44 protein-coding genes and 1 pseudogene are annotated in these 52300 nt (G+C 70.9%); 22 read left to right on the top strand and 23 right to left on the bottom strand.

The window, feature by feature from the left end; all coding sequences use genetic code 11:
* Window positions 1–149: 149 nt before the first annotated feature.
* Window positions 150–452 (bottom strand): helix-turn-helix transcriptional regulator, encoded by a 303-nt coding sequence (locus tag AB0B48_RS04870; RefSeq protein WP_357195977.1) that lies wholly within the window; start codon window positions 450–452, stop codon window positions 150–152.
* Window positions 453–517: 65 nt separating this feature from the next.
* Here AB0B48_RS04870 and map point away from each other — a divergent pair, with 65 nt between their 5' ends.
* The 5 genes and pseudogenes from map (at window position 518) to AB0B48_RS04845 (ending at window position 5950) form a co-directional block, all read left to right on the top strand.
* Window positions 518–1291 (top strand): type I methionyl aminopeptidase, encoded by a 774-nt coding sequence (gene map, locus AB0B48_RS04865; RefSeq protein ID WP_357195974.1) that lies wholly within the window; start codon window positions 518–520, stop codon window positions 1289–1291.
* 163 nt (window positions 1292–1454) lie between these two features.
* Window positions 1455–2129, top strand: a pseudogene (locus AB0B48_RS04860) (CDP-alcohol phosphatidyltransferase family protein); the annotation flags it as partial.
* 284 nt (window positions 2130–2413) lie between these two features.
* A complete protein-coding gene (locus AB0B48_RS04855) occupies window positions 2414–4069 on the top strand; it encodes a sulfatase-like hydrolase/transferase (RefSeq protein WP_357195971.1) in 1656 nt (551 codons plus the stop codon).
* 35 nt (window positions 4070–4104) lie between these two features.
* Window positions 4105–4902 (top strand): FkbM family methyltransferase, encoded by a 798-nt coding sequence (locus tag AB0B48_RS04850; RefSeq protein WP_357195968.1) that lies wholly within the window; start codon window positions 4105–4107, stop codon window positions 4900–4902.
* Window positions 4903–4993: 91 nt separating this feature from the next.
* A complete protein-coding gene (locus tag AB0B48_RS04845; protein WP_355006540.1) occupies window positions 4994–5950 on the top strand; it encodes a LysR family transcriptional regulator in 957 nt (318 codons plus the stop codon).
* Here AB0B48_RS04845 and AB0B48_RS04840 read toward each other — a convergent pair.
* From AB0B48_RS04840 to AB0B48_RS04805, 8 genes are read right to left on the bottom strand one after another with little or no spacing between them, the layout of a single operon-like run.
* Window positions 5875–7113 (bottom strand): VWA domain-containing protein, encoded by a 1239-nt coding sequence (locus AB0B48_RS04840; RefSeq protein WP_357195964.1) that lies wholly within the window; start codon window positions 7111–7113, stop codon window positions 5875–5877. The two genes, AB0B48_RS04845 and AB0B48_RS04840, sit on opposite strands and share 76 nt — an antisense overlap.
* Window positions 7110–8036, bottom strand: coding sequence for an SRPBCC domain-containing protein (locus AB0B48_RS04835; protein WP_357195961.1), 927 nt, complete (start codon window positions 8034–8036; stop codon window positions 7110–7112). Before AB0B48_RS04835 ends, AB0B48_RS04840 begins: the two co-directional genes overlap by 4 nt.
* Window positions 8033–8902: a MoxR family ATPase gene (locus tag AB0B48_RS04830; RefSeq protein ID WP_357195958.1), complete on the bottom strand. Its 870-nt coding sequence runs from the start codon at window positions 8900–8902 to the stop codon at window positions 8033–8035. The genes AB0B48_RS04835 and AB0B48_RS04830 overlap by 4 nt, the downstream gene beginning before the upstream one ends.
* Window positions 8899–9474 (bottom strand): nucleotidyltransferase family protein, encoded by a 576-nt coding sequence (locus tag AB0B48_RS04825; protein ID WP_357195955.1) that lies wholly within the window; start codon window positions 9472–9474, stop codon window positions 8899–8901. Before AB0B48_RS04825 ends, AB0B48_RS04830 begins: the two co-directional genes overlap by 4 nt.
* A gap of 3 nt (window positions 9475–9477) precedes the next feature.
* Window positions 9478–10344: an XdhC family protein gene (locus tag AB0B48_RS04820; protein ID WP_357195952.1), complete on the bottom strand. Its 867-nt coding sequence runs from the start codon at window positions 10342–10344 to the stop codon at window positions 9478–9480.
* A 10-nt stretch (window positions 10345–10354) separates the two neighbouring features.
* The gene (locus AB0B48_RS04815; protein ID WP_355006546.1) at window positions 10355–12745 is read right to left on the bottom strand and encodes an aerobic carbon-monoxide dehydrogenase large subunit; all 2391 of its coding nucleotides are present in this window, start codon (window positions 12743–12745) and stop codon (window positions 10355–10357) included.
* Window positions 12742–13290: a (2Fe-2S)-binding protein gene (locus AB0B48_RS04810; RefSeq protein ID WP_357195947.1), complete on the bottom strand. Its 549-nt coding sequence runs from the start codon at window positions 13288–13290 to the stop codon at window positions 12742–12744. Before AB0B48_RS04810 ends, AB0B48_RS04815 begins: the two co-directional genes overlap by 4 nt.
* Window positions 13291–13292: 2 nt before the next feature.
* Window positions 13293–14165, bottom strand: a complete 873-nt coding sequence (locus AB0B48_RS04805; protein ID WP_357195944.1) for a xanthine dehydrogenase family protein subunit M — start codon at window positions 14163–14165, stop codon at window positions 13293–13295.
* 118 nt (window positions 14166–14283) lie between these two features.
* On the opposite strand from AB0B48_RS04805, the gene AB0B48_RS04800 reads away from it, so the two are divergent.
* The 8 genes from AB0B48_RS04800 to nrfD all read left to right on the top strand — a co-directional run bounded on the left by AB0B48_RS04800 (window position 14284) and on the right by nrfD (window position 25021).
* Complete coding sequence (locus AB0B48_RS04800; protein WP_357195941.1) at window positions 14284–15357, top strand: XdhC family protein; 1074 nt, start codon at window positions 14284–14286, stop codon at window positions 15355–15357.
* Window positions 15358–15522: 165 nt separating this feature from the next.
* Complete coding sequence (locus tag AB0B48_RS04795; RefSeq protein ID WP_357195938.1) at window positions 15523–15942, top strand: ASCH domain-containing protein; 420 nt, start codon at window positions 15523–15525, stop codon at window positions 15940–15942.
* A gap of 70 nt (window positions 15943–16012) precedes the next feature.
* A complete protein-coding gene (locus AB0B48_RS04790; RefSeq protein WP_355006552.1) occupies window positions 16013–16777 on the top strand; it encodes an ABC transporter ATP-binding protein in 765 nt (254 codons plus the stop codon).
* Complete coding sequence (locus AB0B48_RS04785) at window positions 16774–18615, top strand: hypothetical protein (RefSeq protein WP_357195935.1); 1842 nt, start codon at window positions 16774–16776, stop codon at window positions 18613–18615. Before AB0B48_RS04790 ends, AB0B48_RS04785 begins: the two co-directional genes overlap by 4 nt.
* Before the next feature lie 178 nt (window positions 18616–18793).
* Window positions 18794–19591, top strand: a complete 798-nt coding sequence (locus AB0B48_RS04780; RefSeq protein WP_357195932.1) for a PrsW family intramembrane metalloprotease — start codon at window positions 18794–18796, stop codon at window positions 19589–19591.
* A 145-nt stretch (window positions 19592–19736) separates the two neighbouring features.
* Entirely contained in the window at window positions 19737–23012 is a 3276-nt protein-coding gene (fdh, locus tag AB0B48_RS04775) for a formate dehydrogenase (protein ID WP_357195929.1), read from the top strand.
* 3 nt (window positions 23013–23015) lie between these two features.
* Window positions 23016–24059 carry a 4Fe-4S dicluster domain-containing protein gene (locus tag AB0B48_RS04770; RefSeq protein WP_357195926.1) on the top strand — a complete coding sequence of 348 codons (1044 nt, stop codon included), beginning with the start codon at window positions 23016–23018 and terminating at the stop codon, window positions 24057–24059.
* The gene (nrfD, locus tag AB0B48_RS04765) at window positions 24056–25021 is read left to right on the top strand and encodes an NrfD/PsrC family molybdoenzyme membrane anchor subunit (protein WP_357195923.1); all 966 of its coding nucleotides are present in this window, start codon (window positions 24056–24058) and stop codon (window positions 25019–25021) included. The genes AB0B48_RS04770 and nrfD overlap by 4 nt, the downstream gene beginning before the upstream one ends.
* 89 nt (window positions 25022–25110) lie before the next feature.
* Here nrfD and AB0B48_RS04760 read toward each other — a convergent pair whose 3' ends face one another.
* The 8 genes from AB0B48_RS04760 to AB0B48_RS04725 form a co-directional block, all read right to left on the bottom strand.
* Complete coding sequence (locus tag AB0B48_RS04760) at window positions 25111–26670, bottom strand: OFA family MFS transporter (protein ID WP_357195979.1); 1560 nt, start codon at window positions 26668–26670, stop codon at window positions 25111–25113.
* Between the two features lie 248 nt (window positions 26671–26918).
* Window positions 26919–28499 (bottom strand): MDR family MFS transporter, encoded by a 1581-nt coding sequence (locus AB0B48_RS04755; RefSeq protein ID WP_357195920.1) that lies wholly within the window; start codon window positions 28497–28499, stop codon window positions 26919–26921.
* A gap of 73 nt (window positions 28500–28572) precedes the next feature.
* Complete coding sequence (locus AB0B48_RS04750) at window positions 28573–29193, bottom strand: TetR family transcriptional regulator (protein ID WP_357195917.1); 621 nt, start codon at window positions 29191–29193, stop codon at window positions 28573–28575.
* A 41-nt stretch (window positions 29194–29234) separates the two neighbouring features.
* On the bottom strand, window positions 29235–30095 hold the full coding sequence (locus tag AB0B48_RS04745; RefSeq protein ID WP_357195914.1) for an alpha/beta fold hydrolase: 861 nt from the start codon (window positions 30093–30095) through the stop codon (window positions 29235–29237).
* Window positions 30092–30964, bottom strand: a complete 873-nt coding sequence (locus tag AB0B48_RS04740; protein ID WP_357195911.1) for an SDR family oxidoreductase — start codon at window positions 30962–30964, stop codon at window positions 30092–30094. Before AB0B48_RS04740 ends, AB0B48_RS04745 begins: the two co-directional genes overlap by 4 nt.
* The gene (locus AB0B48_RS04735) at window positions 30954–32447 is read right to left on the bottom strand and encodes an NAD(P)/FAD-dependent oxidoreductase (protein ID WP_357195908.1); all 1494 of its coding nucleotides are present in this window, start codon (window positions 32445–32447) and stop codon (window positions 30954–30956) included. The genes AB0B48_RS04740 and AB0B48_RS04735 overlap by 11 nt, the downstream gene beginning before the upstream one ends.
* Window positions 32448–32744, bottom strand: coding sequence for a DUF4873 domain-containing protein (locus AB0B48_RS04730; protein ID WP_357195905.1), 297 nt, complete (start codon window positions 32742–32744; stop codon window positions 32448–32450).
* Complete coding sequence (locus AB0B48_RS04725) at window positions 32741–33469, bottom strand: TetR/AcrR family transcriptional regulator (RefSeq protein WP_357195902.1); 729 nt, start codon at window positions 33467–33469, stop codon at window positions 32741–32743. The genes AB0B48_RS04730 and AB0B48_RS04725 overlap by 4 nt, the downstream gene beginning before the upstream one ends.
* A 48-nt stretch (window positions 33470–33517) precedes the next feature.
* Between AB0B48_RS04725 and AB0B48_RS04720 the strand changes: the two genes are divergently transcribed.
* Window positions 33518–34408, top strand: a complete 891-nt coding sequence (locus AB0B48_RS04720; RefSeq protein ID WP_357195899.1) for a diiron oxygenase — start codon at window positions 33518–33520, stop codon at window positions 34406–34408.
* 13 nt (window positions 34409–34421) lie between these two features.
* Here AB0B48_RS04720 and AB0B48_RS04715 read toward each other — a convergent pair whose 3' ends face one another.
* On the bottom strand, window positions 34422–34994 hold the full coding sequence (locus AB0B48_RS04715) for a winged helix-turn-helix domain-containing protein (RefSeq protein ID WP_357195896.1): 573 nt from the start codon (window positions 34992–34994) through the stop codon (window positions 34422–34424).
* A gap of 195 nt (window positions 34995–35189) precedes the next feature.
* Here AB0B48_RS04715 and AB0B48_RS04710 point away from each other — a divergent pair, with 195 nt between their 5' ends.
* Entirely contained in the window at window positions 35190–39614 is a 4425-nt protein-coding gene (locus AB0B48_RS04710; RefSeq protein WP_357195893.1) for a S8 family serine peptidase, read from the top strand.
* A gap of 73 nt (window positions 39615–39687) precedes the next feature.
* On the opposite strand, the gene AB0B48_RS04705 is transcribed toward AB0B48_RS04710, so the two are convergent.
* Window positions 39688–40194 carry a winged helix-turn-helix domain-containing protein gene (locus tag AB0B48_RS04705; protein WP_357195890.1) on the bottom strand — a complete coding sequence of 169 codons (507 nt, stop codon included), beginning with the start codon at window positions 40192–40194 and terminating at the stop codon, window positions 39688–39690.
* A gap of 270 nt (window positions 40195–40464) precedes the next feature.
* Here AB0B48_RS04705 and AB0B48_RS04700 point away from each other — a divergent pair, with 270 nt between their 5' ends.
* Genes AB0B48_RS04700 through AB0B48_RS04685 form a run of 4 tightly spaced genes read left to right on the top strand, consistent with a single transcriptional unit; the run spans window position 40465 to window position 44108 of the window.
* Entirely contained in the window at window positions 40465–41442 is a 978-nt protein-coding gene (locus AB0B48_RS04700; protein ID WP_357195887.1) for a phosphatase PAP2 family protein, read from the top strand.
* A 16-nt stretch (window positions 41443–41458) separates the two neighbouring features.
* The gene (locus tag AB0B48_RS04695) at window positions 41459–42151 is read left to right on the top strand and encodes a response regulator transcription factor (protein ID WP_357195884.1); all 693 of its coding nucleotides are present in this window, start codon (window positions 41459–41461) and stop codon (window positions 42149–42151) included.
* Window positions 42148–43608 carry an ATP-binding protein gene (locus tag AB0B48_RS04690; protein ID WP_357195881.1) on the top strand — a complete coding sequence of 487 codons (1461 nt, stop codon included), beginning with the start codon at window positions 42148–42150 and terminating at the stop codon, window positions 43606–43608. Before AB0B48_RS04695 ends, AB0B48_RS04690 begins: the two co-directional genes overlap by 4 nt.
* The gene (locus AB0B48_RS04685; protein ID WP_357195879.1) at window positions 43605–44108 is read left to right on the top strand and encodes a hypothetical protein; all 504 of its coding nucleotides are present in this window, start codon (window positions 43605–43607) and stop codon (window positions 44106–44108) included. The genes AB0B48_RS04690 and AB0B48_RS04685 overlap by 4 nt, the downstream gene beginning before the upstream one ends.
* Before the next feature lie 12 nt (window positions 44109–44120).
* On the opposite strand, the gene AB0B48_RS04680 is transcribed toward AB0B48_RS04685, so the two are convergent.
* The 3 genes from AB0B48_RS04680 to AB0B48_RS04670 are packed head-to-tail and all read right to left on the bottom strand — an operon-like array spanning window position 44121 to window position 47436.
* Window positions 44121–45146 carry a D-alanine--D-alanine ligase family protein gene (locus tag AB0B48_RS04680; protein ID WP_357195876.1) on the bottom strand — a complete coding sequence of 342 codons (1026 nt, stop codon included), beginning with the start codon at window positions 45144–45146 and terminating at the stop codon, window positions 44121–44123.
* Window positions 45143–46285: an alanine racemase gene (gene alr, locus AB0B48_RS04675; protein WP_357195873.1), complete on the bottom strand. Its 1143-nt coding sequence runs from the start codon at window positions 46283–46285 to the stop codon at window positions 45143–45145. Before alr ends, AB0B48_RS04680 begins: the two co-directional genes overlap by 4 nt.
* A complete protein-coding gene (locus AB0B48_RS04670) occupies window positions 46282–47436 on the bottom strand; it encodes an acyltransferase (protein ID WP_357195870.1) in 1155 nt (384 codons plus the stop codon). Before AB0B48_RS04670 ends, alr begins: the two co-directional genes overlap by 4 nt.
* A 149-nt stretch (window positions 47437–47585) precedes the next feature.
* On the opposite strand from AB0B48_RS04670, the gene AB0B48_RS04665 reads away from it, so the two are divergent.
* Window positions 47586–48458: an LLM class F420-dependent oxidoreductase gene (locus tag AB0B48_RS04665; RefSeq protein ID WP_357195867.1), complete on the top strand. Its 873-nt coding sequence runs from the start codon at window positions 47586–47588 to the stop codon at window positions 48456–48458.
* A gap of 109 nt (window positions 48459–48567) precedes the next feature.
* On the opposite strand, the gene AB0B48_RS04660 is transcribed toward AB0B48_RS04665, so the two are convergent.
* Window positions 48568–50829 (bottom strand): catalase, encoded by a 2262-nt coding sequence (locus AB0B48_RS04660; protein WP_357195864.1) that lies wholly within the window; start codon window positions 50827–50829, stop codon window positions 48568–48570.
* 184 nt (window positions 50830–51013) lie between these two features.
* Between AB0B48_RS04660 and AB0B48_RS04655 the strand changes: the two genes are divergently transcribed.
* Window positions 51014–51913 carry an alpha/beta hydrolase gene (locus tag AB0B48_RS04655; protein WP_357195861.1) on the top strand — a complete coding sequence of 300 codons (900 nt, stop codon included), beginning with the start codon at window positions 51014–51016 and terminating at the stop codon, window positions 51911–51913.
* Window positions 51914–52050: 137 nt separating this feature from the next.
* The coding region (locus tag AB0B48_RS04650) for an ATP-binding cassette domain-containing protein (protein ID WP_357195858.1) at window positions 52051–52300 on the top strand (250 nt) is incomplete at its 3' end.

Raw genomic sequence — 52300 nt, 5'->3', positions numbered from 1 at the left:
GGCGCCGGGTGGCCTGGGCGGTGCCGGCGGCGCCGTCCACGTCCACCCAGGGGTGCGCGTCGAGCGCGTCCCACGGGCGGCCGAAGGTCCCAGCGTCGTCTGGTGGGTCGCCGGCCAACGCCTCGTCGTGCCCTGCCAGCGGGTCGAGACTAGGAGGCCAACCGCTCGCGCGCGGTGCGCGTCGGCCGGGGGAGTTCGGCGCTGCCGGCCGACGTGTTGATCTCCGACCAGACGGCGTCGAGGGAGAGCCCGAGGACGTCGGCGATCGCCGCGATGGTCGGGAAGGCGGGGGTGGCTATCCGGCCGGACTCGATCTTTCGAAGGGTCTCTGGCGAGACGCCCGCGTCCAGCGCGGTGAGGAGCATCGAACGCTCTCCACGGGCCCGACGCAGGAGCGCGCCGAGGCGCTGTCCGCGTTCGAGCTCTTCGGGAGTGAGCGGCAACCTGACCATGCCCCGATTCTAGTACCGGGATAATATGGCCGGGATACTTATTGGTCGCCAGAGGAAGGCGCTGCATGATCGAGATCCTGAGCCCCACCGACGTGCTGCGAGCGAAGGACACCGGCGCGTTGGTCGCCAGCATCCTGCGGACGCTGAAGAGTCGCTGCGTGGTCGGCACCAACCTCCTGGACATCGACCGGTGGGCGCAGGCCATGATCACCGAGGCCGGGGCGCAGTCCTGCTACGTCGACTATGAGCCGTCCTTCGGGCGTGGGCCGTTCGGCCACTACATCTGCACGTCGGTGAATGACGCCGTACTGCACGGGTTGCCGTACGACTACCCACTCGCCGACGGGGACCTGCTCTCGCTCGACCTCGCCGTCTCCCACCGTGGAGTCGTCGCGGACTCGGCCATCAGCTTCATCGTGGGCGACGTGCGGCCCCCGGAGAGCGTCGCGTTGATCGACGCGACTGAGCGCGCGTTGCAGGCGGGGATCGCCGCCGCCGGCCCCGGCGTTCCCATCGGTGACATCTCCCACGCGATCGGCTCGGTTCTCACGGCGGCGGGATACTCGGTCAACACGGAGTTCGGCGGCCACGGCGTCGGATCGACGATGCACCAGGATCCGCACGTCTCCAACACCGGGCGCCCCGGTCGCGGCTACCGGCTACGCCCGGGGCTGCTGCTGGCGCTGGAGCCCTGGGTGATGGCGGACACCGCCACGCTGGTCACCGATGCCGACGGCTGGACCCTCCGTAGCGCGACGGGTTGCCGGACGGCGCACAGCGAGCACACCATCGCGATCACCGACGACGGTGCCGAGGTGCTGACCCTGCCGGCGCCCTGACCGACGGCCCGGCGGCCGACCCGCACCCACGGTGGACGATTAACTGGCCGGCCGAGGGGCAGGTCTCTGTGTGGCACCCCTGCGGGTCGCGTTCAGAATGAACCGATCGGTCATATTTTCCGTGATGACGGTCAGGGTCACCCACCAGAGTCGCGGAGGCACGATGTCAACGGTTCGAACTGGTCCGGTCATCGGACTGCTCGTGCAGATCGGCCTGCTGGCCCTGCTGGCGGAGACGGTCGGTCTGGGCGCGGCGGGCTGGTTGGCGGGGCTGGCGTACGGGGTGGTCCTGTGCGCCCTGCTGAGCCGGGGGATGTCCCGCTCGGGCGCGGGTGCGCTCAGCCCGGCCGACCGGGTGACACTGAGCCGGGCGATCCTCGTCGGCGGCGTGACGGCCCTGGCCGCCGACTCGTTCGGCCGGTCGGCGCCGGTCACCCTGATGGTCGTCCTCACCAGCGTGGCGTTGGCCCTCGACGCCGTCGACGGGTACACGGCCCGCCGTACCGGAACCACCAGCGAGCTCGGCGCGCGCTTCGACATGGAGATCGACTCGGTCCTGGTCCTGGTGCTCTGCCTGCACGTGGCCCCCGCGGTGGGTGGCTGGGTGCTCGTGATCGGCGCGATGCGCTACCTCTACGGCGCCGCGACCTGGGTGTTGGAGTGGATGCGGGGATCCGCGCCGCCGCGTTACTGGAGCAAGGTCGTCGCCGCGATCCAGGGCGTCGTGTTGACGGTGGCGATGGCCGACGTGCTGCCCGCGCCGCTGACGACAATGGTGCTGGTGGTGTCGGTGGCGCTGCTGGTCGAGTCGTTCGGGCGGGACGTGACCTGGCTCTGGACGACCCGGCACCGCCGCCGCGCCGTCACCCACGCCACCCCGGCCGCGACGGTCCACGCGGGCAGCTCGGCGAGCCACAGTGCCCCGAGCGCCGCGACGGCGCTGGGCTCGGGCCGGCCGGACGGGCTGCCCTGGTCGGACCGTCCCACGGTTGCCGTTGCCCGACGCGGGACCGCCCGCGTCTGAGCCTCCCGGATGCCGCGACCAACAAAGATCATGGAAGGATGCCCGGGTTGTCGCTCTTGACGCGCGTACGTCAGCTGCCGAGCCAGGGACGGAGGGCTATGGACGTCGAGGTCTCGGACGGCACCGCCGACGGCACGGAGTTCGAGGAGCGGCCGAAACGCTCCATCGCCGCCCGGCTGACGACCGTGCTGGCCGCGCTGCTCGTGCTGCTCGTCCTCACCGTGCCGTACGACTACGGCCGGCTCAGCCCGGCGGCGTTCGCGCGGATCCCCCTGGAGGCGCTACTGGTCGTGGCCCTCCTGCTCGCCCTGCCGTCTCGTGGCAGCCGGATGGTCGCGACGCTCGCCGGCGTGGCTCTCGGCCTGCTCGGCCTGTTGAAGCTGCTCGACCTGGGATTCACCGCGTCGCTGAGCCGGGCGTTCGACCCGGTGCTCGACTGGGCTCTCCTCGACGAGGGGTTCGCCTTCCTCAGCGAGTCGTACGGCCGGCCCGCCGCCATCGGCGCCGCGGTCACCCTGGCGGTGGTGGTCGTGGTCCTGCCGATACTCGTCACGCTGTCGATGCGGCGACTGCGGGGGGTGGTGGTCCGGCACCGCACCGGGACCACCCGGGTCGTTGCCGCGCTGGTGGTTGTCTGGGTAGCCTGCGCCGCGTTCAACGTGCGGGTAGTCGAGGGCGTACCGGTCGCCGACACGTCCGCGACCACCCTGGCCAACGGTCACGGCTTCCAGGTGCGCCTGCGCCTCGACGACCGCGAGACGTTCGGCGCCCTGATCGAGGCCGACACGTTCGGCGACACCCCGGGCGACCAGCTACTGACCGCGCTGCGCGGCAAGAACGTGGTCGTCGCCTTCGTGGAGAGCTACGGCCGGGACGCCGTCGAGGACCCGGAGTTCGCGCCGTGGGTAGGTGCGGTCCTCGACGGCGGCACCAGTCAGCTGAGCGCGGCGGGTTTCGCCGCGCAGAGCGGCTTCCTCACCTCGCCGACCTTCGGTGGCGGCAGTTGGCTCGCGCACGACACACTGCTCTCCGGCCTCTGGATCGACAACGACCAGCGCCACCGCACCCTGCTGGCCAGTGACCGGATGACGCTCAATCGCGCCTTCCAACGCGCGAACTGGCAGACCGTGGGCGTGATGCCCGCCGTCACCAAGCCGTGGCCGGAGGGCTCCTTCTTCGGCTACGACCGGTTCTACGACGCCAGGACGCTCGCGTACCGAGGCCCGAAGTTCAGCTTCGGCACCCCGCCCGACCAGTACACCCTGGCCAGCTGGCAGCGCCTGGAGCAGGCGAAGCGCGACGGCAACGTGATGACCGAGCTGGCGCTGGTGTCGAGTCACGCGCCCTGGACGCCCGTCCCGCCGCTGCTCGACTGGGCCGACGTCGGCGACGGCGCGGTCTACCGTGGGGCCGGCGCGGGCAGGTCCGACGACAAGCGCCGCAACACCGCCCAGATCCGGGCGGACTACCGAAAGTCCATCGAGTACACCCTCGGCGCGCTTATCTCCTACGTGCGGACCTACGGTGACGACGACCTCGTGTTCATCGTCCTCGGTGACCACCAGCCCGCCGCGGTCGTCACCGGCGAGAACGCCAGCCACGACGTGCCGATCTCGATCATCACCCGGGACCGGGCCGTGCTGGACCGGATCTCCGGGTGGGGCTGGCAGGACGGCCTGAAGCCCGGGCCGCAGGCGCCGGTCTGGCGGATGGACGCCTTCCGGGACCGGTTCCTGACCGCCTTCGGACCGTGACCCGGCCACCTCTCCCACGGACTGGACCCAGACAGATGACGGCTAGCACCGACACCAGGATCGCCGCCCTCCGGAGCGACCCGGCCCTGTCCCTGCTGCACCGGTCGCTGGACGTCTACTACGGCGATCCCGAGCGGGACGCGAGGATGGACGCCTTCTACTCCCGCTTCGTCAACGGCGGGGACCTCGTCTTCGACATCGGCTCCCACGTGGGCGATCACATCGCCAGCTTCCGTCGCCTCGGTGCCCGGGTCGTCGCTGTGGAACCGCAGCCGTTGTGTCTGCGCGCCCTGCGGGCGATCTACGCCGACGACGACCGGGTGACAGTGGTCGACGCGGCGTGTGGCGCGCTCCCCGGGCGTACCCGGTTGCACGTCAACTCCGCCAACCCCACAGTGTCCACCGCCTCACCGGATTTCGTCCTCGCGGCGGAGGGCGCGGGCGGGTGGGAGGGCCAGGTGTGGGACACCGACATCGAGGTGGCGGTGGTCACCGTCGACGCGCTGATCGCGACGTACGGCGTGCCGGCCTTCACCAAGATCGACGTTGAGGGCTTCGAGGACGAGGTGCTGGCCGGCCTGAGTCGCCCGCTGCCCGCGCTGTCGTTCGAGTTCACCACCATCGCGCGTGCGGTCGCCGACCGGTGTCTCGATCGCCTGACCGCGCTGGGTTTCGACGGCTTCGACGTCGCGGTGGGCGACGACAAGTCGATGACCTTCCAACGGTGGATGTCCGCGACCGACCTGGCGACGCACCTGCACGACCTGCCGCACGCCGCGAACTCCGGCGACGTGTACTGCGTGTCCGGAAACCAGGCGGTCACCACCGACTGATCGGGCGCTGGCGGTGGCGCGGACCAGCGCGGGATGATCGACGTTCGTCTCGACGTCGAGCCGCGCCACGCGATCGCGGGGAAGAGGGCCGATGACCCCGACACAGCTGCGCGCGTACGTCGCCGTGGTCCGGCTGGGCTCGGTCAAACAGGCCGCCGCGGAGCTTCAGGTCTCCGAGTCGGCGGTGTCGCTGCACATCGCCCAACTGCGCAAGGAGTTCGGCGACAAGCTCTTCGCCCGGACGGCGGCGGGCCTCGCGTTCACAGCGGGTGGGCTGCGGCTGGCCAGTCGGGCGGCGGAACTGCTGGGCCTGCAGGACCGCACCATCCTGGAGGTCAGCGCCGCTACGCGCGGCCGACGGATGCTGCGGGTCGCGGCGTCGAGCCTGTTCGCGGAGTTCGCCGCGCCGGGCCTGATCGAACTCTTCGCGAAGCGCGCCGCCGACCTCGACGTCGAGTTGAGCGTGCGCAACCCGGGGGCGTTCGAGTCGCTGCTGTTGACCCGCGCCGCGGACATCGCGATCGGGCCGCAACCATCGGTCGTCGACAGCGCGATCGACTGCCGGCCGGTGATGAACTACCGGCTCGTGATCGCCGTCGGTCCGGAGCATCCACTGGCCGGCATGGCGGCGTCACCGGGGCAGCTGCGGGAGCAGACCTGGCTGCTCGGGCCGTCGGCCGCCACCGAGTGGGGCGCGGTCCCGGCGCTGCTGCGCCGCCTCGCCGTGCCGGACGAGCGGCAGCAGTTGTTCCAGAGCCACGCGGCCGCGCTGGGGGAGGCCAAGCGGGGCAGGGGGGTGGCGCCGGCCCTCGCGTTCACCGTCGCGCCGGACATCCGTCAGGGCCAGCTCGGGCAGGTGCTGGGGCCGCACGCGACGATGGAGGCGGTGTGGCATGCCCAGGTGCTCGCCACCCCCGGCTCGATGTCGGCAGCCGAGGAGCTGTCGCGCTTCTCGTCGACGCCGAGGGCGATTCAGGCGATGATGCGCGGCGCGGGCGTCAGCGTCGGCCATTTCCGGCCGTCGGTGCACGTGACGCTCTGGAGCTGACGGGCGACGACAAGCAGGTCCTGGAAGGTGCCGGCCGGCAGCATCCGGTCACAGTAGGGGAGTGCGGCGGCCATCCCGCCGACGCGAGGGGCGAAGCCGGGCGCGCCGGCTCGGGGATTCAACCAGAGGATCCGGTACGCGCGGCGGCTCAGCCGGGCCATCACCGCTGCCAGGTCGGCGGGCGGATCGCTGTCCCACCCGTCCGACCCGACCACCACCACTGCCCCGCGTACGGCCTCCGCGTGGTGGGAGGTGAGCAGGGCGCGCAGGTTCGTGGCGATCCGGGTGCCCCCGTACCGGTCGGTCACGGCGGCGCTGGCCTGTGCGACCGCCTCTGCCGCCGAGGTGTGCCGGAGCACCACTGTGAGCCGGGTCAGCGTCGTGGCGAACGCGAACACCTCCGAGTCGGCGACTACCGCGAACGCCCGCATCAGATGCAGGTACGCGGTGGCCTGCGCCCGCATCGACTCGCTGACGTCACAGAGCAGCACGACCCGGCGTGGCCGCCGTACCGGGCGCGCGCGGACGACCTCTATCGGCTCCCAGCCGGTACGCCGGGACCGGGCGATGGTGGCCCGCAACGCGATCCGGGCACCGGCCGGGCCGACGGTGTGCCGCCGGGTGCGTCGGGTCGGCCAGCCGGCGACGGCCGCGCGCAGGGCGTCGCCAAGTTGCGTGACCTGAGCGGCGTCGAGTTCGTCGAACGGACGGTCGGCGAGCCCGGTGTGGGCGCTCGGGCGCCGCTCGGGTAGTCGCAGCGGGGTGTCGTGTTCGGGGGTCTCGGCGACCACCGGCGGCAGTGTCGCCCAGGGCAGGCCGCCGCCCGGCCCCGCGTCGTCGGTGTCGGCCGGCACCCGGACGTACACGTCGTCGGAACTGTCGGCCGGGGGCGCGGACCGCTGCGGTCGGGGCAACGGTGGTGGGTCCGCGAAGACCGCCGCGAAGACCCGGTCGAACGTGGGCACGTCGGTGTGCCGTCGCACCAGGCTGATCCGGGCGGTCCAGTAGAGCGACGACATCGAGTCGGGCGGGCTGGCGGCGAGCACACGGACGAAGTCGTCGACGGCGGTCAGCCCGGCCGGAACCCCGGCCCGACGCAGCCGGCTGGCGAGCGCCACCGCGAACGCGGCCCGGTCGACGCCGCGCAGCACGCCCTGGCTCACCGGCGCGCGACCAGCCAGGCGATCACCGCGCCGACCGCGACCAGACCGACGACCACCGGTACGAGGCGCTTGGTGACCGACCCGCCGGCGATGCTGAGCAGGTCGAGCGCCTCCGGCTCGGCGGTTGGCGCGACACGTACGGCATCACCCGACGGCCCGACGGCCGACGACGCGATTCCCGACGGCGCGACCGGCGACGGCGCGACCGGCGACGACGCGTCCGGCGGCGGCGGACCTGGCCGTGACGAGAACGGCGACGAGCCGGCGGGTGACGGCGCGACCGGTGACGGCTCGACGGGTGAGGGTGCCACGGCGGCGGTGCTGGGCGTGGTGGCGACCGCCGTGGCGGACGCGGCCGGAGTCGGCTCGATCGGCGCGGTGGACGCCGCCGGGGTTGACTCGGACGCCGCCGGGGTGGGCACGGGCGGCGCGGCGGGCGTGTCCGCCACGGGTTGGGCGTGCGGATGCGGGGCCGGCGGTTCGGCGGCGAGCTTGGCCTCCAGGTTCGCCACGAACTGGGCCAGCAGCTTGCCTGACACCTCCTTGATCATGCCGCTGCCGAACTGGGCCAGTTTGCCAGAGATCTTCAGGTCGGTGTCCACACTGACCAGCGTCCGGTCGCCGTCCGGCCGCAAATGGGCGGTGACCAGCGCGGATGCGGTGCCGGTCGAGCGGGCGTCACGGCCCTTCGCGTCGATCACGCCGCGGTACGCGGCGTCGTCCTTCTCGACGAAGCGGGCGGTGCCCGCGAACTCCGAGACGACCGGTCCGACCTTGACCCGCACCCGGCCCTGGTAGACGTCGCCGTCGACGTCGGTCAGCTGGGCGCCCGGCAGGCACGGCGCGAGCCCTTCCAGGTCGGTGAGCACCGCCCAGGCCCGGTCGATCGGAACGGTGACCGCGAACTCGTTGGTGATCTTCATGGTGGACTCTCCTGGTAGGCGCCGAGTGCGGCGGCGACCACGGCGCGGTCGTCGGGGGTTTTGGCGATGGTGCCGATGGTCTGCGCGACACCGTCGGCGGCCAGGTCGGTGACGGCCAGCACGGACAGCGCGCCCACCCAGTCGATGGTCTCCGCCAGGCCGGGCGCCTTCTCCAACTCCCGGTGGCGTACGCCGCCGACGAACTGCACTGCCGTCTGGATCAGCGGCCCGGCCGCGCCCGGTACGGCCCGGCGGACGATCTCCACGGCGCGGGCCGGTTCGGGGTACTCGATCCAGTGGTAGAGGCAGCGGCGGCGCAGCGCGTCGTGCAACTCCCGGCTGCGGTTGGAGGTGAGCACCACGACCGGTGGCGTGCGGGCGGTGAAGGTGCCGAGTTCGGGGATCGTGATGCCGGCCTCGCCGAGGAACTCGAACAGCAGCGCCTCGAACTCGTCGTCGGCCCGGTCGATCTCGTCGATCAGCAGCACCGGCGGGACCGGCCCACTGTGGCGTACAGCCCGCAGGATCGGCCGTTCCTGAAGGTACTCGGCGCTGAACAGGTCCGCGTCGGTGAGCCGGGTGTGGTGCGCCTCGGCGAGCCGGATCGCCAACAGTTGCCGCTGGTAGTTCCACTCGTAGAGCGCCTCGCCGGCGGTGAGCCCCTCGTAGCACTGCAACCGGATCAGCGGTGTCTCCAACGCGAGGGCCAACGCCTTCGCGGCGGTGGTCTTGCCGACCCCCGGCTCGCCCTCCAGCAGCAGCGGCCGACCGAGGCGCAAGGCCAGGAACAGGGCCATCGCCATGCCGTCGTCGACCAGGTAGTCGACGGCGTCGAGGCGGTGCCGGACGGCCTGGGCGTCCTTCATGCCTCGCCCGCCAGCAGGCGCTCGTAGTCGGCCCGGGTGTCCACGTCGATCGGCACCGGCCCGTCGACTGTCACCTCGGTCACCGGGTGACGCCCGGAGTGCAGGAGCTTCCAGACGGCCTTGTCGCCGTGCAGGTCGTACAGCTCGGGCAGGACTTCACGGCCGAAGCGGAAGGGATGGCCCAGGCCGTCCGCGTACCGGCACACGGCCAGCGGGGTGTCCACCGCGGCGACCCCGCGGACGTCCGCGACGCGGACGCCGGGCTGGTCACCGAGGAGCAGCACGAGGGCGTCGGCGCGCGGGTCCACCGCACGCGCGGCGGTGCGCACCGACGACCCGCAGCCGGTGCTGAACGCCGGGTTCTGCACGACCTGGCAGCCGGTCAGGTCCACCCGGTCGCGGATGTCGCCCGCCGCGCCGCCCACTGTGACGAGCAACTGGTCGAAGCCGCACGCGCGGGCCAGGTCGAGGGTGGCGTCGAGCAGCGTCCGCCCCCGGTACGGGAGCAGTTGCTTGGCCTCGCCGAGCCGCACCGACGCTCCAGCGGCGAGCACCACGCCGGTCAGGAACACCTGTCACGCCGCCGTGAAAGTCGCGAGGCAACCGGCGCAGCAGAACCAGAAGTCCTGCCCGTCGACGCGCGTGTGCGGCGTCTCTGCCCCGACCAGCACCGTCATCCCACACACCGGGTCGACGGCCTGCTGCGGTCGGGCGGCCGGCGCGCCGGAGGCCGGGGCCAACCCGTCCACCCGGATGGCCCGGACCACCTCACCCATGATCGCCAGGGCGATCTCCGCCGGCGTACGCGCGCCGATCTCCAGCCCGGCCGGGGTGTGGACGCGGGCACGTTCCGCGTCGGTGAGGCCCAGCTCGTCGAGCAGGGCCACGCCGCGTCTGCCACTGGCGACGACCGCGATGAACCCGACGCCGGCGTCGAGCGCGGCCCGGATCGCCTCCGGCTCGCCCTTGCCCAACCCGGCCACCACCACGGCGGTGCAGCCCGTGCTGTCGTCGGCGATGACGACGTCGAAGTCGAGGAACGCGGCCAGGGTCTTCACGGCGGCGCTGATCGGGGTGTCACCGACCACGCGCAGCGCCGGCGCCGGCAGCATCGGCCGGAGGAAGACCTCGATCGCCCCACCGGAGTGGCACGGGTTCACCACCACCCGCGCCCCCGGCGTCTCCGGGAACGGGGTCGCGCCTTCCGGCAGCACCCGCAGCAGCAGGGCGGTGCCGTCGCGCAGGGCGTCAAGGGCTGCCGCCCGCACCGAACTCTCCGCGCACACCCCGCCCACGAAGCCCTCGATCGAGCCGTCGGACCGGATCACCGCGTCGTCGCCCGGTCGGGCCGACGTCGGATCCTGCGCGCGGACCACTGTGGCGTGGACGAACGGCTCCCGGGTGTCGGTCAGCTCCCGGGCGCGTTCGGCGATGGTGGTCATCCTCGGCTCCTCAGATCGGCGGCCGGGCCTGGCCGCGCATCGCGTCCCAGACCCGCGACGGCGTCAGCGGCATATCGGCGTGGCGGACGCCGAAGGGCTTCAGGGCGTCGATGACCGCGTTGACGATCGCGGGCGGCGACCCCACGGTGGCGGACTCGCCCACGCCCTTCGCGCCGATCGGGTGGTGCGGCGACGGCGTGACGGTGAACCCGGTCTCCCAGTCGGGCACTTCGAGGGACGTCGGGATCAGGTAGTCCATCAGGGACGCGCCGAGGCAGTTGCCGTCCTCGTCGAACGCGATCATCTCCATCAGCGCCATGCCGACCCCGTCGGTCAGGCCGCCGTGCACCTGCCCCTCGATGATCATCGGGTTGATCCGGGTGCCGCAGTCGTCGACCGCGATGAACCGTCGGACCTTCACCTGCGCGGTGCCGGGGTCGATGTCGACCACGCAGATGTACGCGCCGTGCGGATAGGTCAGGTTCGACGGGTTGTAGCAGATCTGCGCCTCCAGGCCACCCTCGATGCCCTCGGGCAGGTCGCCCGCACCGTGCGCGCGCAGGGCGATGTCCTGGATCGTGACGGACCTGCCCGGGTCACCGGCGACGTGGAACGCGCCCTTCTCCCACTCCAGGTCGGCGACCGACACCTCGAGCATCCCCGAGGCGATGATCCGGGCCTTGTCGCGAACCTTCCGGGCCACCAGAGCCGCCGCCGCGCCCGAGACGGGCGTCGAACGGCTGCCGTACGTGCCGAGGCCGAACGGCGTGTTGTCGGTGTCGCCGTGCAGCACCTCGATGTCCGCCGGTGGGATCCCGATCTCCTCGGCGACGATCTGCGCGAACGTCGTCTCGTGGCCCTGACCCTGCGACTGCACGCTGAGGCGTACCACTGCCTTCCCGGTCGGGTGGACGCGCAGCTCGCAACCGTCGGCCATGCCCAGCCCGAGGATGTCCATGTCCTTGCGCGGCCCGGCGCCGACGGCCTCGGTGAAGAACGCGATGCCGATGCCCATCAGCTCGCCCCGGGCCCGTTTCTCGGCCTGCTCGCGGCGCAGCTCGTCGTAGCCGGCCATCTCCATCGCCAGCCGCATCGTCGGCTCGTAGTTGCCCGAGTCGTACACCCAGCCGGTCTTCGTCGTGTACGGGAACTGCTCCGGCTGGATGAAGTTCTTCAACCGCAGCTCGGCCGGGTCCATGCCGAGTTCGTCGGCGAGGCAGTCGACGATCCGCTCGACCAGGTAGACCGCCTCGGTGATGCGGAACGAGCAGGCGTACGCGACGCCACCGGGTGCCTTGTTGGTGTAGACCGCCGTCATCTTGCAGTACGCGGCCTCGATGTCGTAGCTGCCGGTGAAGACCCCGAAGAAACCCGCCGGGTACTTCACCGGGGCGGCGGTGCCGTTGAACGCGCCGTGGTCGGCCAGCACGTTGGTGCGGATGCCGAGGATCCGGCCGTCGCGGGTAGCGGCGATCTCCCCGCGCATGATGTAGTCGCGGGCGAAACCGGTGCTGATCAGGTTCTCCGAGCGGTCCTCCATCCACTTCACCGGCTTGCCGGTCACGATCGAGGCGACGATCGCGCAGACGTACCCGGGGTAGATCGGAACCTTGTTGCCGAACCCGCCGCCGATGTCCGGCGAGATCACCTGGATCTTGTGCTCGGGCAGGCCCGCCACGATGGCGTAGAGGGTGCGGTGCGCGTGCGGGGCCTGGGTGGTCGACCAGAGTCGCAGTTTGCCGTCGACCGCGTCGTAGTCGGCGACCGCCCCACACGTCTCCATCGGCGCCGGGTGCACCCGGGGGTAGACGAGATCCTGGCTGACCACGACGTCCGCGCGGGCGAAGACCGCCTCAGTGGCCGCCTCGTCGCCGGTCTCCCAGTCGAAGCAGTGGTTGTTCGTCTTGCCGTCCAGATCGTCGCGGATCAGCGGTGCGTCCGACTCCAACGCCCGGCGCGCGTCGATCACCGGGTCGAGGACGTCGTACTCGACGTCGATCAGCTCCAGCGCGTCACGTGCCGCGTAGCGGTCGTCGGCGACGACGAACGCCACCTCCTGGCCCTGGAACCGCACCTTGTCGGTGGCGAGCACGGCCTGCACGTCGTTGGAGAGCGTCGGCATCCAGGCCAGGTTCTGCTGCGCCAGCATCGCACCGGTCACCACCGCCCGCACCCCGGGCGACGCCTCGGCGGCACTGGTGTCGATGCTGACGATCCGGGCGTGCGCCACCGGCGACCGGAGGATCGCGAGGTGCAGCATGCCGGGCAGTTGGACGTCGTCGACGTACCGGCCGCGCCCGCGCAGGAAGCGCGGGTCCTCCTTGCGCAGCATCCGGCCGTACCCGACGGGCTTCTGGTCGTTGTCGTGGAACGTGTCCACGCGCTCGTGCACAGTGGTCATGCGACGGCCTCCGCGGGCTGGCCGGCGTTGTCGATCTCGCCAGCCTCGGTCGATTCGGTGGTCTCGGTGACCTGGGCCGCGGCCTGCGCCTCGGCCACGGCGGCCCAGCGGACCGAGCGCACGATGGTGGCGTAACCGGTGCACCGACAGATCTGACCCGAGATCGCCTCCCGGATCTCCGTCTCGCTCGGGTCGGGGTTGCGGTCGAGCAGCGCCCGCGCGGTCATCATCATCCCCGGGGTGCAGAAACCGCACTGCAGACCGTGGCACTGCATGAACCCCTGCTGGATCGGGTCCAGCTCGGCGCCCTTGGCGAGGCCCTCGACGGTACGCACCTGGTGGCCGCCGGCCATCGCCGCGAGCACCGTGCACGACTTCACCGGCTCGCCGTCGAGCCAGACCACGCAGGTGCCGCAGTTGCTGGTGTCGCAGCCCCAGTGCGTGCCGGTCAGACCCAGCACGTCGCGCAGGAAGTGCACCAGCAGCAGTCGGCCCTCGATCTCCCGGGTGACCTCGACGTCGTTGACGGTCATGGTGACCTGCATGCTCAGCTCCTCGCCCGTTCGACGGCCCGGCGCAGGGTCCGCCGGGTCAGCTCGGCGGCCAGATGCCGCTTGTAGTCCGCGCTGCCGCGCTGGTCGGTCACCGGGTCGCAACTGTCCGCGGCGATCGCCCCGGCCTGCTCGTAGAGGCTCTCCGAGGGTTCCTGCCCGCGCAGCGACGCCGAGATCGCCGGGATGCCGGTGGTGTTGGGGCCGACCGCCGCGAGCCCGACCCGGGCGTCGACGATCGCGCCGCCGTCGAGCCACACCGCCGCGCCGGCCGACACCACGGCCCAGTCGCCGGCCCGGCGCTCGACCTTGGCGTACGCGCTGCCACAGCCGGGCCGTACCGGTAGCCGGATCTCGACCAGGATCTCGTCATCGGCGACGGCCGTCTCGTACGGCCCGACGTGGAACTCCTCCATCGACACGACCCGCTCCGTGCCGCCCGGGCCACGGATCACGCACCGCGCGTCCAGCGTCGTGCAGACCGCCGACAGGTCCTCGGACGGGTCGGCCTGGCACAGCGAGCCGCCCAGCGTGCCCCGGTTGCGCACCACCGGGTCGGCGATCACCCGTTCGGCGTCGGCGAAGATCGGGAACGCCGTCGCCAGCACGGGGGATTCGAGGAGCTCCCGATGCCGGGTCAGCGCACCGACGCGGACCTCGTCGGGGCCCGCCTCGACGTAGCCCAACTCGCCGTGCAGGTCGTTGATGTCGATCAGATAGTCGAAGTTGGCCAGCCGGAGCTTCATCATCGGCAACAGGCTGTGCCCGCCGGCGATCAGGCGGGCCGTCCCGCCCAACCGCTCCAGCAGGCTGATCGCATGGTCCACACTGGTGGCTCGCTCGTACTCGAACGGTGCCGGCACCTGCATGTCGCACCTCCGTAGTCCGGCAGAATCTCTGCCCGGCGGGGGTCAAAGTCAACGGTGACCTAAGCAGTTGCTTAGGTCACCGTTGACGGTGCCGCCGGGGCTCGCGGATCGTGCGGCCATGCGGGACATCGTCGACGGGCTGGCCGGCTGGCGTGCGGAGGGCGTCGCGTTCGCCGTCGCGACCGTCGCGCGGACCTGGCAGTCCGCGCCCCGGCAACCTGGCGCGGCGATGGCCGTCTCGGCGAACGGCGACGTGGTGGGCAGCATCTCGGGCGGCTGCGTCGAGGGTGCCGTCTACGAACTCTGCCGGGCCGCGATCCAGACCGGCACGGCGCACACCCAGACCTTCGGCGTCAGCGACGACGACGCGTTGGACGTCGGGCTGACCTGCGGCGGCACCATCCAGGTCCTGGTGCAACCGAGCGTGGCGATGGCCGAGTTCGACGAGGTCCTCGCCGCGATCCGCGACGGCCGTCCGGTCGCCACTGCATCGGTCGAGAACGGCCAGCTGGTGATCTGGCCGGATCGGGTCGCGGGCAGCCTCGGCGCACCCGATCTGGACGACGCGGCGGCCCGGCAGGCGACCGGGATGCTCGCGCTCGGCGTGACCGGCACGATCCACCTGGGCCAACAGGGGCAGCAGCGCGGCGACGAGGTGGCCGTATTCGTCCAGTCGTACGTGCCGCCACCCCGGATGATCATCTTCGGCGCGATCGACTTCGCCGCCGCGATGGCCCGGATCGGCAAGTTCCTCGGCTACCACGTGACGGTCTGCGACGCCCGCCCGGTGTTCGCCACCCGTGCGCGCTTCCCGGACGTCGACGACCTCGTCGTCCGCTGGCCGCACGCGTACCTGGGGTCGACGACCGTCGACGACCGCACGGTGCTCTGCGTGCTGACCCACGACCCCAAGTTCGACGTGCCGCTGCTCCAGGTCGCCTTCGCCACACCGGCCCGTTACATCGGCGCGATGGGCAGCCGACGTGCCCACGACGATCGGATACGCCGGTTGCGCGAGGCGGGTGTCCCGGAGAGCGCGCTGGCCCGACTCCGCTCACCGATCGGGCTGGACCTGGGCGCGCGGACACCGGAGGAGACGGCCGTGGCGATCGCCGCCGAGATCACGGCCCAGACCTGGGGCGGCACGGGACGCCCGCTCAGCGACCTGGCGACCCCGATCCACCACACCTGACCGAGGGCCGCCTCGTCGGCGCGGTCCGGTCCCGTCGATCATGGAGTTGTGGTGCCGAACTTCGCCCTGTAGAAGCTACTTTGGCACCCACCACAACTGCATGATCGTCGAGGCAGGGCAGGTTGACGGTCCGGCCCGGCGCGTCGGGTCGCGTACGCTCCGCGGATGGACCTCGATGATCTTCCGCTTGCCGAGTTCGCGTTTCCGGGGCCACTGCGGGACAAGCTCGTGGGCGCGATCCTGTCCGGGGCCAAGACCTCGACGACGGGCCTGCTGATCGGGTACGAGTGTGCGAACGAGCCACTGCCCGAGGTGGGTCAACTGTCGGCCGTGGTGGACTCCGCCGGCCGCCGGGTCGCGGCCATCGAGCTGACCGACGTACGGGTGGTCCGGCTCGCCGACGTCGACCTGCCACACGCCCTGGCCGAGGGGGAGGGCGACGAGTCGGTGGTGCAGTGGCGTGCGGGGCACGAGACGTTCTGGCACAGCGCCGAGGTACGCGCCGAGTTGGGCGAACCCGACTTCACGGTGGACGACGACACCCTGGTGGTGACCGAGCGCTTCCGGCTGGTGCACATTGCCTGACCTGCAACGCCCACTGTGCACTGTTGATCAGCGGACGGCGCGATCGTCGACGGTCACCTATGCTCGGCGCGTGATCCCCCCGGCACTCGAGATCCGTGGCCTGGTCAAGACCTTCGCGGCGCATCGCGCGGTGGACGGCATCGATCTGACCGTGCGTTCCGGCACCTTCCACGGCATCGTCGGGCCCAACGGCGCCGGCAAGTCCACCACCATCGGAATGGCCGTCGGCCTGGTCACCCCGGACTCCGGGGAGATCCGGATCCTCGGCCACGACGCGCTGCGCGAGCGCGGCCTGACCCGCGCGCTGACCGGCGTGCTGCCCGACGGCCTCGACTTCCCGGAGCGCCTCACCGGCGCCGAACTGCTGCGCTACAGCGCCGGGCTGCGAGGGCTGCCCCGGGCGGAGGCCGCCGAGCGGGCAGCCGAACTGATCGACGTGCTCGGCCTGGTCAAGGGCGCCGGCACCCCGTTGGCCGACTGCTCAACCGGCACCCGCAAGAAGCTCGGCCTCGCCCAGGCGCTGCTGCACGCGCCGCGACTGCTCGTGCTCGACGAACCGTTCGAGGCGGTCGACCCGGTCTCCGCGGCCACCATTCGCCGGGTGCTGCGCCGGTTCGTGGCCGGTGGCGGCACCTGCGTGCTGTCCACCCACTCGATGCTGCTCGTCGAGCAGATGTGCGACGAGGTCACCGTGATCCACCAGGGCCGGGTGGTCGCCGCCGGGTCGGTCGCCGAGGTCGCCGCCGGCAGCAGCCTGGAGGACCGGTTCGTCGAGTTGGTCGGCGCCGAAGCCTCCGGCAGCGCCGGTCTGGACTGGCTGACCGGGGCACGATGAGCGCGCAATCCACCGTCCCCGCAGGGCGGGGCGGCACCCTCGGCGCGATCACGGTACCGGCCCGGATGCGCGCGACGATGTTCCGTCGCTCGCTGCGCGAACACCCTGGCCCCACGGTGGCCGGCCTGGTCGGTCTGCTCGCCGCCGCCTGGCTGATCCGGTACGCGCTCAACGGTGACCAGCACACTCTCGGCCTGCTGGCCGGGGCGTGGGTTCTCGGCTGGATCGTCCTGCCGCTGCTGCTCGGCGGCGGGCGTGGCCGGGTCCGCCCGGCCCACCTGCGGTTGGAGCCGATCGGCGGTGTCCCGGCCGCGATCGGCCTGCTCGCCGCGTCGGCGATCGGGGTCGGCCCGGCCGTCTCGCTGGTGGCACTCGCCGCGCTGCCGGTGCACGCCGCCCGGTACGGCACCGTCGCGGTCCTCGTCACCGCCTTCGGCGCGGTGCTGCTCTGGCTGCTCGGGCTGATCGGCTCGGCCATCGCGCTGGAGGTCGTCGGCCACGCCGGTGGTCCGGCCGGGGCGCTTCTCACCGGCGTCCTCACCGGTACGGCGATGGGTGTCGCCGGGTCGCTCTGGGCCGTCTTCCCATGGGTGTCGGTACTGCTCGTGGCAGCGCCGCAGAACGTGGTCAGGGCCATGGCGTACGTGCCGAGCGGCTGGCCGGTCACCGCCGTGACCGGACCAACCGGGCAAGGGGTGCGCCTGATGGCGGCCCTGATGGGCATCGTCGCGCTCTGCGCCGCCGCGTACATCATGCTCGTCCGAAGGGTGATCGCCACCGGCGTGCCGTTCCGGCCGCGCCGGACCACGGCGGCGTCACCGGCCACGGCAGAGCGGGAGTGGCCGGGGTGGGTGCCGGCCGCGACGCGGGCGGTCGTCGGCCGCGAGTTGCGGTCCTGGATGCGGCACCCGCTGCGGTTGCAGTATCTGGCGTTCGCTGTGGTGTACGGGACGTTGCTCGCCGGGCTGCCGCTGCTGTCAGACGTGGACCTGCTGCTGCCATGGGCCGGAACGTTCGCCGTGCTCGGCGCGGCGGCGATGTCGGCCGGGCTGGTCGGGCTGGACGGCACCGCGTTGTGGCTGCCGTTCACCACACCGGGCGGTGAACGGGCCGAGGTCCGGGGACGTGCCCTGGCCTGGCTGGTGCTGGTCACTCCGATCGGCGTGCTGCTCACCGTCGTCGGCATCATCCTCGCCCCCGACGTCGACCCGCTGGCCGCGCTCTCCACCCTGCCGGCCCTGCTCGGCGCGGGCGCGTCGGTGCCGGTGTGGGTGTCGCTGCTGCGCGTACGCCCGGTGGCCGACCCGCGGCACCCCACTGCGGCTGACAACCCGACCGACATCGTCAGCGTCCTGGTCGCCACCGCTGCCGGGCTGCTCGCCGCCGCGCCGGTGCTCGCCCTGATGATCTGGGGTCCGCCGGAGGCGGCACCGCTGCTACCGGTGGTCGGGCTGCTGTCCGGCGTGGCGACCTGGTGGGGTGGCTTGTGGTTGGCCGACGAGCGGCTCGCCCAGCGAGGCACGACGGTGCTCGCCGCGGCAGGTCAGCGGAGCCGGCCCCCGGAGGCGGCGCTCCCGCTGACCTGGGACGTGCAGTGGTATCGGGAGAACACGTCGACAGCGTGGGCGCTGGGGTTGCTGACGGTCGGGTGGATCCCGGTGATCCCGCAGGGGCTGATGCCGCTGGCGTTCGGAATCGACAGCGGGTGGATCGTGGCCGGTCACCTGAGCGGCAGCGCGCACACGGCGGTCGGGTTGGCGATGGTCGGTCTGGGCGTCGCGATGCTGCTCACCGGCCTGGTGCTGTGGGATCGCCGACCGCAACCGGGCAGCCCCTGATCCACAGCTCTACAGCGGCGCGCTACAGCATCGCCAGAGGGGCCAGGGGTATGCCGTCGTAACGATCACTCGCGCGCATCGCCGCCCCTGAACAGCGGACTTCGCCGCCGCTGGGGAGTCGTCAGGATCTCGGGGCCGGAGCTGGTCTTCGTAACCTTGGTCCGCCAGACTGCGCGGTATGGGTGATCGTTGGCGCCGGTGGGCGTGGGTCGGGGTGCTCGTCATCGGGCTGATCCTTTATCTGGCGGTGCTGCGGACCCTGGTCAGCACCAAGAATCCGAACTTCGTACCGGCGTTGATCCTGCTCGGGGCGACGTTGGTGCCGTTGACGTTCCTGACGTTCGCGCAGGCCCGGACCGGGCGCTGGCAGGTGCCGGCTTCGGTGTTGGTGACGTCGGCGTTCTTCGGCGGTGTGATCGGCACTGTGGTCGCCGGCACCCTGGAGTACGACACCCTGCGCGGCCTCGGCACCCTGCCGATGCTGTTCGTCGCGTTGATCGAGGAGTCGGCGAAGCTGATCGTCCCGGTGGTGCTGCTGTTCACGGTGGTGGCCCAGCGTCGTCGCCGGGTGCCCTCCGACGGGCTGATCATCGGCATCGCCGCCGGCATGGGGTTCGCCGCGCTGGAGACGATGGGCTACGCGTTCAGCGCGCTGCTGAGTTCGCAGGGCAACATCGGCGCGGTGGAGCAGACGCTCTTCATCCGGGGTCTGACGGCGCCCGCCGGTCACACCGCCTGGACCGGGCTGACCGCAGGCGCGCTCTGGGCGTTGCTGGCGAGCCCGAGCGTCGCCCGGCTCTTCGGGTTCATCGGCACGTTCCTGGGTGTCGTCGTCCTGCACACCCTCTGGGACACGTTCTCCGGTTCGCTGGTCTTCGTCGTGTTGGCGATCATCAGCATCGGCTGGTTGTTCTGGGAGCTGCGCCGCTACCGGACCTTCAGCGATCAACACGTCGGCCAGCTACAGCCGCACTGACCAACGCCGCACCCCATGCCTCTCCCGGCCCGTACCGAAGGGCTGGGGGAGGCATGTCTGTTGGTGATCTCGCTGCGGCCGGGCCGGCACCTCAACTAACGTCAGAGTGTTCATATTTGGCGGGATTGGTCGGGAAGGTGCGGCGATGGGGGTGCGCAGCTGGTTCGAGGGCTGGCCGGTCTATCGCCAGCTCGCCGGCACGGACCCGCTGGGCCGGGGTGCCGCGGCGAAGTCTGACGGGTCCCGCGCGCTGACCGCCCGCACCGATGACGCCGATTCGATGGCCCGGTCTGTCTGCCCGTACTGCGCTGTGGGGTGTGGTCAGCGGGTGTTCGTCAAGGACGGGCGGGTCAGCCAGATCGAGGGTGATCCGGACAGTCCGATCTCGCGGGGTCGGCTCTGCCCGAAGGGCGCGGCGAGCAAGAGCCTGGTGACCAGTCCGCTGCGGCAGACCAAGGTCCGCTACCGCCGGCCGTACGGCACCGAGTGGGAGGACCTCGACCTCGACACGGCGCTGAACATGATCGCCGATCGGGTCCTGGCCGCCCGGGACGAGACCTGGGAGGACGTCGACGCCGAGGGTCGACCGCTCAACCGGACGCTGGGCATCTCCAGCCTGGGTGGGGCGACGCTGGACAACGAGGAGAACTACCTCATCAAGAAGTTGTTCACCGCGATGGGGGCGCTGCAGATCGAGAACCAGGCCCGCATTTGACACTCCTCCACCGTCCCCGGTCTGGGGACCAGCTTCGGTCGTGGCGGCGCCACCCAGTACCAGCAGGACCTGTCGAACTCCGACGTCATCGTCATCCAGGGTTCGAACATGGCCGAAGCACACCCGGTGGGTTTCCAGTGGGTGATGGAGGCCAAGCGTCGAGGCGCGAAGGTCTTCCACGTCGATCCGCGGTTCACCCGCACCAGCGCGCTGGCTGACTCGTACCTGCCGATCCGGGCGGGCACGGACATCGCGCTGCTCGGTGGGGTGGTGCGCTACATCCTCGACAACGAGTTGGACTTCCGGGAGTACGTCGTCGCCTACACCAACGCCGCGACGATCGTGACCGAGGAGTACGCCGACACCGAGGACATGCACGGCCTCTTCTCCGGCTTCAACGACGACAACGCCACCTACGACCAGGCCAGCTGGCGGTACCAGGGCCACCCGCAGGACCAGACGACCCGCGACAGCGAGACGCAGCGGGAGACGGCGTCCGGGCTGGAGAACGAGTCGCACGGCGCGCCGGTTGGCGGCGAGACCGAACGTGACGAGACGTTGCAGCACCCGCGCTGCGTCTACCAGATCCTCAAGCGACACTTCGCCCGCTACACCCCCGAGATGGTGGAACGGGTCTGCGGCGTCCCGCAGGAGAAGTTCCTCGAACTGGCTCGGGCGTGGACGGAGAACTCCGGCCGGGACCGGACCGGCATGCTCGTCTACTCCGTGGGCTGGACGCAGCACAGCGTCGGCGTGCAGTACATCCGCACCGGCGCGATCATCCAGCTCCTGCTGGGCAACATGGGCCGCCCGGGTGGCGGGGTGATGGCCCTGCGCGGGCACGCCAGCATCCAGGGGTCCACCGACATCCCGACGCTGTTCAACCTGCTGCCCGGTTACCTGCCGATGCCGCACCACGCCGAACACCCGACCCTGGACGAGTGGGTGGACAGCATCGCGCACCCCGGGCAGAAGGGTTTCTGGGGCAACGCCCGCACCTACGGCGTCAACCTGCTCAAGGCGTACTGGGGTGACGCCGCCACCGCCGACAACGACTACTGCTACGGGTACCTGCCGCGGATGACCGGCGACCACGGCACCTACCAGCAGGTGCTCGACATGATCGACGGCAAGATCAAGGGCTATTTCCTGCTCGGGCAGAACCCGGCGGTCGGTTCGGCGCACGGCCGGGCGCAGCGTCTCGGCATGGCCAACCTCGACTGGCTCGTGGTCCGCGACCTGTTCGAGATCGAGAGCGCCACGTTCTGGAAGAACGCGCCGGAGATCGAAACCGGCGAGATCGCCCCTGAGGGGTGCCGCACCGAGGTGTTCTTCCTACCGGCCGCCTCCCACGTGGAGAAGGAGGGCACCTTCACCCAGACCCAACGGCTGTTGCAGTGGCGGGAGAAGGCCGTCGAACCGCCAGGCGACGCCCGCTCCGAGCTGTGGTTCTTCTACCACCTCGGCCGCGTCATCCGGGAACGGCTGGCGACGTCGACGAAGCCGCGCGACCGTGCGCTGCTCGACCTCGCCTGGGACTACCCCACGCACGGCCCGAACGCCGAGCCCAGCGCCGAGGCGGTGCTGCGCGAGATCAACGGGTACGTCGTGGCCACCGGCCGGCCGCTGGCGTCGTTCACCGAGATGAAGGACGACGGATCCACCGTCGGCGGTTGCTGGATCTACACCGGGGTGTACGCCGACGGTGTCAACCAGGCGGCCCGCCGCAAACCCGGCTCAGAGCAGTCCCTGGTGGCACCCGAGTGGGGTTGGGCGTGGCCGGCCAACCGGCGCATCCTCTACAACCGTGCCTCCGCCGACCCGGACGGCAACCCGTGGTCCGAGCGCAAACGCTACGTCTGGTGGGACGCGGACAAGAGCGAGTGGACCGGCTACGACGTGCCGGACTTCGAGAAGACCAAACCGCCGTCCTACCGACCGGCGCGCGACGCCTCGGGCGTGGCGGGCATCGCCGGCGACGACCCGTTCATCCTCCAGGGAGACGGCAAAGGCTGGCTGTACGCGCCCACCGGTGTGCTCGACGGGCCGATGCCCACCCACTACGAGCCGGTCGAGTCGCCGGTGCGCAACCCGCTCTACCGACAGCAGGCCAACCCGACCCGCAAGGTCTACACCCACCCGATCAACACGCTCAACCCGAGCCCGCCGGAACCGTACAGCCAGGTGTTCCCGTACGTGTTCACTGTCAGCCGGCTCACCGAGCACCACACCGCCGGTGCGATGAGCCGGATGGTCTCACCCCTCGCGGAGCTGCAACCCGAGATGTTCGTCGAGGTGTCGCCGGAGTTGGCGGCCGAACGTGGTCTCACCCACCTGGGTTGGGCGCACCTGGTCACCGCCCGTGCGGCGATCGAGGCACGGGTGCTGGTGACCGACCGGCTCACCCCGTTGCGGGTGGACGGTCGGATCATCCACCAGGTGTGGTTGCCGTACCACTTCGGTTTCGAGGGCCTGGTGACCGGCGACTCGGCCAACGACCTGTTCGGCATCAGCCTGGACCCGAACGTGCTCATCCAGGAGAGCAAGGTCGGCACCTGCGACGTGCGGCCCGGCCGTCGACCCAGGGGCCTGGAGCTGCAGGAACTCGTCGTCGACTACCGGCGACGGTCCGGCGACCTGAGCCCGCACTATCCACCGCAGGTCACGACCGACTCCGCCGACAGCGGCCCGGACCAGGAGGTCTGACCCATGCCCCACGCCAACGCCCTGTACGGGCCGCTGGACCCCGCACCGGACGCCGGCTACGAGAACCCGCCACCGCGAATGGGGTTCTTCACCGACACCAGCGTCTGCATCGGCTGCAAAGCGTGCGAGGTGGCCTGCAAGGAGTGGAACGGCGTCCCCGAGAGTGGGCTCGACCTGCTGGGCATGTCGTATGACAACACCGGCGCGTTGACAGCGAACTCGTGGCGGCACGTCGCGTTCGTGGAGCAGCCCCGTTCGGCCGGCTGGGCGACTCCGGCGTTCGCGGGGGACCCGGACGGGCCGGCGATCAGCCCGGTGACGGCGGCGGCCGGCGCGCGTACCAGCACCGACACCGGAACGGACCCCGGCCTGCCCACCGGCTCGCCCGGTGCGGCGGCCCGCATGTCGGGCGGACCGGAGTTCCTGGGGATGCCGGGTGCGCAGCCGCCGGGGAGGGGTTCGGGCGCGGAGGGGCGGACGGATTTTCGCTGGTTGATGATGTCGGACGTGTGCAAGCACTGCACCCACGCGGCCTGCCTGGATGTCTGCCCGACAGGTTCCCTGTTCCGGACGGAGTTCGGCACTGTGGTGGTGCAGGAGGACATCTGCAACGGCTGCGGTTACTGCATCTCCGCCTGCCCGTACGGGGTCATCGATCAACGCAAGGCCGATGGCCGGGCGTGGAAGTGCACGCTGTGCTACGACCGGTTGGGCGCGGGCATGACCCCTGCGTGTGCGCAGGCGTGTCCGACGGAGTCGATCCAGTACGGCGCTCTGGACGAGTTGCGGGAGCGGGCCGCCGCGCGGGTGGCGAAGCTGCATGAGCGGGGCGTGCCGGAGGCGAGGTTGTACGGGCACGACCCGAACGACGGGGTCGGTGGTGACGGGGCGTTCTTCCTCCTGTTGGACGAGCCGGAGGTGTACGGGTTGCCACCGGACCCGATCGTGACCACCCGCGACCTGCCGGCCATGTGGAAGCGCGCCGGCCTGGCCGCCCTGGCGATGACCGCCGCCACTGTTGTCGCATTCCTGGGCAGGCGGTCATGACCCGCGGCGGTGAGCAGCTCACGGTGCCGCCGGCCAACTTCGCCTCCTACTACGGCCGGCCGGTGTTGAAGCCGCCGGTGTGGAAGTACGACATCGCCGGTTACCTGTTCACCGGAGGTCTCGCCGCTGGAGGCGCACTGATCGGCGGGGCCGCCCAACTGACCGGACGACCAGGGCTGTGCACTGTGGGCCGTTGGACGGCCCTCGGCGGTGTCGCCGCCAGTACGTACCTGCTGGTCCACGACCTAGGCCGGCCGGCCCGGTTCCATCACATGCTCCGGGTGGTCAAGGTGACGTCGCCGATGTCGGTCGGCACCTGGATCCTCGCCGTGTTCGGCCCGGCCGCCGGTGTGGCCGCGGTCGCCGAGCTGGCGCCGCTGCTCCCCGAGCACGGTGTTCTCGGCCTCGCCCGCCGGCTGGCGCCACCCGTCGGCGACATCGCCGGGCTGGCCGCGGCTGCCACCGCCCCGGCGCTGGCCACGTACACCGGGGTGCTGCTCGCCGACACCGCCGTACCTGCCTGGCACGAGGCGTACCCCTATCTGCCGTTCGTCTTCGGTGGCAGCGCGCTCGCCGCCGCCACCGGGGTCGGCCTCATCGCGGCGCCCGCCGCCCAGACCGCTCCGCTGCGGCGACTCGCCGTCGTCGCGGCGACCATCAAGTACCTCGGCGGTCGCCGGATGGAGCGGTTGGGCCTGACCGGTGAGCCCTACCGGCAGGGTCGCAGCGGTCGTCTGGTCCGTGCGGGTGACGTGCTGCTCGGCGTGGGCACCGTCGCCGCGCTGTTCAGCCGACGCAGCCGGGTGCTGGCGGCGATCTCCGGCGCCGCCCTCGTGGCATCGTCGGTGGCCACCAGGTTCGGCGTGTTCGAGGCGGGCCGGGTGTCGGCCCGCGATCCGAAGTACACGGTCGTGCCACAACGGGAGCGGCTCGCCGAGAAGCGGTCGGCGACCCGTCCCTGAGCGGATCAGCGCAACGGAAAGGGCGCCCCTCTCGAGGGGCGCCTTCCGTTGCGATTGCAGGAGGTCTGGCCGCGTTGGGCCGCCACGCGTCAGCCGGTGAACAGCTTCGCGGCGGTGATCGCGGTCTGGATGATGCCGTACCCGAGGAGCACCGCGACCAGCAGCCACGACAACCAGAGCCGCCCGGTCTGGTTACCGACGTGCGGCGGCGCGGGCGGTTGGCTGTCCCGCCCGAGCGCGACCGGCTCGGTGACGGTGGCCTTCGCCACGGGCGAGGTCGGTCCTCGGTCCGGTTCGTGGAACCGTTCGGGCACGGAACGCACCAGCAGGTTCGCGATGAACCCGATGGCGAGGATGCCGACCATGGTGAACAGCGCGGGCCGGTACGCCGCCGCGGTGAGCGTGCCGGGCTTGCCCTGCGTGTCGAGGATTCCGTTGACGATCAGCGGGCCGGCGACGCCCGCTGCCGACCAGGCGGTGAGGATCCGGCCGTGGATGGCCCCGACCTGGAAGGTGCCGAACAGGTCACGCAGGTAGGCGGGCATGGTGGCGAAGCCACCGCCGTAGAAGGAGATGATCGCGGCGGCGATGAGGACGAAGACCGCGGTCGCGGAGTGGCCAGCGACGGCGAGCAGCAGGTACAGCACCATGCCGACGCCGAGGTAGACCATGTAGATGGGCTTGCGGCCGATGAGGTCGGACGTTGTCGACCAGACGAACCGCCCCGCCATGTTGAACAGCGACAGCACCCCCACGAAACCGGCTGCCGCCGTCACCGAGACCGTGGTGGCGGTCCCGTTGTCCCGGAAGAAGTCCTGGATCATCGGGCTTGCCTGCTCCAGGATGCCGATGCCCGCTGTGACGTTGCAGAACAGCACGATCCACAGCAACCAGAACGACCGGGTACGCACGGCGTTCGACACGGACACGCTCGCCGTGGTCACCAGGGGTCGGGCGGCGACGCTCGCTGGGTCGAACCCGGCGGGTCGCCAGTCCGGTGCCGGAACCCGGACGTTGAACGGGCCGAACATCATGATCACGAAATAGCCGATGCCGAACGTGACGAAGAGTGCCACGAGGGCGTGGCCGGACGCTACGGCGGCCGGATTGTTGGGGTTGTAGCCGGAGTCGTAGAGGGAGAGCAGTTGGCGCGCGAGCGGACCGGCGACCAGGGCACCGCCGCCGAACCCCATGATGGCCAGCCCGGTGGCGAGGCCCGGGCGGTCCGGGAACCACTTGATCAGCGTGGAGACGGGCGAGATGTAACCGATACCGAGCCCGATACCGCCGATGACGCCGTACCCGAGATAGAGCAGCCACAGCTGCTGGGTCGCGATGCCGAGCGCGCCGACCAGGAACCCGACGGCCCAGAAGCACGCCGAGACGAACATCGCCCGGCGCGGTCCGTTCCGCTCCACCCAACGTCCACCGACCGCCGCCGACGAGCCCAGCATGACGATGGCGATGCTGAAGATCGCCCCGATCGCCGTCTGGCTGACGTCGAAGTGCGCGATGAGGGAGTTCTTGTAGACACTTGTCGCGTAGACCTGGCCGATGCACACGTGCACGGCCAGTGCTGCGGTCGGGATGAGCCAGCGGCTGTATCCCGGGGGAGCGACAGTGTGCCGAGGATCGAATACCGACAGCATGGGCATCGTCCACACCTCCTGCGGCCGAACAGGCCGCAACGTTGCCGAGCTGTCCCGACCCGGCAGTTGGCCGAGCGGCGCCGCCGCAGTGGCGGCCCGGCGCACGTCTGGCGTCAGCCGATTACCGGCTCCACCTCACGTTACGTGGCGGCCGGTTCACACCATGTCGTTACCGAAAAACGCAGCGGCAGGTGGGCACGGAACGGGGGCGGGCCCACCGGCCCGCCCCCCGACTGCTGTCGTACCGCTCAGTGGATCGCGGCCTTCGCGGCCGCCTCCTCCTGGACGCGTCGTTCCTCCCCGCTGAGGGTGTGCAGCGGCTTCTCCCTGATGAACAGCACGACGATCAACGCGAGCAGCGCGAACGGCGCGCCGACCAGGAAGAGATCCGCGGTGGCGATGCCGTACACGTCCTGCACGATGCGCAGCACCGGCTCGGGCAGGGTGGACAGGTCGGGCACCTCGGCGGAGCCACCGCCGGCCGTCGCCGCCGGGCCGAGCCGCTCGGCGGTCAGCGAGGCCACCCGGTTCGCCAGGACCGCGCCGAGGGCACTGACCCCGATGGCGCCGCCCATGCTGCGGAAGAACGTCAGCACGGAGGTGGTGACGCCGAGCTCGTGGGCCGGTACGTCGTTCTGTGCGGCCAGCACGAGGTTCTGCATGAGCATGCCGACGCCGACGCCCAGCACGGCCATGTAGATCGACAGCACGATGACGCTGGTGTTGGCGTCGATGGTGCCCAGGAGCAGCATCCCGACGCTCATCACCGCGGCGCCGGCCACCAGGTATGCCTTCCACCGGCCGTACTTGGTGATGAGCTGTCCGGCGACCGTCGACGAGACGAGCAGGCCGAAGATCATCGGAAGGCTCATCAGGCCCGCGACGGTGGGTGACTTGCCCAGCGAGATCTGGAAGTACTGGGACAGGAAGACGGTGCCGCCGAACAGCGCGACACCGACCAGCACGCTGGCGATCGTGGCCAGGGAGACCGTGCGGTTGCGGAAGATGCCCAGCGGGACGATCGGCTCCTCGGCGCGAGATTCGACGAGCACGGCCAGCGCCAGCAGGACCAGACCGCCGACGACCATCAGGGCCGTCCAGCCGGAGGCCCACTCGAACTTGTTCCCGGCCAGGGACGACCAGATCAGCAGCGTGGAGACACCAGAGGTGATGAGCAGGGCACCCAGCCAGTCGATCTTTGCCTTGCGGCGGACGACCGGCAGGTGCAGGGTGCGCTGGAGCAGGGCGATGGAGATGATGCTGAACGGGACGCCGATCAGGAAGCACCACCGCCAGCCCAGCCACGACGTGTCGACGAGCAGGCCACCGATCAGCGGACCGGCGATGGTGCCCACACCGAAGACCGCGCCGAAGATGCCGGCGTAGCGGCCCAGCTCACGGGGAGGGATCATCGCCGCCATGACGATCGTGGCCAGCGCCGTCATGCCGCCGGCGCCGATGCCCTGGACGACACGGCTGAGCAGCAGCACCTCGACGTTCGGCGTGAAGCCCGCGATGAGCGAACCCACCACGAACAGGCCCAGCGAGAGTTGGATCAGCAGCTTCTTGCTGTACAGGTCGGCCATCTTGCCCCACAGCGGCACCGTCGCCGTCATGGCGAGCAGTTCGCTGGTGACGATCCACGTGTAGACGGTCTGGCTGCCGTTCAGATCCGCGATGATCCGCGGCAGCGCGTTCGCCACCACCGTGGAGGCGAGGATGGACACGAACATGCCGACCATCAGGCCGGAAAGGGCCTGGAGAACCTCCCGACGCGACATGCGCGTGCCGACCTCGGCGGTGTCGGCGGGCGGGACGGTGGTGGTCATTGACGCTCCCTTGGCGGGTTTGTGGCGGGGTGACTGGCCCCGCAGCTGGTGCGGCGGGGCGGGCAGTGGCGGGTCAGGAGGGGGACGGCGGATCCGGCAGCCCGGCGGCGATCGCGGCGAACGCCTCGTCGACGAAGTCGCGCAGGGGGCGCGTGTCGTTGTCGGCGGACCAGCGCAGCATCGCGGTGTGGAAGGCAGCACTGGTGACAGCGGTGATGAGCGGCGGGAGGCCGTGGTCGGGCCCTACGCCGAGGCGGGTGGCGATGACCGAGACCATGGCTCGCTCCGTCGCGATGTTGCCGGACACCAGCCGGGGCAGCAGCGCGGGGTTCTGGGTGATGACCGCCAGCCGCAGCCGCCACAACTCCCGGTCGGCCTGGATCGTGTCGATCGCCTCGTCGAGGGCGAGCCGGACGGCCTGCAACGTCGGCACCTGCGCAGGTGTGGCCGCCAGACGCGCCACGACCGGGTTGCCGTCGAGCGCCGGGTCGTCGGTGAGTGCCTCGTCCTTGCAGGTGAAGTAGTTGAAGAAGGTCCGCGAGGACACGTCCGCGGCCTCGCTGATCTCCTCCACCGTCACGTGCTCCAGGCCGCGTTCGGCGACCAGCCGCAGCGCGGCGGCGGTCAGCGCGGCCCGCGTTTGCGCCTTCTTGCGGTCGCGACGCCCGGGCGCGGCTTGGTCGGTGTCGGTCACGCGAGCGAGATTAGGAGCGAACTTGCACAGCCTGCAAGTTTTTAGAGTGTGAAGTGATCTTCCTGACTCGCGATGCTGGTCGGAGCCGGACGGATCGGTCGCTCGGTGCGGGGCACGGCGCCGGTGGTCTCCAGGATGAGCCCGGCGACCAGGTCCGGGTCGTCGCTCATCGGCACGTGCCCGCACCTGGGCAGCGTCACCACCCGTGCCGCCGGCAGGCCCGCCCGGGCCCGCTCGGCCTGGTGGACGCCGAATATCCGGTCGCAGTCCCCCCAGCCGATGGTCACCGGCACCGTCGCGTCGGACAGACGAAGGCAGTCGAGGCGATAGTCGCGGGCGGCTCGGGCCACGGCGTTGAAGCCGACCCCGCGTCGCAGGGCGAGCGCGTCGCCCAGCGCGCGCTCGACATCCAGCAGCGTCGGGCGGGCCATCAGCGGCGCGAAGCACAACGCCCGCAGGTACGCCGAGCGCAGCGCGACCCGCATGATCGGGGTGGGCAGGTACGAGTTGGCCCGCAGCATCCGAAGGATGGCCAGCGCCCGTCGGCGCTCCGCCGGGGTGAAGAAGCCGGCGGGGGAGAAGGCGGTGGCCGAGGCGGCCGCCCCCGTCGCCGCAAGCTCCAGGGCGATCGCCCCACCGAGGCTGTAGCCGGCGACGTGCGGACGCTCCAGCCCCCACTCGGTCAGCGCCAGCAGGACCCCGGCCACGGTGGCGGCCATGTCGGCGGGCATGCCGGTGCCCGGCACCGGAGAGTTCCCGAATCCGGGCAGATCGAGCGCGATCACCTCGTGGTGGGCGGTGAGCCGCTCGAACACCGGCTCCCACGCCTGATGGCGGTGACCGATGCCGTGGATGAGCAGGAGGGGCTCGCCGCTGCCCGCACGTCGGAAATGAATGCTCATGACTGCCCTCCCACCGACGTCCTGCCGAAGGAACGCCCGAGCTGGCGTACCTCGTCTTCCATCTGGCCGACCATGGTCTGGCCGCCGAAGCGGGTGATCAACGCGTCCGAGAGGCCGCTCAGCACCACCGGCCGCAGCGCCTGCACCATGGCGAGCGACCGTGGCACGTACACCTTGCGCCTGCGACGCTCGATGCCGTGGAGCAGGCCCTCGACGCACTGCTCGACGGGTACGACGGTGTTCAACGGCCACGGGAGCCGGCGCAGCGTGGCGCGGAACGACGGCAGGTCGTCTTGGATGTCGCGGACCAGGTCGGTGTCGATCCAGATCGGATGCGCCGTGCCGACGGTGACGCCGCGCGGGCGGGTCTCCAGGCGCAGCACGTTCGCGAACTGCTCCACGCCCGCCTTGGACGCGCAGTAGGCGGCCATCCCGGGCATCGCCGTGAAGGCGGCGGCCGACGAGACGATCAGGACGTGGCCACGAGCGGCGGTGACGTGCGGCAGCGCCGCGCTGACCGTGCGGATCGCGCCGCAGAGGTTCACCTCGACGGTACGGACCAGCGCGTCGACCGGTCCGACGGCGACGGTGCCGAGGTTCGCGATGCCCGCGTTGGCCACGACGACGTCGATGCCGCCGAAGCGGTCCACTGTGGAGACAACTGCGGCGTCCAACGCCGCCTGATCGGTGACGTCACACTCGTACCAGTGCGCGTCGAGGTCGGCGCTGAGCTGTTCGAGCAGCTCGCCCTCCAGACCGACGAGGGCGACGCGGGCCCCGCGGCCGACGGCCTCGCGGGCCAGTCGCGCCCCGATGCCGCGCGCCGCGCCGGTGATGAACAGGACCTTGCCTGCCAGGTCATACCGCATCGGCGTGCTCCCGCTCCGGTTCGTTGGGGGTGCTGCCGGTCGAGGCGATGTGGTAGTCGGCCGGGCGGAACCGGCGCAGCCTCATCCGGAAGCTGGCGGCGAAGCCCGGCCAGATGGTGGTGTTGCGGCCGGTGGCGTCGAGGTACCAGCTCGAACAGCCGGTCTGCCAGACGGTGCCGGTCATCTTCTGGTCGACCCGCTCGGTCCAGCGTCGTTGCGCCTGCGCGGTGGGCTCGATGGCCTGGATGCCCCTGGCCCGCATGTGACGCAGGGCCGCGAGCACCAGGCGTAGCTGCGCCTCGATCATCAGCACCACCGAGGTGTGCCCGAGCCCGGTGTTCGGGCCGAGCAGGAAGAACAGGTTGGGGAAGCCGGCGATGGCCGTGCCCCGGTACGCGTGCATGCTGGGGGTCCATGCGTCGCCCAGGCTGCGCCCGGCCCGGCCGTGGATGCGGCGTACGACGGGGGAGTCGGTGACGTGGAAGCCGGTCCCGAGGATGATCGTGTCCGCCCGGTGGTGGACGCCGTCGTCGGTGACGAGACCGTCCGGCACGATCCGGGCGATGCCGGCGGTGACCACGTCGACGTTCGGCCGGGTGAGCGACGGCCAGTAGTCGTTGGAGATCAACACTCGCTTGCAGCCCATCGCGTAGCGGGGGGTGAGCTTGTCCCGCAGGATCGGATCGGGAACCTGACGCCGCAGCGTACGCAGGGACCGGCGCGAGACGAGGCGGTTGACCGTCGGGTGCAGGAAGCCCAGGCCCATGCTCTCGCGTAGCAGATAAAGCCCTGCCCGGGCGGCCCGCTGCGCACCGGGCACGGTGCGGAACGCGGCCTGCTCGACCCCGCTGATCCGGCGCGACAACCTCGGCATGATCCAGGCGGGAGTGCGCTGGAACAGCGTCAGCTTCTCGACCGTCGGCTGGATCTGTGGCACGAACTGGATGGCCGAGGCGCCGGTGCCGATCACCGCGACGCGCCGGCCGGTCAGGTCGTGGTCGTGCCGCCAACGGGCGGAGTGGAACACGGTGCCGGCGAACTCCTCGATTCCGGGCAGGTCGGGGATGGCCGGGTCGCTGAGCGGGCCGGCGGCACAGATCAGGACCCGGGCGCTGTGGTCGCCGCCCGAGGTGCGCAGCAGCCAGCGTTGGCGTTGGTCGTCCCACCTCGCCTCCAGTACCTCGTGGCGCAACCGCAACCTCGGACGAATGCCGAAGCGGTCGACGCAGCCGCGCAGGTAGTCCCAGATCTCCGGCTGGCTGGAGAAGGTGTTCGACCAGCCGGGGTTGGGGGCGAAGGAGAACGAGTAGAGGTGCGACGGGACATCGCAGGCGCAGCCCGGGTAGCTGTTGTCACGCCAGGTGCCGCCGACGTCCTCGCCACGGTCGAAGACGACAAAATCGGTGAACCCGGCCCGCTGTAGGCGGATGGCGGCGCCCAGGCCACCGAAGCCGGCGCCGATGATGGCAACGTCTGTCTCCATTCACTCCTCCGTGAGCTCTGGCGCTGTCGGGTCGGCCACCGGCGGCCAGGGCGGATCGCCCACGCCGGTGATTCGTACGCCGCCCCACGGATCGACCTCGGCCAGTCGGGCCGCCCGGACGCGGTCGGCGATGCGCACCTCGACGTCGCGCCGGCCGGAGCGCAGCAGATGGGCCACCCGTGGCTCGGGCTCGATCCGTCCGCCCCAGTGGAAGCGGCCGTCGACCGGCTCCCACCGCCCGCTGAGGTGCACCCGCACCGTGGTGCCCTCGACACCCGCCGGGCCGTGGTAGCTCACGGCACGATCCGCTCGTGGGCGCGGGTCAGCTCGTGCGGCAGGTCAGCGCTGGCCCGTACCCCCTCGATGCCGCTCCACAGCAGGGCGGTCAGGTAGTCGGTGAGGGCGGCCCGGCTGATCGGCTGGCCGTGCGTGGTCCACCAGTCGCCGACCGCCTGCACGAAACCCACCAGGCCGTACGCCCAGGGCTCGGCGGGACCGGCGTCCAGGCCCAGCGTGCGTAGCCGGTCGCCGATCACCCGGGCGAGCCCGGCGGCCACCTGCCGGCTGGTGCCGGCGATCACCTGGTGGATGCCGGGGTCGCCGGACTGGTGCATGAGGAACCGGTAGAGCCTCGGCTCCGACTCGATCACGCCCAGGTAGGCGTCGATCGTCGCTTCGACCAGGTCACGTTCCTCGCGGACCTGTTCGACGGCGGGCGCGATGGCGTCGACCATCCGGGCCGACACCACCTCGCTGACAGCGACCCAGAGCTGCGACTTGTCGGCGAAGTAGCGGTACAGGACCGGTTTGCTGACGCCCGCGGCGGCGGCCACCTGTTCCATGTCGACCTCCGGCCCGTGCCGCAGCAGCGCCTGCACGGCGGCACCGACCAGTTGCTGCCGTCGTTGCTCACGATGGTCTGCCCAGCGGTCCCGGCGGCCGTTGCCCTTCGCTTTCGGGCTGCCGTCGGGGGGTGTGGCAGGCGGGTCGGACGCATTGACACCCGTGCGCGGCGGTTGCATGCTACTACTCGTAACAGTTACTGGTCGTCACGTCAATATGGAGGAGCCATGGAGGCGGCGGAAACCGGGCGTGCGGCAGTCGCCGAGCGCCTGCTCACGTCCTCATTGCGGACCAGCTACGACCCCACCGTCGAGATCGACTGGGACGCCCCGCACACCCCCGGCGCCTACTGGCTTCCGCCACAGCGCAGCAGCCTCTACGGCACGACGCTGTGGGACCAGCTCAGCGAGGAGCAGCGCGTCGAGCTGACCAGGCACGAGGTGGCCAGCGCGGCCAGCGCCGGGCTGTGGTTCGAGACGATCCTCATGCAGATGCTGATCCGGGAGTACTACCGCGCCGACCCGACCAGCCGGCAGGCCCAGTACGCGTTGACCGAGGTCGCCGACGAGTGCCGACACTCCATCATGTTCGGCCGGCTGATCGAGGCGATGGGTTGTCCGGTCTACCGCGCGAGCACTGTCGACCACCACCTCGGGCGGTTTCTGAAGGCGACCGCCAGCGGCCCTCGGATGTACGCCGCGATCCTCATCGCGGAGGAGATCCTCGACGCGTTCCAGCGCGAGATCATGGCGGACGAGTCACTCCAGCCGCTCATCCGGATGGTGTCCCGCATCCATGTGGTGGAGGAGGCGCGACACGTCCGGTTCGCCCGCGAGGAGCTGGCCGCCGCGGTCGCGGCCACCGGTCCGGTGGGCATGGCGTACGCCCGGCTGCTGGTCGGTCGCGCAGCCCACACGATCGCCAATCGCCTGGTCCATCCCGACGTGTACGCGGCGGTGGGCATTCCGCCGGCGGTCGGTCGGGCCGCTGCCCGCGCCAACCCGCACTGGCGTGCCACGCTGCGCTGGTCCGCGGCGCGGGTGCACGCCAACCTGGCGGACGTTGGCCTGGTCGCTGGGCCGGGGCGTCTGCTGTGGGCCCGGGCCGGGCTGATCTGACCCGACGTCCTGGTCAGGCCCGTTCGACCCGCGCCTGCTGGTGATCGGTCAGCCGCAGCCCCACACCGCGCACCACATCGATGGTGGCTTTGGTGCCCAGGTCGTGTAGCTTGCGCCGCAGCCGCTTGACCAGCGACTGTACGTCCGCCTTGCGTTCGCGTCCCTCGTCACCCCAGACCGACCGGTGCAGCTCGGCGTAGCTCCAGACCCGCGCCGGCTCGGTGATCAGGCAGGTCAGCAGGTCGTGTTCCAGGCGGGTGAGGTCGATCTCGCGGTCACCGCAGCGGGCGCTGGAACGGGCCGAGTCGATCACCAGGGCGGCGACCGGGGTCGGTTCGGACGGGGCGGCTGCCTGCTGCGGGGCGGCGATCAGCCGGCGCAGCTCGTCGAGGTCGGCGACCAGCAGCAGCGGTGCGATGCCGTCGAGAAGCTCCGCGAGCCGGATGCGCTCAGCCGGCGACGGGGTCACCGCGATGAGCAGTGGGAACGGCTCGTCGGCCGAATAACCCCTGTTCACCGTTGCCTCGTCGTCCTCGGCCACCGCACCGCCCGGGATCGATGGGCATCCCTGCCCAGCTCTCGTCATGGTTCTGACAATGATTGGCAAGCACGCCGCCAGCCAGGGCAACTCTTAGCGACAAGTTGCTCACGGCAAGTTCTTGATCGTCCGTTCTTCTCGATCATAGTGTCCACTCGGGCAACCGGCGTGACCCGCGCGGTGCATGGGGGAGGTCCACCATGGCCCATTACACCCTGGGTCGTTCTGAGGGAGGCAGCACCGATGTTCAGACGTCCACAATGGCGGCGCGCGGCCAGATCACTGGTCAGCGCCGGCGCGGCGACGATCCTCGCCGCGACATGCTTGGCGACGATCAGCTCGGGCGCGCAGGCCGCGCCGGGCGGTGCGATGGGGGCGGGCGCCCAGACCGGGGACAAGATCCGACCGGAGCTCGCGAAGCAGCTCCAGGCCAAGAGTGAAGGGGACTTCTGGATCCGGTTCAAGGACCGGGCCGACCTGAGCAAGGCCAGCGCCATCAAGGACTGGTCGAAGCGTGGCACGGCGGTGGCGGACGCGCTGCGCAAGACGGCCGCCGCGAGCCAGGGCAAGATCCGGGCCGACCTCGACAGCTCGGGCACCAAGTACCAGACCTTCTGGGCCACCAACGCCATCAAGGTGAACAGCGGTTCGCTGGCGATGGCCCAGAAGTTCGCCGGGTACTCGGAGGTCGAGGGCCTCTACGCCCCGGTCTCGTACAAGGTGCCGGAGACGACCAAGGGCACCGACGAGAAGACCGTGAACGCCCTGGAGTGGGGCATCGCCAACATCAACGCCGACGACGTCTGGTCCCAGTACGGCGTCAAGGGCGAGGGCATCACCATCGCGAACATCGACACCGGTGTGCAGTTCAACCACCCGGCGCTGGTGAACTCCTACCGCGGCAACAACGGCGACGGGACGTTCGACCACAACTACAACTGGTTCAACGCCGCCAACGCGACCGGGGCCTGCGCCACCGCCCCCTGTGACGGCGACGGCCACGGTACGCACACCATGGGCACCATGGCCGGCTCCGACGGCGCGAACCAGATCGGTGTCGCCCCCGGGGTCAAGTGGATCGCGGCGAACGGTTGCTGCCCCAGTGACGCCGCGCTGATCAATTCTGGTCAGTGGATGCTCGAACCGCTGGACCTCAACGGTCAGAACGCGGACGCGAGCAAGCGCCCGAACATCATCAACAACTCGTGGGGCACCCGGGACCCGTCCAACGAGCCGTTCATGGAGGACGTGACGGACGCCTGGACCGCTTCCGGGATCTTCGGCACCTGGTCCAACGGCAACAGCGGGCCGGCATGCGAGACCAGTGGCTCGCCGGGCAGCCTCGCCAGCAACTACTCGACCGGCGCGTACGACGTCAACAACAACGTCGCCGGCTTCTCCGCCCGCGGCGTCGGTCAGAACGGCGAGATCAAGCCCAACATCTCCGCGCCGGGCGTGAACGTCCGGTCGAGCATCCCGGGCAGCGCCTACGGCACCATCAGCGGCACCTCGATGGCCGCACCGCACCTCGCGGGCGCGATCGCGCTGCTGTACTCGGCGGCGCCGTCGCTGGTCGGCGACGTCAACGCGACCCGCGCGCTGCTCAACGGCGCCGCGATCGACAAGGCCGACGACCAGTGTGGCGGCACCGCCGCCGACAACAACGTCTACGGCGAAGGCCGACTGGACGCCCTCGCCCTGCTCAACGCCGCCCCGACCGGCGACATCGGCACGCTGGCCGGCACGGTCACCGACGCGACCTCCGGCGCCCCGATCGCCGGGGCGACGCTGACGCTCACCGGCCCCTCCGAGCGTGAGCTGACCACCGGTGCCGACGGCAAGTTCTCCACCCAGCTTCCCGCCGGCGACTACCAGGTCGCCGTCGCGGCGTTCGGGTACGGCAGCACCACCAAGACGGCGACGGTCGCCAAGGGCGCGACCACGACGCTCAACGTCGCCCTCACGGCGGTGCCGAGCGTCAACGTCACCGGAGCGGTCACCGACGGATCCGGCCACGGCTGGCCGTTGTACGCCAAGGTGACCGTGACGGGGGTGTCCGGCGTCTACGACCACACCACCCCGTCGAACGGCCGCTACAGCATCAAGCTGCCGGCCGGGCAGACGTACACCCTGAAGTACGAGCCGCAGTACCCGGGCTACCAGACCGTCACCAAGCAGGTCGTGGTCGGCTCGGGCAACGTCACCGCCAACGTCGCCGTGCCGGTGGACAGCAACGCCTGCACCACCGCCCCCGGGTACACGAACGGCTCCGACGGTGAGTACGAGACCTTCGACGCCACGACCACGCCGGCCGGCTGGACCGTCGTCGACAACGCGGGCAGCGGTCAGGTCTGGAAGTTCACCGACGACGGCGACCGGGGCAACCTGACCGGCGGCAGCGGCAACTTCGCGATGATCGACAGCGACGCGTACGGGGCGGGCACCAGCCAGGACACCTCGCTGGTCAGCCCGGTGGTCGACCTGACCAGCGTCACGGCCCCGGTCATCCGGTTCAACCAGGACTTCAACCAGCTCAACGACGACACCGCCGACGTGGACCTCAGCATCGATGGCGGTGTCACCTGGACCAACGTGCTCCGGCAGGAGACGGACGTCCGGGGGCCGAAGCTGACCGAGATCCCGATCCCGCAGGCGGCCGGTAAGGCGCAGGTGCAGGTGCGGTTCCACTACTACGACGCCTCGTACGAGTGGTGGTGGGAGGTCGACAACGTCCTGATCGGCAGCCAGGTCCTCTGCGTGCCGGTCGACGGCGGTCTGGTCGTCGGCAACGTCCGCGACAAGAACGACGACAGCTACGTCAACGGCGCGACCGTCACCAGCAAGGACCGGCCCGCCGAGAAGGCCGTCACCGTGGCGACCCCGGACGACCCGGGGCTGGCCGACGGCTTCTACTGGATCTACTCGTCGCTGACCGGCGAGCACCCGTTCACGGCGACCGCCGGCAACTACGTCAGCCAGACCAAGCAGGTCGACGTCGAGGCCGACTGGGCGACCACCGCGAACTTTCAGCTCGCGGCCGGTCGACTGGCGGTGACGCCGACGCAGTTGAGCGCGACGCTCCAGATGCCCAACGGCAAGACCAGCAAGTCGTTCACTGTGACGAACACCGGCGGCGCGCCCGTCGAGGTCAAGTTCGGTGAGCGGGACAACGGGTTCGAACTCCTGCGGGCGGACGGCTCCACTGTCACCCGGCAGCAGGTGCTCGGGTCCAGCGGCGCGCCGGAGCAGCGGCTCACCGTACCGACGTCGTTCGCCGCCAAGGCGTCCGGCAAGGAGGCCAAGGCGGCTGCCGCGGCGGCCGGCCCGCAGGCGGCGCCGTGGACCGACATCGCCAACTACCCGGCCACGATCATGGACAACCGGGTGGTGAACCTGGACGGCAAGGTGTATTCGATCGGTGGTGGCGACGGTGAAGCCTCCACCACCAAGAACTACGCCTACGACCCGGCCGCGCAGACCTGGACGGCGATCGCCGACCTTCCCGGCGCGCGTAACGCGGTGACCGCGGGCGTGGTGAACGGCAAGATCATCGTCAGCGGTGGCTGGGGCGACTCCGGCCCGGACTCCGCCACCTGGTCGTACGACCCGGGGGCCAACACCTGGACGGAACTGGCCGACAACCCGGCACCGCGGGCCGCAGCCGGTCAGGCCGTCGTCGACGGCAAGCTGTACGCGGTCGGTGGCTGCACAACGGCGGCCTGTCTGCCGATGTCGAACAGCGTCGTCCGGTACGACCCGACCGGTGACACGTGGGAGACGATGGCCAACTACCCGAAGTCGGTGGCCTTCGCCTCCTGCGGCGGGATCGACGGCGTCCTCTACTGCACCGGCGGCAACGACGGATCCGCCGCGCAGAAGTCCAGCTACGCCTTCGACCCGGGTGCCAACACCTGGACCGCCGTCGCCGACGCCCCGGCCGACAACTGGGCCAGCTCGTACGCCGTCGCCAGCGGCAAGCTCCTCGTCGTCGGCGGCTCGCAGGGCGGGGCCATCAGCAACGCCGGCTTCGCCTTCGACCCGGCCGCCGGTTCGTGGTCCAACCTGCCCAACGCCAACACCGCGCGGTACCGCGGCGGCGCGGCGTGCGGCTTCTACAAGATCGGCGGCTCGTCCGGCAGCTTCAACGCGGCCCCGGACAGCGAGGTGCTCCCGGGCTTCGAGGGATGCTCCGAGTCGGCGGCCGACGTCAGCTGGATGACCATCGACAAGTCGGCGGTCACTCTCGCACCGGGTGCGAAGGTCACCGTCACCGTCGGTCTGACGGCGAACGTGGACCAGCCGGGCACCTACTCCGGCGCGGTCGCGATCTCCGAGAACACCCCGTACTCGGTGGCACCGGTCGCGGTGACCATGACCGCGAACCCCCCGAAGACCTGGGGCAAGCTCATGGGTACGGTCACCGGCACCAGCTGCCAGGGTGCGACCTCGCCGCTCACCGGCGCGGTCGTGCAGGTCGACTCGTGGGCGGCGTCGTACACCTTCGCCACCGACGCCGAGGGCAAGTACGCCTACTGGGTGGACCGCCGCAACAACCCGCTCACGATGATCGTGGCCAAGGACGGCTGGAAGCCGCAGACCCGTCAGACCAGGATCGACACCGCCACCCCGACGGTGGAGAACTTCGGGTTGGCGCCCATCAGGTGCTGACGCCTGAGCACTAGCCGAAGAAGTCCGGCCCGCCTGGTCCCCGACCAGGCGGGCCGGACCGCGCCCGGGGTGATCAGACGGGCGCGAGCCGGAAGCCGACGCCGCGTACCGAGTGGATCGTCGCCGTGGCGTTGAGACTGGCGAGCTTGCCGCGCACCCGGCGGACCACCGAGTGGATGTCGGAGCCCCGGCCGAGGTGCCGGTTGCCCCAGACCTCGAGGTGCAGGCGCTCGTAGGTCCAGACCTGACCGGGCGCGTGCACCAGGCAGAGCAGGACGTCGTGCTCCAGCCGGGTCAGGTCGATTTCCTGGTCGCGCCAGCGCAGCACCCGGCGGTCGGAGTCGACGGCCAGATCCGGTGGCGGTGGCTGTGGGCTCGGTGTCACCTCGGCGAGCGCCGCGGTGGTCGGGGGAGCCGGGGCGGCAGGCGCCTCGATCACCCCGAGGAAGTCTCGTGCCTGGTCGACTGTCGAGACGATAAGGAAGGCGTCACTGCCGCCGAGCAGCCGGGCCAGATGTCGCCGCTCGGCCGGCGAGGATGCGATGCCGATGACCAGGCTGGCCACTGGAGTTCCCTGCATTTGCCAACACCTTCCGGTTCCCCAACTCACTCCGGATGGATTTTTCGCACTGCCGACCGAAACATCGATCGGCGTCCTGACCCTAGTGGTGGCTGATCTCGGCTGGGTAAAACATAGTTGCATGTAAGCATGTGAATCCCATCGAGCCGTCCGGGCCCGCCCGGCCACACCGCCGACGATCCGCTTCTCCGGAAGCGGTGGGGGTGGTTGTGACAGAACCAAGACAATCCGAGGACGGGGTACGGACCTGCCGAAGCGAGCATGGTCGCCATGTCCATCGGATCGTTGTACTCCGTCGGGCGGTCGACGCCCGGTTCGGCGCGACCGCTGCCCCACGCCCGCGCCGCGGTGCCCCTGGGGGTTCGGCTGCTCGCGGCGGCGCTGTCCGGTCTGGTTGCCCTGACCCTCACCGCCGCCGTCTTCGTGCGGACGTACCCCGGGCAGTGGCTGGACGGGGTTCTCCTGCCACGCGCCGAGCGGGGCGGAGGCTACGAGCAGCAGACCGTGCTGGTGGGCCCGGCCAAGACCGTGCTGGCCACCTTCGGCAGTCCGACCCTCATCGCGGCAGTGCTCGGTGTGGTGCTGCTGGTGGGTGTGCTTCGCCGGCGGCTGGTGGCGGGTGTCGTCGGTGTGGGCATCGTCGTCTGCGCGGTGCTGCTGGCCGGCGCGGTGAAATCGGAGCTGCCCCGCCCGGATCTGGAGGTCCTGAGCTCCACCACCCACAACAGCTTCCCCAGCGGCCATGTCGCGGCGGCGACCGCCCTGCTGCTGGCGTTCATGCTGGTTCTGCCCGGGTGGGCCCGGCGCTGGCTGGCGGCGCCGGGCGCGGCCGGGGTCTCGGTGATCGCCGCCGCCACGATGATCGCGGGCTGGCACCGGTTCAGCGACGTGCTCGGTGGCGTACTGCTGGGGGTGACCCTGTTCTGCCTGGCCTCGGCAGCGTTGGCTACCTGGTCCGGCGACCGCGACACGACAGGCGGTTCGGACGGCGGCAGCCTCTGGCGCAGGCTGGCCGAGGCGGCGGTCGGGCTGGTCGTGCTGGTCTGGGCGCTCCTGGTGGTCGTGCCCGGTCTGGCCGCCTCGGTGCAGCGAGGCTTGTTGATCGCCATCGTGGCCGCGGCCGCCTCGACGATGGCGCTGGTGGGGGCGGTGGTGTTCCTGGTGCGGTCGACGGGTTTCGCGGTGCCGCTCTCCCCGCGGAGCCCTCCGCAGCCACCGTCGACGACCGAAACCCGAAAGATCTCATGATGGGATACTTGCCGACATGTCCCAGGTGCTGTTGATCGAAGACCACCAGACGGTGCGCGACGGACTGCAGTTGGCGCTCACCCGACAGGGCCACACCGTGCACGCGGTGGGCACCGGTGAGCAGGGGTTGGAGCGGCTGCGCACGACCCCGTCCGATGTCGTGGTCCTCGATCTCATGCTGCCCGGGATGGACGGGTTCGAGGTCTGCCGCCGGATCCGGCAGCTCGGCGACCTGCCGATCATCATGCTCACCGCCCGCAACGACGACATGGACGTGGTCGCGGGCCTGGAGGCCGGCGCCGACGACTACGTGGTCAAGCCCGTGCAGGCCCGGGTGCTGGAGGCGCGCATCCGCGCGGTGCTGCGACGGACCGGTGGCGACTCGCGGCGTGGCGGCGACCGGACCGGCCCGGAACAGCACGGTGAGTTGACCATCGACCGGGCCGCGCTGGTGGTCAGCAAGGACGGAACGCCGGTCAGCCTCGCGCCGACGGAGCTGCGGCTGCTGCTCGAACTCTCGCATACGCCGGGCCAGGTGCTCAGCCGCCAGCAGCTGCTGGAGGCCGTCTGGGAGCACGGGTATCTCGGCGACTCGCGACTCGTCGACGCGTGCGTCCAGCGGGTACGCGCCAAGATCGAGGCCGACTCGTCGGCGCCGGTCTTCATCCAGACGGTGCGTGGTTTCGGATACCGGTTCGGGCCGCTGTGACGCTGTGGCGCCGGGCCGGCGCATGGGTCTCGGGTCTACGGGTCCGGCTCCTCCTGGCGTTCGCGCTGCTGGGCGTGACCACGACGGTGGCGGTGGCCGGTGGCAGCTATTTCCAGGCTCGGACCGTCGTCCTGCAGCAGGCGCAAGACGCCGCCGTGATGTCGCTGACCGACCAGCTCACCAAGGTCTACCCGATCGTCCAGCTGCCGCCGACCCAGGACGACCTCGAACAGTTGGCCCAGCGCCTCAGCGACCGGGAGAGCTTCGCGGTGGTCGTCTATCGGGACATGCGGGCGCAGGGCGGCCCCGACCTCGCCGACCCGCTCACCCCCGAGCTGCGGCAGAAGGTCCGTGATGGTCGCATCGCCTGGCAGCGGGTCTCACTCGACGGAGAACCCGCACTGCTCATCGGTACCCAGTTGGCACTCGACCGCTCGGACGGCACGTCCCGCCCGTCCGGGCTGGAGGTCTACTCGGTGCGCAATCTCGTGCCCGAGCAGCAGAGCATCGACCGGCTCGCCAACAGGGCATGGCTGACCGGCGGGTTGTCCCTGGTCCTCGCCGTCCTGCTGGCCCTGCTGTCCGCCCGTGGAGTCCTGCGACCCGTCCGCGACCTCAGCCGGGCGGCGCGCCGCCTCGGTGAGGGCGACCTGAGCACCCGGTTGACGGTCCGGGGCGCCGACGAACTGGCGGATGTGGCACGGACCTTCAACGACACCGCCGGCACCCTGGAGCGGCAGGTCGGCGAGCTGCGGCGGTTGGAATCCGACGCCCGCCGCTTCGTGGCCGACGTCTCGCACGAACTCCGGACGCCGTTGGCCGCGATGACGGCGGTCACCGACGTGCTCGACGAGGAGGCGGAACACCTTCCCGGGGACGCGGGCCGGGCCGCCCGGCTGGTTAGCCAGGAGACGCAGAACCTGACCCAACTGGTCAACGACCTCATCGAGATCAGCAGGTTCGACTCCGGCACCGCGCGGCTCGCCCTGGACGACGTGGACGTGGCCGCGGCGGTCACCGCGACCCTGCGGATCCGCGGCTGGCTGGACCGGGTACGAACGGAGTTGCCACCCGGCATCGTGGCCCGACTGGACCCCCGCCGACTGGACGTCATCGTCGCCAACCTGGTCGGCAACGCCTTCCGGCACGGTGCCGAGCCGGTGTCGGTGCGACTCGGCGCCGACCCGGACTGGGTCACCATCGAGGTGGCCGACCGGGGGCCCGGACTGGACCCGGAGGTGCTGCCACACGTCTTCGACCGCCTCTACAAGGCCGACACCGCGCGAACCCGCTCCGAGGGCAGCGGCCTCGGTCTCGCCATCTCCTGGGAGAACGCGCGCCTGCACTGCCACGGGGAGCGACGGGGGAGTCTCGTCGCGGGCAACGGCACCCACGGCGGCGCGGTGTTCACCCTCCGCCTGCCTCGCGAAACGGCCGACACCGGAGGTGCCTGGTGACCGGCCGACAGACGGGCCGCGCGCTGCTCGCCGGCGGACTGCTTCTGACGCTGGTCGCGGCGGGCTGCGGGGTACGACCCAGCACTGTCATCACCGGTCGCCCGCCGGTCAGCGGCTCCGCCCAGGGTGCATGGCTCTACCTGCTCGCGCGGGGCGAACTGGAGCTGGTCCTCCGCCCGGTCAACACGGCCCCGTCGCCCGCCGCCGCGCTCTCGCTGCTCGCGGCCGGTCCCCAGGCGAACGAACGTGCCCAGGGTTTCACCAGCGACGTTCCGGCGGGCCTGGACCCGGTCACGGTGACGGCGGGAACCGGTCGGACCGGTGACCTCACGGTGCGGGCGGACATCGCCGCGCGGGCGTTGTCAGAGCAGGCGGTCGACCAGATCATCTGCACGACGGTCGCCGCCGCGGCGCAGGTCAGCGCGGCGACCACCAACACCACCGTCACCATCGTCGGCTCGGACGGCGACCGAGGGCCTCGGGCGTGCCCGATCAGGTGACCGGGCGCCGACTCACACCAGGTGGTCGACCGCGCGTTGCGGCCGGGGCAACCCGCTGTGGTGGCCGTGGTCCTGGTCGGCCAGCGCGCCGGCGATCAGGATGTCGATCAGGGCGGCGAAGCCGATGCCGGCCTGCTGCCAGATCTGCGGGAACTGGGACGCGGCGGTGAAACCGGGGAACGTGTTGACCTCGTTAACGATGGGCTCGGGTGACCCCTCGGTGGGCAGGAAGAAGTCGACCCGCAGCAGCCCACGGCAGTCGAGGGCCTGGAAGGCGCGAATCGCCCGGTTCTGAAGCACCTCGGTGGTCGCCGCGTCGAGCGGGGCGGGAATCTGGAAGGTCGCCCCGCCGTCGTACTTCGCGTCGTAGTCGAAGAAGCCGGCGCCGGTCACCCGGATCTCCAGCGGCGGACCGGCCTGCACCCGGCCGTCCGGGTGCTGGAGGACGGCCACGTCGATCTCGCGTCCCCGCGCCCCCTGCTCGACGAGCACCTTCGGGTCGACCTGGCGGGCCTGCTCCAGCGCGGCGGGAACTCCCGCCCAGTCGTCCACCCTGGCGACGCCCAGGCTGGACCCGGCACGGGCCGGCTTGACAAAGACCGGCAGCTCCAGCCGACGCTGGTCCTCGGCCGACAGGGCCTCACCGGGACGCAGGGTCACCCCCGGGCTGACCCGCAGACCCTCCGCCGCGAGGAGCCGCTTGGTGACCCCCTTGTCCATGCCGGCGGCGCTGGCGAAGACACCGTTGCCGACGTACGGCACGCCGAGCCACTCCAGCAGCGACGACACGGTGCCGTCCTCGCCGTACGGGCCGTGCAGGGCCGGAAACACCACGTCCTGGGCGCGCAGGACACGCAACGCAGCGGGCAGGGGCGTCGGTCGACCGCCGACGTGCCACCCGCCGTCGCGGTCGATGAGCACCTCGGTGACCTGGTACCGCTCACGGTCCAGGTGGGCGAGGATGCTCGCCGCCGAACGGCAGGACACGTCGTGCTCGCCGCTCTGCCCGCCGTACAGCACTGCCAGTCGGGTTGTCATGAGTTCCGTGCCCTTCCATGGAGGTGCTCGCGGGCCACCCGGGCCCCGATGCCGGTCAAGATCTCGTGTGGGTTGGTGTCGGCCCAGCGGGCCCACTCGACGACCGTCGGAGGGTGCTGGTCGCCCTCGGCCGGGCCGAACACCACGACCGGGTCGCCGATCGTCACGGGAAGATCCCCGGCGTCGACAACGCACTGGTCCATGGCGATGCGCCCGACGATCGGGCATCGCCGGCCGGCGAGCCACACCGAGGCGCTGCCACCCGCGGCCCGGGGCAGCCCGTCGGCGTAGCCGAGCGGCAGCAGCGCCAGCGTGGTCGGTGTGCCGGTCACGTGGTCGGGCCCGTAGGACACGCCCGTGCCGGCCGGCACCCGCTTGACGTTGACCACGTTCGTCCGCAGAGTCATCGCGGGGTGCAGCCCGAACTCACCCGGACCGCTCACGCCGAACGGGTCCACGCCGTAGAGGGCGATCCCGATCCGGCAGAGGTCGAATCGGGTCCGCGGTGCGGAGAGCGCGGCCGCCGAGTTGGCCAGGTGGACGAGATCGGGGTCCAGGCCGGCCGACCGTGCGGTCCGCAGCGCCTCCTCGAAGATCGCCACCTGACGGGTGAGCGCCGGGGCGCCCGGCAGGTCGGCGTCGGCGAGATGGGACCACACCCCGCGCACCCGGATCCCGCCCTCTCGTTCGTACTTGCGGGCCCAACCGACCAACTCGGGCCAGTCGTCCCCGGCGGCCCCGTTGCGGGACAACCCGGTGTCCGCCTTGAGCTGCACCATCGCCGGTGCGCCGAGCAGGCGGGCCGCGTCGGCGACGGCGTGCAGGTGCGTCGTCGTGGACACGCCGACGTCGACGCCGTTCTTGATCAAGATACCGAAGTCGTCATCCGGACCGTGCAGCCAGCTCAACGTGGGCGCTGTCACACCCGCCTCGCGCAGGGTCAGCGCCTCGGCCGTCGAGGTCACTCCCAGCCAGGAGGCGCCGGCGCGCAGCGCGGCCCGGGCCACCTGCACCGCCCCGTGGCCGAACCCGTCGGCCTTCACCACCGCCATCAGTCCGGTGCCGGCGACCGACGCGATCGTCCGCACGTTGCTGGCGATCGCGTCCAGGTCGACCAGGGCTTCGGCGAGGGCGCTCATCCGGCCGCCTCCACCGTGCGCCTGCCGGGCAGCGCGAACAGCCAGCCCGCGCGAATCGCCAGCAGCCCGCGGTGAACGGCCAGGCTCAGACCGATCACCAACCCGCTCAGCAGAATCGGATAGCCGAGCACGATCAGGCCCTGAGCGGACCCACCCAGCCCGGAAACCGGTACGAGCAACAACCGGTGCAGCAGGGCCAGGACCGGCATGTGAATGACGTAGATCGGCAGGGTGATGCGGCCGAGCCTAGCCAGCGGTTCGCTGAGCGCCGACCACCGCGACAGCCGGGCAGCGGCGGTTATGCCGAAGATCACTGCCACCACCGAGACCGCCGGCCATACTCCAAACCACTGCTGGGCGCCGGTCACCGCCATCGCGGCGAGCGCCAGGACGTAGCCACCCGAGGTCAGCAACAGCCGGCGGCGGCTGGCGGTGGCGGCCCACCGGTGGATCTGCGGCCGCAGGTACAGACCGGCGAGGAAGAAGACCAGGTTCTGGTAGAGGCCGGCGCGGTTGCCCGGGGTGTCGAGCACACCGGCGGCGGCGACGACGGACAACGCGGCGGCGGGGGCCAGGACCAGCGCCCGGGGCACCCGGCGGGTCACCTTGGAGATCGTGAAGTACAGCGCCAGGGCGTACAGGTACCAGAGGTTGGACGGCGTGACGGTGAGCTGCTCCAACAGGCCGAGCGCCGAGGTGGCCCGGTCGGTCGGCAGTTCCGGCGCGGCGGCGAGGACCACGGTGTGGATCAGCAGCCAGACGGCGTACAGGTAGAGGAAGCCGGCGATTCGGCTGCGGGCGACGACCCGCCACGGCCGCTGGGCGGCGTTCGCCGCGAAGACGCCCGAGATGGTGAAGAACAGCGGCATCCGCAGTGGCAGGAACTGCTCACCCAGCGTTCCCCAGAAGCCCGGCACCGGTACGCCGACGTGCCAGTCGATCTGGAGGTAGTCCTTCACGACGACGTGCCACAGGACGACGAGGACGATGCAGACGCCCTTCGCGGCGTCCGCCCACTGCGCCCGGTGTGATCCGGCGGCGGCGGGCGCGGAGGCACTGGCGGGTCCGGTCCGTTGGCGGTGGCGAGACCGGACGCGCGTCGCGTCGGGCTCCAGTTCGGCGGGCCGGGACCTGGTGGGCTGTGGGATCACGCACCGAAAGCTGCCAGCCGGATATCCGCACGTGATCCACGAATTGTCATGATCAGGTAATGGACGGCGCAGGACCCGATCCGTAGGCGGTTCCGAGCCGTCCCCGGCGCACGTCGGACGGCACTAGGCTCGTTGCGGAGGTGCCGAACATGAAGCTCGGACTGCACTACTGGAACTACTCGATCCCGGCCGACCCGGCGGCGATCGCGCCGACCCTGGCGCAGGCGGCGACAGTCGCGGAGCAGGCCGGGGTCGCGTCGTTCACGGTGATGGACCACTTCTTCCAGATGGACGCGGTGTTCGCGGCCGAGGAGCCGATGCTGGAGGCGTACACCACCCTCGGCTACGTCGCGGCCATGACCCAGCGGATGACACTGGGCGTGCTGGTCACCGGCGTGATGTACCGCTACCCGGGGTTGCTCGCCAAGACCGTGACGACCCTCGACGTGCTCTCCGGCGGCCGGGCCCGCCTCGGCATCGGCGCCTCCTGGTACGAGCGGGAGCAGCTCGGGCTGGGTGTGCCGGTCGTCCCGGTGGCCGAGCGGTTCGAGCGGTTGGAGGAGACGCTGCGCGTCTGCCTTCAGATGTGGAGTGCCGACGACGGCCCGTTCAACGGGAAGCACTACCAGCTCGCCGAGACCATCAACTCGCCGCAGCCGTTGAGCCGTCCGCGTCCGCCCATCATGATCGGTGGTGGCGGCGAGAAGAAGACACTGCTGCTGGTGGCCCGGTACGCCGACGCCTGCAACCTGTTCGGCCGCGGTGGCATCGACGACATCGCCCGCAAGCTGGATGTGTTGCGCGGGCACTGCGCCGCCGAGGGCCGCGACTACGACACCATCGAGAAGACTGTGGTCGCCGCCCAGGCGCCGCTGGACGACACCGACGCGTTCCTCGCCGAGGTGTCCGAGTACGCGGCGCTCGGGGTGAGCGAGGTGCAGGTGACGCCGGATCGGGACCCGGTCGAGTTCGCCCGGCGGCTCGGCGACGAGGTGCTGCCCCGGTTGGCCGACATCGGCTGATTCCGCCTCGCCGATGACGGCGGGGACGAGCCGGATCCCATGCGATGGTTGGAATCGACGAGGGCCGTCCTCCCGGTGGTGCGGAGGACGGCCCTCGTCGGTGGTTCGGTCAGGCGACCGCTGCGGGGAATCGTTCCCAGACCCGGTGCGCGGCCATCAACTGCTGCACCGCGGTCAGCGCCTCGGCGCCCGAGCCGGCCGCCACGACGCCCGGGGTGCCGGCGACGCTGGCCTGCTCCAGCACGGTGACGCCGGCGCCCCAGGCGCCGATCGCCTTGGAGTGCCGCCAGCACTCCTCGACGAGCAGCAGCACGCGGGGGTCCACGGTTGTCCGGTCCGGCGTGCCCGCCTTGTCGTCGCGGGCGGGCAGGGCGTCCGGTGCGGGTGTCGGCGCTCCGGCCAGCAGGATCACGTCGAACTCGACCGACCTGCCGGTGGCGAAGGTGCGCTGCACCGGCAGGTCGCCCACCATGCCGCCGTGCGGGGCGATCAGCAGCGGCACCATGCCGGCGTCGAACACGGCCCGGCGGACCTCGTCGACGCCGTCCAGGTCGCCGTCGGGGTCGACGACGATCCCGACCACGCGGCCGTCGCTCGGCCACTCCCGACCGACCTGCGACAGCGCCGGGCTGGGCGTGACGTCGGGGAGCGGCACGGTCGGTTGGGGTGCGGGCAGGCCCAGGCCGGTGGCGACCTGCTCGCACAGCACCGGGTCGATGTTGGCGAGGCTCTGCAGCTGACGCTCCTTGATCGCCTGGTGGTAGCACTTGCCCAGCTCGAAGGTGTACGCCCGGATGATGTGTTCCTTCTCGACCGGCGACATGCTCAGCCAGAACAGGCGGACCTGGCTGTAGTGGTCGTCGAACGAGGCCGGGTTCGCGCGTACCTTCGGTGCCTGCGCGACGGCGACCGGCACGTCGACGAAGGCCTGCTCGGCGTCCCCGGCGGGGAACGGGTTGCCGCCGTCGAGCGAGTTCGGCCGGTACGGTGCGACGCCGGCGTGCACGGCGTGCTGGTGGAAACCGTCGCGCAGCATGTCGTTCACGGCGGCGTGCGGACGGTTGATCGGGATCTGCGTGAAGTTCGGCCCGCCCAGCCGGGTGAGCTGCGTGTCGAGGTACGAGAAGAGCCGGCCCTGCAACAGCGGGTCGTTGGTGACGTCGATGCCCGGGGGCAGGTGACCGAGGTGGAAGGCGACCTGTTCGGTCTCGGCGAAGAAGTTCGTCGGCGTCCGGTTGAGCACCAGCCGCCCGATGGGCTGCACCTCGGCCAGTTCCTCCGGCACGATCTTCGTCGGGTCGAGCAGGTCGATGTCGGCGAAGGTCTCGTCGGGAGTGTCCGGGAAGACCTGGATGCCCAGCTCCCACTCGGGATACGCGCCGGCCTCGATGGCGTCGTAGAGGTCGCGTCGGTGGAAGTCCGGGTCGATGCCGCCGAGCAGCTGGGCCTCCTCCCAGGTCAGCGAGTGCACGCCCAGCTTCGGCTTCCAGTGGAACTTGGCCAGCACCGTCTCCCCGACCTCGTTGACGAGGCGGAAGGTGTGCACGCCGAAGCCCTCCATCGTCCGGTACGAACGCGGAATGCCCCGGTCGGACATGTTCCAGATGGTGTGGTGCTGCGCCTCGGTGTGCAGCGACACGAAGTCCCAGAAGGTGTCGTGGGCGCTCTGCGCCTGCGGAATCTCCCGGTCGGGGTGCGGCTTGCCGGCGTGGATGATGTCCGGGAACTTGATCGCGTCCTGGATGAAGAAGACCGGCATGTTGTTGCCGACCAGGTCGAAGGTGCCCTCGTCGGTGTAGAACTTCGTAGCGAAGCCACGGGTGTCGCGGACCGTGTCGGCCGAACCCCGCGAACCGAGCACAGTGGAGAACCTGACGAAGACGTCGGTCTCCCGGCCCTTCTTGAGGAAGCCGGCACGGGTGACCGCCTCGGCGGTGCCGTACGCGGTGAACACCCCGTGCGCGCCGGCGCCGCGGGCGTGCACCACACGCTCCGGAATGCGCTCGTGGTCGAAGTGCGTGATCTTCTCGCGTAGGTGGTGGTCCTGGAGGAGCACCGGGCCGCGCGGGCCGGCCTTGAGCGAGTGGTCGGTGTCGCGCAGCCGCGCCCCGTTCGCGGTCGTGAGGTAGGCCCCCTGCTGACCGTTCGCGGTCGTCGGCGCGCCGGTCTCGGCGCCGGTCGGCGTGCGCGTCTGCGGTGCCCCCTGTTCTGGCTTCGGCGGCAGCGGGTCGTGCGGCGTCGTCGGCTCCTCGACGGTCGGTGGCGCGCTCCCCGGCGCACCGGGGACAGCTCGGCTGAGGGCGTCGGCGATCTTTCCTGAGGCGGTCTTCACGGCGTTCTTGACCGCCTCGGCGGGCTTGCTGGAATCCACTGAATGAACCTCTCCATGGCACGTGGGCGGGCCGGCGCCTGCCCTGCTACCCCTGGTCAGAGGGTCGAAACACGACTGATCTCGGCATTTCACGTCGGGACTGGTGATTTCGCCGATGCCGGGATCGGCGGAGCAGCCAAAACTGACACACGTCGATATCCCTCGACTCTAGGGAGTGCCCGACGTGTCCTCACCAACCACCACCCGTCCCCGTTCCGTCACAGCCCGTGCCACCCGGCTCGCGTTGGCCGCCGTCCTGGCCGCCGGCGGTGCCCTGGCCGGGTCGTCCAGCGCCGCCCAGGCCGCCGGCCCGTACGAGCGCGGCCCCGCCCCGACCACCTCGATCCTGGAGGCCAGTCGCGGACCGTTCGCCACGGCGTCGCAGAGCGTGTCCTCGCTGAGCGTCACCGGCTTCGGCGGCGGCGTCATCTACTACCCGACCAGCACCAGCGAGGGCACCTTCGGCGCCATCGCCATCTCGCCCGGCTACACAGCGGCCTGGTCCAGCATCAGCTGGCTCGGACCGCGTATCGCCTCGCACGGTTTCGTGGTGATCGGCATCGAGACCAACACTCGGCTGGACCAGCCGGACAGCCGGGGCCGGCAGTTGCTCGCCGCGCTGGACTACCTCACCGAGCGCAGCTCGGTGCGCACCCGGATCGACAGCAGTCGACTCGCTGTGGCCGGCCACTCCATGGGTGGCGGGGGCAGCCTGGAGGCGGCCTCGTCGCGGCCGTCGTTGCAGGCCGCGGTGCCGCTGGCACCGTGGAACCTGGACAAGAGCTGGTCCGAGCTGCGGGTGCCCACGCTGATCGTCGGTGGCGAGAGCGACAGCGTCGCGCCGGTCTCGTCGCACTCGGTGCCCTTCTACAACAGCATCCCGGCCTCCGCCGAGAAGGCGTACCTGGAGCTGAACGGGGCGAGCCACTTCTTCCCGCAGACCACGAACACGCCGACCGCGCGGCAGATGGTGGCCTGGTTGAAGAGGTTCGTCGACGACGACACCCGCTACGAGCAGTTCCTCTGCCCCGGCCCGAGCGGCTCGCAGATCCAGGAGTACCGCAACACCTGTCCCAGCGCCTGACGGTGGTCACGGGGCGGTCGCCGATGGCGGCCGCCCCGTCCACGTGCGTGAAGGGGGCATTGAAGGTCTTGACGCCTAACCCGAGAAACGTACACTGCGAGTGTAAATAAACACCCGCCACGACAGAGGGATGGGTGATGGAGCGCGGCCTCGAACTGCACCACATCGGCGTCCGTTTCGGCGGCCTCACCGCCCTCGACGACGTGTCCCTGCGGGTGCCACCCAACCGGGTGGTGGGCGTCATCGGGCCCAACGGCGCCGGCAAGACGACGCTGTTCAACGTGATCTGCGGCTTCGTCGCGCCGGAGACGGGCTCACTCACCCTCGACGGCCGGCCCCAGCGGCCCCCCCCGCACCGGCTCTCCACCCACCGCGTGACGAAGAACA

This window comes from Micromonospora sp. NPDC049089 (genome assembly GCF_040648775.1).
In the GTDB taxonomy this organism is placed as follows: domain Bacteria; phylum Actinomycetota; class Actinomycetes; order Mycobacteriales; family Micromonosporaceae; genus Micromonospora.
The sequence above is the reverse complement of the archived record's forward strand: the minus strand, read 5'-3'. Positions and strand labels throughout refer to the sequence as shown.

Bases quoted from the DNA above. Each gene is read 5' to 3' on its own strand.
- AB0B48_RS04870 (WP_357195977.1), bottom strand. From the start codon at position 452: ATGGTCAGGTTGCCGCTCACTCCCGAAGAGCTCGAACGCGGACAGCGC.
- map (WP_357195974.1), top strand. From the start codon at position 518: ATGATCGAGATCCTGAGCCCCACCGACGTGCTGCGAGCGAAGGACACC.
- AB0B48_RS04855 (WP_357195971.1), top strand. From the start codon at position 2,414: ATGGACGTCGAGGTCTCGGACGGCACCGCCGACGGCACGGAGTTCGAG.
- AB0B48_RS04850 (WP_357195968.1), top strand. From the start codon at position 4,105: ATGACGGCTAGCACCGACACCAGGATCGCCGCCCTCCGGAGCGACCCG.
- AB0B48_RS04845 (WP_355006540.1), top strand. From the start codon at position 4,994: ATGACCCCGACACAGCTGCGCGCGTACGTCGCCGTGGTCCGGCTGGGC.
- AB0B48_RS04835 (WP_357195961.1), bottom strand. From the start codon at position 8,036: ATGAAGATCACCAACGAGTTCGCGGTCACCGTTCCGATCGACCGGGCC.
- AB0B48_RS04830 (WP_357195958.1), bottom strand. From the start codon at position 8,902: ATGAAGGACGCCCAGGCCGTCCGGCACCGCCTCGACGCCGTCGACTAC.
- AB0B48_RS04820 (WP_357195952.1), bottom strand. From the start codon at position 10,344: ATGACCACCATCGCCGAACGCGCCCGGGAGCTGACCGACACCCGGGAG.
- AB0B48_RS04815 (WP_355006546.1), bottom strand. From the start codon at position 12,745: ATGACCACTGTGCACGAGCGCGTGGACACGTTCCACGACAACGACCAG.
- AB0B48_RS04810 (WP_357195947.1), bottom strand. From the start codon at position 13,290: ATGCAGGTCACCATGACCGTCAACGACGTCGAGGTCACCCGGGAGATC.
- AB0B48_RS04805 (WP_357195944.1), bottom strand. From the start codon at position 14,165: ATGCAGGTGCCGGCACCGTTCGAGTACGAGCGAGCCACCAGTGTGGAC.
- AB0B48_RS04800 (WP_357195941.1), top strand. From the start codon at position 14,284: ATGCGGGACATCGTCGACGGGCTGGCCGGCTGGCGTGCGGAGGGCGTC.
- AB0B48_RS04795 (WP_357195938.1), top strand. From the start codon at position 15,523: ATGGACCTCGATGATCTTCCGCTTGCCGAGTTCGCGTTTCCGGGGCCA.
- AB0B48_RS04785 (WP_357195935.1), top strand. From the start codon at position 16,774: ATGAGCGCGCAATCCACCGTCCCCGCAGGGCGGGGCGGCACCCTCGGC.
- AB0B48_RS04780 (WP_357195932.1), top strand. From the start codon at position 18,794: ATGGGTGATCGTTGGCGCCGGTGGGCGTGGGTCGGGGTGCTCGTCATC.
- AB0B48_RS04770 (WP_357195926.1), top strand. From the start codon at position 23,016: ATGCCCCACGCCAACGCCCTGTACGGGCCGCTGGACCCCGCACCGGAC.
- nrfD (WP_357195923.1), top strand. From the start codon at position 24,056: ATGACCCGCGGCGGTGAGCAGCTCACGGTGCCGCCGGCCAACTTCGCC.
- AB0B48_RS04760 (WP_357195979.1), bottom strand. From the start codon at position 26,670: ATGCTGTCGGTATTCGATCCTCGGCACACTGTCGCTCCCCCGGGATAC.
- AB0B48_RS04755 (WP_357195920.1), bottom strand. From the start codon at position 28,499: ATGACCACCACCGTCCCGCCCGCCGACACCGCCGAGGTCGGCACGCGC.
- AB0B48_RS04745 (WP_357195914.1), bottom strand. From the start codon at position 30,095: ATGAGCATTCATTTCCGACGTGCGGGCAGCGGCGAGCCCCTCCTGCTC.
- AB0B48_RS04740 (WP_357195911.1), bottom strand. From the start codon at position 30,964: ATGCGGTATGACCTGGCAGGCAAGGTCCTGTTCATCACCGGCGCGGCG.
- AB0B48_RS04735 (WP_357195908.1), bottom strand. From the start codon at position 32,447: ATGGAGACAGACGTTGCCATCATCGGCGCCGGCTTCGGTGGCCTGGGC.
- AB0B48_RS04725 (WP_357195902.1), bottom strand. From the start codon at position 33,469: ATGCAACCGCCGCGCACGGGTGTCAATGCGTCCGACCCGCCTGCCACA.
- AB0B48_RS04720 (WP_357195899.1), top strand. From the start codon at position 33,518: ATGGAGGCGGCGGAAACCGGGCGTGCGGCAGTCGCCGAGCGCCTGCTC.
- AB0B48_RS04715 (WP_357195896.1), bottom strand. From the start codon at position 34,994: ATGACGAGAGCTGGGCAGGGATGCCCATCGATCCCGGGCGGTGCGGTG.
- AB0B48_RS04710 (WP_357195893.1), top strand. From the start codon at position 35,190: ATGTTCAGACGTCCACAATGGCGGCGCGCGGCCAGATCACTGGTCAGC.
- AB0B48_RS04705 (WP_357195890.1), bottom strand. From the start codon at position 40,194: ATGCAGGGAACTCCAGTGGCCAGCCTGGTCATCGGCATCGCATCCTCG.
- AB0B48_RS04700 (WP_357195887.1), top strand. From the start codon at position 40,465: ATGTCCATCGGATCGTTGTACTCCGTCGGGCGGTCGACGCCCGGTTCG.
- AB0B48_RS04695 (WP_357195884.1), top strand. From the start codon at position 41,459: ATGTCCCAGGTGCTGTTGATCGAAGACCACCAGACGGTGCGCGACGGA.
- AB0B48_RS04680 (WP_357195876.1), bottom strand. From the start codon at position 45,146: ATGACAACCCGACTGGCAGTGCTGTACGGCGGGCAGAGCGGCGAGCAC.
- alr (WP_357195873.1), bottom strand. From the start codon at position 46,285: ATGAGCGCCCTCGCCGAAGCCCTGGTCGACCTGGACGCGATCGCCAGC.
- AB0B48_RS04665 (WP_357195867.1), top strand. From the start codon at position 47,586: ATGAAGCTCGGACTGCACTACTGGAACTACTCGATCCCGGCCGACCCG.